Source organism: Mycobacterium sp. UM_11 (assembly GCF_001414075.1).
In the GTDB taxonomy this organism is placed as follows: domain Bacteria; phylum Actinomycetota; class Actinomycetes; order Mycobacteriales; family Mycobacteriaceae; genus Mycobacterium.
Genome location: NZ_LATC01000030.1, coordinates 1 through 48,920, shown reverse-complemented (window position 1 = coordinate 48,920; position 48,920 = coordinate 1). Strand labels below are relative to the sequence as shown.

General features: G+C 68.0%; 46 protein-coding genes and 1 tRNA gene. 32 read left to right on the top strand and 15 right to left on the bottom strand.

Annotated elements, in window-relative coordinates:
• A partial coding sequence (locus WU80_RS10335; protein ID WP_369808508.1) for an ATP-binding protein occupies positions 1–1,296 on the top strand: 1,296 nt, incomplete at its 5' end.
• Positions 1,297–1,360: 64 nt separating this feature from the next.
• Positions 1,361–2,602: an alpha/beta hydrolase gene (locus tag WU80_RS10330; RefSeq protein WP_055402424.1), complete on the top strand. Its 1,242-nt coding sequence runs from the start codon at positions 1,361–1,363 to the stop codon at positions 2,600–2,602.
• On the opposite strand, the gene WU80_RS10325 is transcribed toward WU80_RS10330, so the two are convergent.
• The 4 genes from WU80_RS10325 to WU80_RS10310 are packed head-to-tail and all read right to left on the bottom strand — an operon-like array spanning position 2,589 to position 7,984.
• Positions 2,589–4,223: an ABC transporter family substrate-binding protein gene (locus WU80_RS10325; RefSeq protein ID WP_055402422.1), complete on the bottom strand. Its 1,635-nt coding sequence runs from the start codon at positions 4,221–4,223 to the stop codon at positions 2,589–2,591. The genes WU80_RS10330 and WU80_RS10325 overlap by 14 nt on opposite strands.
• A gap of 25 nt (positions 4,224–4,248) precedes the next feature.
• Positions 4,249–6,087 carry an ABC transporter ATP-binding protein gene (locus WU80_RS10320; RefSeq protein ID WP_055402420.1) on the bottom strand — a complete coding sequence of 613 codons (1,839 nt, stop codon included), beginning with the start codon at positions 6,085–6,087 and terminating at the stop codon, positions 4,249–4,251.
• Positions 6,084–7,010, bottom strand: coding sequence for an ABC transporter permease (locus tag WU80_RS10315; protein WP_055402418.1), 927 nt, complete (start codon positions 7,008–7,010; stop codon positions 6,084–6,086). Before WU80_RS10315 ends, WU80_RS10320 begins: the two co-directional genes overlap by 4 nt.
• Positions 7,007–7,984: an ABC transporter permease gene (locus tag WU80_RS10310; protein ID WP_055402416.1), complete on the bottom strand. Its 978-nt coding sequence runs from the start codon at positions 7,982–7,984 to the stop codon at positions 7,007–7,009. Before WU80_RS10310 ends, WU80_RS10315 begins: the two co-directional genes overlap by 4 nt.
• Before the next feature lie 165 nt (positions 7,985–8,149).
• Here WU80_RS10310 and WU80_RS10305 point away from each other — a divergent pair, with 165 nt between their 5' ends.
• The gene (locus WU80_RS10305; RefSeq protein WP_055402414.1) at positions 8,150–8,641 is read left to right on the top strand and encodes a carbonic anhydrase; all 492 of its coding nucleotides are present in this window, start codon (positions 8,150–8,152) and stop codon (positions 8,639–8,641) included.
• 3 nt (positions 8,642–8,644) lie between these two features.
• Here the strand turns inward: WU80_RS10305 and WU80_RS10300 are convergent, their stop codons facing one another.
• Positions 8,645–9,067 carry a PaaI family thioesterase gene (locus WU80_RS10300; protein WP_055402412.1) on the bottom strand — a complete coding sequence of 141 codons (423 nt, stop codon included), beginning with the start codon at positions 9,065–9,067 and terminating at the stop codon, positions 8,645–8,647.
• Positions 9,068–9,254: 187 nt separating this feature from the next.
• On the opposite strand from WU80_RS10300, the gene cysD reads away from it, so the two are divergent.
• From cysD to WU80_RS10285, 3 genes are read left to right on the top strand one after another with little or no spacing between them, the layout of a single operon-like run.
• A complete protein-coding gene (cysD, locus tag WU80_RS10295; RefSeq protein WP_055402410.1) occupies positions 9,255–10,184 on the top strand; it encodes a sulfate adenylyltransferase subunit CysD in 930 nt (309 codons plus the stop codon).
• Complete coding sequence (cysC, locus tag WU80_RS10290) at positions 10,184–12,034, top strand: adenylyl-sulfate kinase (RefSeq protein WP_055402408.1); 1,851 nt, start codon at positions 10,184–10,186, stop codon at positions 12,032–12,034. The genes cysD and cysC overlap by 1 nt, the downstream gene beginning before the upstream one ends.
• A 47-nt stretch (positions 12,035–12,081) precedes the next feature.
• Positions 12,082–12,567, top strand: a complete 486-nt coding sequence (locus tag WU80_RS10285) for an RrF2 family transcriptional regulator (protein ID WP_055402406.1) — start codon at positions 12,082–12,084, stop codon at positions 12,565–12,567.
• Positions 12,568–12,586: 19 nt separating this feature from the next.
• Here WU80_RS10285 and WU80_RS10280 read toward each other — a convergent pair whose 3' ends face one another.
• The gene (locus WU80_RS10280) at positions 12,587–12,976 is read right to left on the bottom strand and encodes a VOC family protein (protein ID WP_055402403.1); all 390 of its coding nucleotides are present in this window, start codon (positions 12,974–12,976) and stop codon (positions 12,587–12,589) included.
• A 10-nt stretch (positions 12,977–12,986) separates the two neighbouring features.
• Positions 12,987–13,400 (bottom strand): VOC family protein, encoded by a 414-nt coding sequence (locus tag WU80_RS10275; protein WP_055402430.1) that lies wholly within the window; start codon positions 13,398–13,400, stop codon positions 12,987–12,989.
• Between the two features lie 70 nt (positions 13,401–13,470).
• On the opposite strand from WU80_RS10275, the gene WU80_RS10270 reads away from it, so the two are divergent.
• Positions 13,471–14,349 (top strand): LLM class flavin-dependent oxidoreductase, encoded by an 879-nt coding sequence (locus tag WU80_RS10270; protein ID WP_055402401.1) that lies wholly within the window; start codon positions 13,471–13,473, stop codon positions 14,347–14,349.
• 10 nt (positions 14,350–14,359) lie between these two features.
• Here the strand turns inward: WU80_RS10270 and WU80_RS10265 are convergent, their stop codons facing one another.
• Positions 14,360–16,075, bottom strand: coding sequence for an NAD-binding protein (locus WU80_RS10265; RefSeq protein WP_055402399.1), 1,716 nt, complete (start codon positions 16,073–16,075; stop codon positions 14,360–14,362).
• Positions 16,076–16,240: 165 nt separating this feature from the next.
• Between WU80_RS10265 and WU80_RS10260 the strand changes: the two genes are divergently transcribed.
• Together WU80_RS10260 and WU80_RS10255 are read left to right on the top strand one after the other, a co-directional pair.
• On the top strand, positions 16,241–17,536 hold the full coding sequence (locus WU80_RS10260; RefSeq protein ID WP_068219691.1) for a hypothetical protein: 1,296 nt from the start codon (positions 16,241–16,243) through the stop codon (positions 17,534–17,536).
• Positions 17,537–17,591: 55 nt separating this feature from the next.
• Positions 17,592–18,077, top strand: a complete 486-nt coding sequence (locus WU80_RS10255) for an NUDIX hydrolase (protein WP_231633791.1) — start codon at positions 17,592–17,594, stop codon at positions 18,075–18,077.
• Positions 18,078–18,120: 43 nt separating this feature from the next.
• Here WU80_RS10255 and WU80_RS10250 read toward each other — a convergent pair whose 3' ends face one another.
• Positions 18,121–18,444, bottom strand: a complete 324-nt coding sequence (locus WU80_RS10250; RefSeq protein ID WP_055402395.1) for a DUF732 domain-containing protein — start codon at positions 18,442–18,444, stop codon at positions 18,121–18,123.
• 208 nt (positions 18,445–18,652) lie between these two features.
• Positions 18,653–19,345 (bottom strand): hypothetical protein, encoded by a 693-nt coding sequence (locus WU80_RS10245; RefSeq protein ID WP_055402393.1) that lies wholly within the window; start codon positions 19,343–19,345, stop codon positions 18,653–18,655.
• A 98-nt stretch (positions 19,346–19,443) separates the two neighbouring features.
• On the opposite strand from WU80_RS10245, the gene WU80_RS10240 reads away from it, so the two are divergent.
• On the top strand, positions 19,444–19,944 hold the full coding sequence (locus WU80_RS10240) for a nitroreductase family deazaflavin-dependent oxidoreductase (protein ID WP_055402391.1): 501 nt from the start codon (positions 19,444–19,446) through the stop codon (positions 19,942–19,944).
• Positions 19,945–19,972: 28 nt separating this feature from the next.
• Here WU80_RS10240 and WU80_RS10235 read toward each other — a convergent pair whose 3' ends face one another.
• On the bottom strand, positions 19,973–20,737 hold the full coding sequence (locus tag WU80_RS10235; RefSeq protein WP_055402388.1) for a S9 family peptidase: 765 nt from the start codon (positions 20,735–20,737) through the stop codon (positions 19,973–19,975).
• Between the two features lie 21 nt (positions 20,738–20,758).
• Positions 20,759–21,538 carry an alpha/beta fold hydrolase gene (locus tag WU80_RS10230; RefSeq protein ID WP_055402386.1) on the bottom strand — a complete coding sequence of 260 codons (780 nt, stop codon included), beginning with the start codon at positions 21,536–21,538 and terminating at the stop codon, positions 20,759–20,761.
• Between the two features lie 90 nt (positions 21,539–21,628).
• On the opposite strand from WU80_RS10230, the gene WU80_RS10225 reads away from it, so the two are divergent.
• Positions 21,629–23,398: a GNAT family N-acetyltransferase gene (locus tag WU80_RS10225; protein ID WP_055402384.1), complete on the top strand. Its 1,770-nt coding sequence runs from the start codon at positions 21,629–21,631 to the stop codon at positions 23,396–23,398.
• Positions 23,399–23,602: 204 nt separating this feature from the next.
• Here the strand turns inward: WU80_RS10225 and WU80_RS25815 are convergent, their stop codons facing one another.
• The 3 genes from WU80_RS25815 to WU80_RS10215 form a co-directional block, all read right to left on the bottom strand.
• The gene (locus WU80_RS25815) at positions 23,603–24,931 is read right to left on the bottom strand and encodes a hypothetical protein (protein WP_156349505.1); all 1,329 of its coding nucleotides are present in this window, start codon (positions 24,929–24,931) and stop codon (positions 23,603–23,605) included.
• Between the two features lie 399 nt (positions 24,932–25,330).
• A tRNA-Arg gene (locus tag WU80_RS10220) sits at positions 25,331–25,403 on the bottom strand.
• 77 nt (positions 25,404–25,480) lie between these two features.
• On the bottom strand, positions 25,481–26,449 hold the full coding sequence (locus tag WU80_RS10215; protein ID WP_055402382.1) for a GlxA family transcriptional regulator: 969 nt from the start codon (positions 26,447–26,449) through the stop codon (positions 25,481–25,483).
• 99 nt (positions 26,450–26,548) lie between these two features.
• Here WU80_RS10215 and WU80_RS10210 point away from each other — a divergent pair, with 99 nt between their 5' ends.
• The 21 genes from WU80_RS10210 to atpD all read left to right on the top strand — a co-directional run bounded on the left by WU80_RS10210 (position 26,549) and on the right by atpD (position 48,866).
• Positions 26,549–27,001 (top strand): hypothetical protein, encoded by a 453-nt coding sequence (locus WU80_RS10210; RefSeq protein ID WP_055402380.1) that lies wholly within the window; start codon positions 26,549–26,551, stop codon positions 26,999–27,001.
• Positions 26,998–28,140 (top strand): DSD1 family PLP-dependent enzyme, encoded by a 1,143-nt coding sequence (locus tag WU80_RS10205; protein WP_055402378.1) that lies wholly within the window; start codon positions 26,998–27,000, stop codon positions 28,138–28,140. Before WU80_RS10210 ends, WU80_RS10205 begins: the two co-directional genes overlap by 4 nt.
• A gap of 113 nt (positions 28,141–28,253) precedes the next feature.
• Positions 28,254–29,906 (top strand): arginine--tRNA ligase, encoded by a 1,653-nt coding sequence (gene argS, locus WU80_RS10200; protein ID WP_055402376.1) that lies wholly within the window; start codon positions 28,254–28,256, stop codon positions 29,904–29,906.
• The gene (gene lysA / locus WU80_RS10195) at positions 29,903–31,321 is read left to right on the top strand and encodes a diaminopimelate decarboxylase (protein WP_055402373.1); all 1,419 of its coding nucleotides are present in this window, start codon (positions 29,903–29,905) and stop codon (positions 31,319–31,321) included. The genes argS and lysA overlap by 4 nt, the downstream gene beginning before the upstream one ends.
• Positions 31,322–31,324: 3 nt before the next feature.
• The gene (locus tag WU80_RS10190) at positions 31,325–32,650 is read left to right on the top strand and encodes a homoserine dehydrogenase (RefSeq protein WP_055402371.1); all 1,326 of its coding nucleotides are present in this window, start codon (positions 31,325–31,327) and stop codon (positions 32,648–32,650) included.
• The gene (gene thrC / locus WU80_RS10185; protein ID WP_055402369.1) at positions 32,647–33,729 is read left to right on the top strand and encodes a threonine synthase; all 1,083 of its coding nucleotides are present in this window, start codon (positions 32,647–32,649) and stop codon (positions 33,727–33,729) included. The genes WU80_RS10190 and thrC overlap by 4 nt, the downstream gene beginning before the upstream one ends.
• Before the next feature lie 2 nt (positions 33,730–33,731).
• The gene (thrB, locus tag WU80_RS10180) at positions 33,732–34,679 is read left to right on the top strand and encodes a homoserine kinase (protein WP_055402367.1); all 948 of its coding nucleotides are present in this window, start codon (positions 33,732–33,734) and stop codon (positions 34,677–34,679) included.
• Positions 34,680–34,944: 265 nt separating this feature from the next.
• Positions 34,945–36,777 carry a transcription termination factor Rho gene (rho, locus tag WU80_RS10175; RefSeq protein WP_055402365.1) on the top strand — a complete coding sequence of 611 codons (1,833 nt, stop codon included), beginning with the start codon at positions 34,945–34,947 and terminating at the stop codon, positions 36,775–36,777.
• Between the two features lie 115 nt (positions 36,778–36,892).
• Positions 36,893–37,123, top strand: coding sequence for a 50S ribosomal protein L31 (rpmE, locus tag WU80_RS10170; RefSeq protein ID WP_055402362.1), 231 nt, complete (start codon positions 36,893–36,895; stop codon positions 37,121–37,123).
• Between the two features lie 94 nt (positions 37,124–37,217).
• On the top strand, positions 37,218–38,291 hold the full coding sequence (gene prfA / locus WU80_RS10165) for a peptide chain release factor 1 (protein ID WP_055402360.1): 1,074 nt from the start codon (positions 37,218–37,220) through the stop codon (positions 38,289–38,291).
• The gene (gene prmC / locus WU80_RS10160) at positions 38,288–39,136 is read left to right on the top strand and encodes a peptide chain release factor N(5)-glutamine methyltransferase (RefSeq protein ID WP_055402359.1); all 849 of its coding nucleotides are present in this window, start codon (positions 38,288–38,290) and stop codon (positions 39,134–39,136) included. Before prfA ends, prmC begins: the two co-directional genes overlap by 4 nt.
• Positions 39,129–39,788: an L-threonylcarbamoyladenylate synthase gene (locus WU80_RS10155; RefSeq protein ID WP_055402428.1), complete on the top strand. Its 660-nt coding sequence runs from the start codon at positions 39,129–39,131 to the stop codon at positions 39,786–39,788. The genes prmC and WU80_RS10155 overlap by 8 nt, the downstream gene beginning before the upstream one ends.
• A gap of 23 nt (positions 39,789–39,811) precedes the next feature.
• Positions 39,812–41,041: a glycosyltransferase family 4 protein gene (locus tag WU80_RS10150; RefSeq protein ID WP_156349507.1), complete on the top strand. Its 1,230-nt coding sequence runs from the start codon at positions 39,812–39,814 to the stop codon at positions 41,039–41,041.
• A gap of 218 nt (positions 41,042–41,259) precedes the next feature.
• Entirely contained in the window at positions 41,260–41,754 is a 495-nt protein-coding gene (locus WU80_RS10145) for an ATP synthase subunit I (RefSeq protein ID WP_055402357.1), read from the top strand.
• A complete protein-coding gene (gene atpB / locus WU80_RS10140) occupies positions 41,747–42,502 on the top strand; it encodes a F0F1 ATP synthase subunit A (RefSeq protein WP_055402356.1) in 756 nt (251 codons plus the stop codon). The genes WU80_RS10145 and atpB overlap by 8 nt, the downstream gene beginning before the upstream one ends.
• Positions 42,503–42,586: 84 nt before the next feature.
• A complete protein-coding gene (locus WU80_RS10135) occupies positions 42,587–42,835 on the top strand; it encodes a F0F1 ATP synthase subunit C (RefSeq protein WP_082459816.1) in 249 nt (82 codons plus the stop codon).
• Positions 42,836–42,844: 9 nt separating this feature from the next.
• A complete protein-coding gene (locus WU80_RS10130) occupies positions 42,845–43,378 on the top strand; it encodes a F0F1 ATP synthase subunit B (RefSeq protein WP_055402351.1) in 534 nt (177 codons plus the stop codon).
• Positions 43,379–43,384: 6 nt separating this feature from the next.
• Positions 43,385–44,725, top strand: coding sequence for a F0F1 ATP synthase subunit B/delta (locus WU80_RS10125; RefSeq protein WP_055402348.1), 1,341 nt, complete (start codon positions 43,385–43,387; stop codon positions 44,723–44,725).
• A gap of 59 nt (positions 44,726–44,784) precedes the next feature.
• Positions 44,785–46,461: a F0F1 ATP synthase subunit alpha gene (gene atpA, locus WU80_RS10120; protein WP_055402347.1), complete on the top strand. Its 1,677-nt coding sequence runs from the start codon at positions 44,785–44,787 to the stop codon at positions 46,459–46,461.
• Positions 46,462–46,467: 6 nt separating this feature from the next.
• Complete coding sequence (locus WU80_RS10115) at positions 46,468–47,376, top strand: F0F1 ATP synthase subunit gamma (RefSeq protein WP_055402346.1); 909 nt, start codon at positions 46,468–46,470, stop codon at positions 47,374–47,376.
• 23 nt (positions 47,377–47,399) lie between these two features.
• Positions 47,400–48,866: a F0F1 ATP synthase subunit beta gene (gene atpD / locus WU80_RS10110; protein ID WP_055402344.1), complete on the top strand. Its 1,467-nt coding sequence runs from the start codon at positions 47,400–47,402 to the stop codon at positions 48,864–48,866.
• Positions 48,867–48,920 lie beyond the last annotated feature (54 nt).

Below are 48,920 nucleotides of genomic sequence, written 5' to 3'. Positions count from 1 at the left end.
GATGTGTATAAGAGACAGACCGGGCCCACCGCGGTCCGGGTCCCCGGCGTCTTCGCCGCGCGGATCACGCCCGGCGCGACGACGCTCGATGTGCAGGCGAAACACGATGCGGCACAACAAGAACTGGCTGCCGCCTTGGCCGCCGCCGTGGTGACCGATGTCGCCGCCGCTCGAGCCTCCGATCAGCAGCGCCGCGAACTGCAGAGCAGCCGCGACCAGTTGAGCGCCACCCTGGCCGGCCTGTGCGGTGACGAGGAGATCGACCAACTACGCGCCCGGCTCGAGCAGCTGCGCGCCGGGCAACCAGAGTCGGACCAGCCCGCGGCGGACATCGGCGCCGCCCGCGACGAACTCGCGGCCCTCGAAGCGGCGGTCTTGACGGCGACGGCCGAATCCGAGGACCACCGCCGGAGTGCCGCCGCCACCACCGCGCGGCTCACCGAGTTATCCACCCGCGCAACGGTTCTCCAGAACGCGCTGGAGACGCAGCGCGGCGAGCTCGGCGCCGCCACCGACCGGCTGGCCCATGAGCGGGCATCGGCCGGTGATGACGAGCTGGCGTCGGCGGCGGACACGGCGCTGCAGGCGGCACGGGCCGCCGAAGGCCGCCACGCCGAACTGGCAGGCGCGCTGGCGGCGGCGAACCCGAGCGCGGTGCAGGCCGAATTGGCCGCCGCGACAAAGCAAACGGAGGAACTGCGGGAGCGTTACGACGAGGCGGCCCGGGAGTTGCGCGAGACCACCATCGAACTGTCGGTGTTCGGCGGCGAGGGGCGCCAGGGCAAGCTCGACGCCGCGGAAACCGAACGTGAGCACGCCGTCAGCGAGCACATCCGGGTGGGCAGCCGGGCGCGCGCGGCGCGGTTGTTGCGGTCGGTGATGACGCGCCACCGCGACACCACCCGCCAGCGGTACGTCGAGCCCTACCGCGCCGAACTGCAACGGCTCGGGCGGCCGGTGTTCGGCCCCACCTTCGAGGTCGACATCGACAGCGACCTGTGCATCCGCAGCCGCACGCTCAATGGCGTCACGGTGCCCTACGAATCGTTGTCGGGCGGAGCCAAGGAGCAGCTCGGCATCCTCGCGCGGCTGGCCGGCGCGGCCATGGTCGCCAAGGAGGACGCCGTCCCGGTGGTCGTCGACGACGCGCTGGGGTTCAGCGATCCCGACCGGCTGGCGAAGATGGGCGAGGTCTTCGACACGGTGGGCACGCACGGGCAGGTGATCGTGCTGACCTGCAGCCCCGACCGGTACGACGGCGTCAAGGGCGCGCACCGCATCGATCTCAGCGCCTAGCCCGGGGCCTGAACTGCGCCAATCCGGCTCACGGGCAGAATGGGGCCATGGCGGGGCGACACCGATGACGATGACTGCGAAGCGGCGCCGCACGCAGCAGAAGCTGGCGGCGCTACCAGGTGTGCGGCCCGTGCGCCGGCCGATCTCCCCGGATAACCCCGACGAGTTCGATCTGTACTACGTGCGCACCGGACGGAAGTCCGCCCACCCGGTCGTCATCATCCCGGGAGGTCCCGGGGTGGCCTCGGTGCAGATGTACAGGGGTCTGCGGCGCCGCGCGGCGGCCGCGGGCCTGGACGTGATCATGATCGAACACCGCGGGGTGGGCATGTCCCGCCACGACGACACCGGCGAGGATCTGCCGCCCGAGGCCATCACCGTGAACCAGGTCGTCGACGACATCGCCGCCGTGCTCGACGACGCCCACGTCGACTCGGCCGTCATCTACGGCGCCTCGTACGGCACCTACATCGCCTCCGGGTTCGGCGTGCGCCATCCCGGTCGGGTGCGGGCCATGGTGCTGGACTCGCCACTGCTGTCACGGCATGACATCGTGATCGTGCGCCGCGCGATCCGCCGGCTGCTGCTCAGGGGCGACAGCCCCGAAACCGCCGCGCTGGCGCCGAAAATGCGCAAACTCGTCGACGCCGGCGTGATGACCGCCGCGGCCACCCAGGTCGTGGCGACCATCTACGGTTACGGCGGCGCCGAGCTGCTCGAGCGCCAACTCGACCTGCTGCTGGACGGCCGAAAGCTGTTGTGGTGGGCGCTGTCCCGGTTCACCACCCTGAGCCACCTGCCGTATCGCTACGAGGAAGACCTGGTGAGCCGCATCGCGTTCCGCGAGCTCGACTACGCCGCGGAACCCGACGGATTGCCGCTCGACCCCGCCGTCGCCGAACGCGAGGCGCGCACGCAGAAGGTGTCTTTCGAGGACGAGCCCTACGACCTGCCGACCGAGCTGCCGAACTTCAACTGGCCCAACGTGGTGGTGTCGGGCGGTCGTGATCTGATCACCCCGCCGGCGGTCGCCGAGCGCGAGGCCCTGCTGCTCCCCAACGCGGTGTTGCTGAAGTTGCCCAACATGGCGCACAGCGCGCTGGACTTTCGCGAGCCCGCCGCGATCGCCATCGCAAAAGCGGTGTGGCGCGGCGAAGCCGAGAGCCTCATCGCGGAAGCGCCCGCGCTCGACGCCCTTCCGGCGCGCCCCGAGCTGCGCTTGCTGTGGAAGGCGATCGGGGTGGCCGCCACCGTGGAGGGCGCCCTGCCGATCCCGGCCTGGCTGCGCCGCATCAACTCCGCGTGAACCCGATTGCGGTGTAGCGCAAGTCGCCCAGACCGGCCGCGCCGAAGTTGGCCAGCGTGCTGCGGACCGCGACGTCGCCCGGCGATTGCGTCAGCGGCAGGCTGAAGCCTTCGGCCCAGATGAGCTTGTCGAGGTCGTTCGCCAGCGCCCTCGCCCTTTCGGGGTCGAGTTCTTCCAGCGTCCGCTCGATCGCCGCGTCGATCTGGGGGCCGCCGATCTTGCCGAAGTTGCTCTCCCCGCTCGACAGGTAGATCTGGGTCAGTGCCGAGAGCGGGAAAGCGTCGCCCAGCCAACCGAATTGGGCCATGTCGAAGTCCCCGACGTTGATGTAGTTGGTGAAGAATCCGCTGCCGGCTCTGGCCACGAGGTCGAGCTTGACACCGATCTGCGCGAGGCTGTGCTGCGCGATCTGGGCGAACTGCCGACTGCCCTGGGCGTCGTAGAACAGATCGCGGATCACCAACTGGCGGCCGTCCTTCTCCCGGAACTGACCGTTGAGCCTCCACCCCAGGGCGTCGAGCTCGCGTTTGGCCGCCTCCGGGTCGTAGGGGACGACCGCGCTGTTGTCCTGGTAGCCCTTCTGCCCCGCGACGTAGATGTGGTTGCCCAGCGCCACCGGGTCGCTGGTGAGCCCGTACTGGACGACCTTGGCGATGGTGCGCCGATCGATGCCCTTGGCCACCGCGAGCCGTAACGCCTTGTCGGACAGGATGGATCCGGGCGCGCCGTTGAACGTGAAGTGCGACCACGCGGGGGCCGGGGCGCGCCGGATCGAGATGCCCTTCGTGCGCTGGGCGATGGTCAGCTGGTCCACGGTGCCGACGCCGGACGCGTCGATGGTGTTGTTCTGCAACGCCGGTAGCCGCGCGGCGTCATCGAGCACCAGGTAGGTGATGTTGTCCAGGCGCGGTCGATCACCCCACCATTTCGGGTTGCGGGACAACACGATCCGCTGGGTGGTTCGGTCCAGCGACGTGACGATGAAGGGGCCCGCGGACGGGCCGGGCCCGTCGAGTTGGCCCTTGTTGAAGGCCTCGGGCGTGGCGGTCATGCTGCGGGGCAGCAGCATGCCGTTGCCGGCGAACATGCCGCGCCACTCGGCGTACGGCTTGGCGAAGGTCATGACGGCCTGCCGGTCGTCCACGCCCCGGGTGACCGACGCGACGCGGTCGGCGCCGCTGGGCCCGGCGATCTCGAACGTCTTGTCGGCGCCGCTCAGCGCGTGGATCTGGCTGGCGATGTCCTCCCACGTGATCGGTGTGCCGTCGGACCACACCGCCTTGGGGTTGATCGTGTAGGTCACCACCTGCGGTGCGGTGCCGGTGAGTTCGACGCTGGTGAAGTAGTCGGTGTCGACGGTGGTCGAGCCGTCAGCGCCGAGGATGAATGCCCGCGGCAACGTGGCCTTCATCATGGCGGCGACTTCGGCCGAATTGCCGTCGATGTGCAGGATGTTGAAGTTGGGCGGGAAGTCGGTGAGCGCCAGGCGCAGGCTGCCGCCGTCCTGCAGCGTGGCGGGATCGTGGGGATTGATGTCGCTGGTCGTGCCGATCTCGGCGCCGTGGCCGGTCTCCGGCATCAGGCTGATGGCCGGTGAGCATCCCGAGATCCCCACCGCCATGGCGAGAAGCGCCGTCGCCACCCGCCTAGACACGTTTGCCCGGATCGGGTTGTGGCACGGCGCCCAGCAGCCGCCGGGTGTAGTCGTGCTGCGGGTCGCCGAATACCTGCCGGCTGTCGCCCTGCTCCACAATTGTGCCGGCATACATCACCACCACCTGGTGCGCGAGGTGCTTGACCACCGAAAGATCATGGGAGACAAACAGATACGAGAGGCTAAACCGCCCCTGCAGGTCGAGCAACAGGTTGATGATGCCGGCTTGGATGGAGACGTCGAGGGCCGACACCGGTTCGTCGAGCGCCAGGATCTTCGGCTGCAACGCCAGCGCCCGCGCGATGCCGATGCGCTGTTTCTGCCCGCCGGAGAACTCGGCGGGGTAGCGCGCGGCGTCGGCCCGGCGCAACCCAACGATGTCGAGCAACTCGGCGACCCGGGCGTTGGTCTCGCTCTTGCCGAAGTCGTTGGCCAGCAACGGTTCGGCGAGCAGGTCGAAGACGGGCAGCCGTGGGTCCAGCGACGCCACCGGGTCCTGGAACACAACCTGGATGTCGCGCCGCAGACTTCGCCGGCGGGACGCGGTCAGGGTCGCGACATCGGCACCGAGCACCTCGATGGAGCCGGCTTGCGGCGCAACGAGTTCCAGGATCTCGTGCAGGGTGGTCGACTTGCCCGAACCCGACTCGCCGACGATGCCCAGGGTGCGGCCCTGCCGCAGTTCGAAACCGACGCCGTCGACCGCGCGCACCTCACCGACGGTGCGGCGCAGCACCACGCCTTTGGTCAGCCGGAACGTCTTGACCAGATCGCGCACCCGCACGACGACCGGCGAGTCGCCGGATTCCGGCCGGTGGACGTCCGTCTTGACCCCGTAGATGTCGGCGGCACTGCGCCCGTTGACCTGGTCGGTGCGGATGCAGGCCGCGCGGTGACCGGCGCCGACGGCGAGCAACTCCGGTTCCTCCGTGCGGCATTCGTCGATCACCAGCGGGCAACGCGGCGCGAAGGGGCAGCCGGGTTCCAGCCCCACCAGCGACGGCGGCGCGCCGGGGATGGGCACCAGCCGAGTGCCCTGCGCGGCGTCGAGCCGCGGAACCGAGCCCAACAGCCCGACGGTGTAGGGCATTTGGCGATCGCGGTACAGGTCGTGCACCCCGGCGGATTCGACCACCCGGCCGGCGTACATCACCAGTGCGCGGTCGGCGAACTCGGCGACCACGCCCAGGTCGTGGGTGATGATGAGCACGCCGGCGCCGGTGATGTCGCGCGCGGTCTTGAGTACCTCGAGGATTTGCGCCTGCACGGTGACGTCGAGCGCGGTGGTGGGTTCGTCGCAGATCAACAGGTCCGGGTCGTTGGCGATCGCGATCGCGATGACGACGCGCTGGCGTTCGCCGCCGGACAGCTCGTGCGGGAAGGCGCGGGCGCGGCGTTCGGGCTGCGCGATGCCGACCAGCTCGAGCAGTTCCACCGCGCGCCGGCGGGCGGCGTTGCGGCCCACGCGCGGCTGGTGGATTTCGATCGCCTCGGCGATCTGGTCGCCGACGGTGTAGACGGGCGTCAGCGCCGACATCGGATCCTGGAACACCATGCCGACCGTCTTGCCGCGGAACCGCGACATCGCGTCGTCGCCCAGGCCGAGCAGCTCGGTGCCCTGCAACCGCACCGAGCCCCGCACCCGCGCGTACTCCGGCAGCAGGCCCACCACCGCCATCGCCGAAACCGACTTGCCCGAACCGGATTCGCCGACCATCGCCACCACTTCGCCCCGGGCGATGTCATAGCTGATGCCGCGCACGGCGGTCACCGGCTGGCCATCCGTCGGAAACGTCACGGCCAGGTCGGTCACCTCCAGCAGCGCGCTCACCGGTCGCCACCCCGCAACATGCCGGCGCCCGGATCGAGCGCGTCGCGCAGGCCGTCGCCGGTCACGTTGGCGCACACCAGGATCAGCACCAGCACGCCCGCCGGGAACAGGAACACCCACGGGAAGGTGGTCGCGGATTGGGTGCCGTTGGCGATCAGCGTGCCCAGCGACACGTCGGGCGGCTGAATGCCGAAGCCGAGGAAGCTCAGCCCCGTCTCGGCCAGGATGGCCGATGCGACGTTGAGGGCGGCGTCGATGATCAAGATCGAGGCCACGTTGGGCACCACGTGACGCAGGATGATCCGGCGGCTGGACACGCCCATGTACCTTGCGGCCCTGATGAATTCGCGTTCGCGCAGGCTCATGGTCATGCCGCGCACCATGCGCGAACTGATCATCCAGCCGAACCCGGCCAGCAGCAGGACGAGCATCAGGATGTTGGCGGAGCTCTTGGTGCGCGGGGTGACGATGGCGATGAGGATGAAGCTGGGCACCACGAGCAGCAGGTCGACCAACCACATCAGCGCCCGGTCCCGCCAGCCGCCGAAATATCCGGCGATCGAGCCGACGGTGGCGGCGATGCCGGTGGAGATGACCGCCACGCACACCCCGATCAGCATCGACTTCTGCATGCCCCGCAGGATCTGCGCCAGCAGGTCTTGGCCCAGCGCGTTGGTTCCCAGCCAGTGCCGGGCGTTCGGCGGTTGCAGCAGCGCGTCGAAATCGAGGTCGTCATAGGAGAACGGCAGCACCGCCGGCAGCGTGTAGCAGCCGACGAACAACAGCACCAGCAGCGTCAGCGCGGCGACCGCCAACCGGTTGCGCAGGAACCGGCGCAGCACCAGGGTGCGGCGCGAGGTGAACTCCTCGGCTTTTGGGGACGAAATCCCTTGAGCCGCTTCGACTGTGGGCTCGGACGTCATGACACCCGCACCCTTGGATCGAGGGCCGCGTAGAAGACGTCCGACAGCAGGCCGGCCAGCAGCACCACCGTCCCGGAGAACAGCGTGATCGCGGCGATGATGTAGGTGTCCTGCGTCGCGATGCCCTGCACCAGCCATTCGCCCATGCCGTGCCAGCCGAAGATCTTCTCCACGAACACCGCGCCGGTGACCAGCCCGGCCACCCCGTAGGCGAACAGGGTGGCCAACGGGATCAGCGCGGTGCGCAGCCCGTGCTTGACCAGCGCACGCCGGCGGGTGAGCCCTTTGGCGCGCGCGGTGCGAATGAAATCCTGGCCCAGGACGTCGAGCATCGCGTTGCGCTGATAACGGCTGTATCCGGCGGCGGCGGCCAAGGTGAGGGTGAGCGTGGGCAGGATCAGATGCCGCAGCCGGTCCACCAACTGGTGCCAGGCCCCGCCGCCAACGCCCGGTGAGGTTTCCCCGGTGTAGTCGAACAGGTGCACGCCGAGCGCCCAGTTCACCCGCAGCGCACCCAGGATCAGCAGGTTGGCGATGACGAACGTCGGGGTGCTGAGGATCAGCAGGGCCACCATGGTGACGAGGCGGTCGCTCAGCCGGTATTGGCGGATGGCGCCCCACGCGCCGGCCACGATGCCCAGCACCGTGCCCGCGAGCGACCCAATGACCAGCAGCCGCAGCGTGACTCCCACGCGGCGCCACAGTGTCGCCCCGACGGGCTGGCCGGTGATGGTCTTGCCGAAGTCGCCGCGAACGGCATGCGAGGCCCACTGGGCGTAGCGGATCGGTATCGGCTTGTCCAGGTTGAGCGCGTGGGCCTTGGCGTCGATCACGGACTGCGGCGGCCGCGGGCTGCGCTGCAGCAGGCTGTCCAGCGGCCGGAAGGCCACCGACGTCAAGCAGAACGTGAGAAACGATGCCAGCGCCAGCAGCACCACGTAGTTGAGCAGGCGGCGCGCCAAGAAGCGAATCATCCCCGACCGCACCCGCCTCGCATTGGGACAGGTTAACGAGCCGGGCCCGGACCGGCCCGTTGCGGCGGCCGGATCCTTGTGATCCGGCTGATTTTCATGCGTCAATAATCGGTGGCCCGTTGTTAGCATCCACCGCGGTGTTGCGACATTTCCGAGGAGGCTCGCGTGACGGTTACCGACGACTACCTGGCCAACAACGCCCAATATGCGAGCACCTTCCAGGGGCCGCTGCCCTTGCCGCCGGCCAAACACGTCGCGGTGGTCGCGTGCATGGACGCCCGGATCGACGTCTATCGCGTCCTCGGCATCAACGAGGGCGAGTCGCACGTGATCCGCAACGCCGGGGGAGTCGTCACCGATGACGTCATCCGCTCGCTCGCCATCAGTCAGCGGCTGTTGGGGACGCGGGAGATCATCCTGATCCATCACACCGACTGCGGGATGCTCACCTTCGCCGATGACGACTTCAAGCGCGCCATTCAAGAGGAGACCGGCCTCAAGCCGCCGTGGGCGGCCGAGGCCTTCCCCGACGTCGCCGAGGACGTCCGGCAGTCGTTGCGCCGCATCGAGGCCAGCCCGTTCGTGACCAAGCACGTGTCCGCGCGCGGGTTCGTCTTCGACGTCGCCACTGGGAAGCTGCAGGAAATCAGGGCCTAGCGCTCAGCCCACCTTGTAGGTGGCCAGGGCCTTCGCGACGAGCGTGCCCTGCGGGTCGACGATCTCGGCCTCGCAGTTGACCAGCGACCGGCCGCGCCGCAGCACCCGGCCGACCCCGATGACGTCGGTGGCGCGGGCCGGGGCCATGAAGTCCAACGTCATCGACACGGTCACGCCCCGCGGCTCCGGGGGAGCCTGCGCGCCGCACCAGGCCGCGGCCATGACGGTGACATCGGCGAGGGTGGCGATCGCGCCGCCGTGCACCATGTCGCCGAGGGTCACGTTGGCGGGATCCCGCGGCAGCCGCAGCCTGACCTCCCGGTCGTCGAGTCGGTCGGCGACGATGCCCAGCTTTGCGACGAATGGCGACTGGGGCAGGAACGCCGCGATGACGTCACGGCCACTCGGTGCGGGTTCGGCAGGCATCCGCTCATGCTGTCGCACCGCAGACCGGCCGGAAAAGGGCCGCCGCCGCACTTGACCCGATCTGTCCGGTGTCCGGCCGCCGCGCCATCGCAAACGCCGGGCACTTGACAACCGTCGGGCCGAACTGGTGCTATGTAGGGCAAAGCTGCCAAACTTGACCGACTCTACCAGGTTTACCGAGGAAGCCATGACCAGCGATCTGAAGGCGGGCCCCGCCGCCGGCCAGTACGAGCTGAGCCATTTGCGCTCGCTCGAGGCCGAAGCGATCCACATCATCCGGGAGGTGGCCGCCGAGTTCGAGCGGCCGGTGCTGCTGTTCTCGGGCGGCAAGGACTCCATCGTCATGCTGCACCTGGCGCTGCGGGCGTTCCGGCCCGGGCGGTTGCCCTTCCCGGTGATGCACGTCGACACCGGCCACAACTTCGACGAGGTGATCGCCACCCGCGACGAGCTGGTCGCCGAGCACGGCGTGCGCCTGGTGATCGCCTCGGTCCAGGAGGACATCGACGCCGGCCGGGTCGTCGAGCCCAAGCAGGGACGCAACTCGATCCAGACGGTGACGCTGCTGCGCGCCATCCGGGAGAACAAGTTCGACGCGGCGTTCGGCGGCGCCCGCCGAGACGAGGAGAAGGCGCGCGCGAAGGAGCGGGTGTTCAGCTTCCGCGACGAGTTCGGCCAGTGGGACCCGAAGGCGCAGCGGCCCGAGCTGTGGAACCTGTACAACGGCCGGCACCACAAGGGCGAGCACATCCGCGCGTTCCCGCTGTCCAACTGGACCGAGTTCGACATCTGGTCCTACATCGGCGCGGAGGACATCGCGCTGCCCTCGATCTATTACGCCCACCGGCGCAAGGTGTTTCGCCGCGACGGCATGCTGCTCGCGGTCGACCGGCACATGCGGCCGCGCGACGACGAGCCGGTGTTCGAAGCGACGGTGCGGTTCCGCACGGTCGGCGACGTCACCTGCACCGGATGCGTGGAGTCGGAGGCCTCGACCGTGGAGGAGGTCATCGCCGAGACTGCGGTGTCGCGGCTGACCGAACGCGGCGCGACCCGGGCCGACGACCGCATCTCGGAGGCCGGGATGGAAGACCGCAAACGGCAGGGGTACTTCTGATGGCCACACCGACGACGCTGCTTCGCCTGGCCACCGCGGGTTCCGTCGACGACGGCAAGTCCACGCTGATCGGGCGGCTGCTCTACGACTCCAAGGCCGTCATGGAGGACCAGTGGGCGGCGGTGGAGCAGACGTCCAAGGAGCGCGGCCACGACTACACGGACCTGGCGCTGGTGACCGACGGCCTGCGCGCCGAACGCGAGCAGGGCATCACGATCGACGTCGCCTACCGCTACTTCGCCACTCCCAAGCGGAAATTCATCATCGCCGACACCCCGGGCCACATCCAGTACACCCGCAACATGGTGACCGGCGCGTCCACGGCCCAGCTGGTGATCGTGCTCGTCGACGCCCGGCACGGCCTGCTGGAGCAGTCCCGCCGGCACGCCTTCCTGGCCTCGCTGCTGGGCATCCAGCACATCGTGCTCGCGGTGAACAAGATGGACCTGATCGGCTGGGACAGGGAGAAATTCGAGGCGATTCGCGACGAATTCCACGCCTTCGCCGCCCGCCTGGACGTGCACGACGTGGCCACCATCCCGATCTCCGCGCTGCACGGCGACAACGTGGTGACCAAGTCCGACCAGACCCCCTGGTACGAGGGCCCGGCGCTGCTGTCGCATTTGGAGGAGGTCTACATCGCCGGTGACCGCAACCTGGTCGACGTGCGATTCCCCGTCCAATACGTCATCCGGCCGCACACCCGCGAGCATCAGGACCACCGGAGCTACGCCGGCACCGTCGCCAGCGGGGTCATGCGCCCGGGCGACGAGGTCGTCGTCCTGCCGATCGGCAAGACCACCAGGATCACCGCGATCCACGGGCCGAACGGCCCAGTGGAGGAAGCGTTTCCGCCGATGGCGGTGTCGGTCAGCCTCGCCGACGAGATCGACATCTCGCGCGGCGACCTGATCGCCCGCACCAACAACCATCCCCGCGTCACCCAGGACTTCGACGCGACCGTGTGCTGGATGGCCGACGACGCGGCGCTGGAGCCGGGCCGTGACTACGTCATCAAGCACACCACCCGGACCACGCGCGCGCGGGTGACCGGGCTGGACTACCGGCTCGACGTGAACACCCTGCACCGCGACAAGTCGGCAACGGCGTTGCAGCTCAACGAACTCGGCCGCATCTCGCTGCGCACCCAGGTGCCGCTGCTGCTCGACGAGTACACCCGCAACGCCAGCACCGGTTCGTTCATCCTCATCGACCCGCACACCAACGGAACGGTGGCGGCGGGCATGGTGCTGCGCGACGTCTCGGTGCAGACGGCGAGCCCGAATACCGTGCGGCACAAGTCATCGGCCCTCGCCGAAGCGCGGCCGCGCGGCAAGACGGTGTGGTTCACCGGCCTGTCCGGTTCCGGCAAGTCGTCGGTGGCCATGCTCGTCGAGCAGATGCTGCTCGAAAGGGGAAGCGCCGCTTACGTTCTCGACGGTGACAACTTGCGGCACGGCCTGAACGCCGACCTGGGCTTCGCCATGGCCGACCGCGCCGAGAACCTGCGCCGGCTGGCGCACGTGGCGGCGCTGCTGGCCGACGCTGGCAACGTCGTGCTCGTGCCCGCGATCAGCCCGCTGACCGAGCAACGCGAAATGGCTCGTAATGTGCACGCCGCCGCGGGGTTCGACTTCATCGAGGTGTTCTGCGACACTCCGATCGAAGAATGCGAGCAGCGCGATCCGAAGGGGCTGTACGCCAAGGCCCGCGCCGGCGAGATCGCCCACTTCACCGGCATCGACAGCCCGTATCAACCGCCGGTCAACCCCGACCTGCGGCTGACGCCCGACCGCACCGTCGAGGAGCAGGCACAGAGCATCGTCGATCTGCTCGAATCGCGGGCTTGACGCACGGCTGCGACTGATTGCCGCCGCCGGGTGGCACAATCCACAGAGTGCGCATGTCGGCGAAGGCGGAGTACGCGGTGCGGGCCATGGTCCAACTCGCCACGGTCCCCCATGGGACGTTGGTGAAGACCGACGACTTGGCCCAAGCGCAGGCCATACCGCCGCAGTTCCTCGTCGACATCCTGACCAACCTGCGCACGGATCGCCTGGTGAGGAGCCATCGGGGTCGCGAGGGCGGCTATGAACTCGCCCGTCCGGGCAACGAGATCAGCATCGCCGACGTGCTGCGCTGCATCGACGGACCGCTGGCCAGCGTGCGCGACATCGGCCTGGGGGACCTGCCGTACTCGGGTCCGACGGCTGCGCTCACCGACGTGTGGCGGGCGCTGCGCGCGAGCATGCGCTCGGTGCTGGAGGAGACCACGCTGGCCGATGTCGCCGCCAACGCCCTGCCCAAGCACGTCGCGCAGTACGCCGACGACTATCGGACGCAGGAGAGCGCGCGGCACGGCACGCCGCGCGCCGGCGAATAGGCGCACCCCGCCCGCGGATTCAGCTCCCCGATCCGTACGGGCGGGTCAGGATTTCCATGGCGTGACCCGAGGGGTCGCGGAAGTACACCCCGCGCCCGCCGTCCCTGTGGTTGATCTCGCCCGGCCGGTTGGCGCCCGGGTCCGCCCAATGCTCGAGGCCGCGCGACGAGATCTTGCCGTAAATGGAGTCGAACTCCTCCTCGGAAACCAGGAAGGCGTAGTGCTGCCGGGTGATCTCCGCGCCCTCGGGAGCGTCCGCATAGTCCAGGCTGACGTCGTGTTCGAGTTGCACAACCATGAAGTGGCCGAACGGCTTTGGGCTGGGCAGGCCGAACAACTCGGTGAGGAACTCCGCGGATTCGCGTTTGTCGCGGGCGGCGACGATGGTGTGGTTGAAATTGATGGCCATGGTGTTGATCCTATTTCGGTGCGGTGAGCTCCAGGGCGATGTTGTCGGGGTCGCGGAACTGCAGGATGTAGGACGGGCCGATGTCTTTCACCGGCTCGTGCGTGATGCCGAGCTCGTCGAGATGCGTTGCCGCGGCGTCCAATTCGTCCTTGGTGGCCACCCGGAACGCGATGTGGTCGAGCCCGGTGCGGTCCTCGTCGAAGCGGTCGGTGGCGACCGGGCGCAGCCCGAGCAGCGTGCCGCCGAGGTCGTAGATGACGCCGCCGAACAGGAAGCTCAACTGGGCGCGGGTGGCCTCGTCGGCGTTGTCGGGCACCTCCAGGAGGACCGGCCAGCCGAACACGCTCTCGTAGAACTGCCGGGACCGCTCGATATCGGTGACGGTGAGCCGGACGTGCGCGATGGAACTGCTGGTGAAACCCATCTGCTCCATGCTGCCACTTGCGCGAGCCGATGTTGACTCCCATGCCAGAATCGCCGTCGTGCGGATTGCGATGACGCTGCCGGTGATGGAGCCGGACTTGGATGCGGGAATTCTGCAGAGCTGGGCACGCGCGATCGACGAGGGTCCGTTCTCGTCGTTGTGCTGGGGCGAGCGCATCGCGTTCGAAAACCCCGACAACCTGACGCTGCTGGGCGCGCTGGCCGCCTGGACCAGTCGGGTGCGGCTGTTGACGACGGTGATCGTGCCGCAGCTGCATGACCCCGTCATGCTGGCCAAGGCGCTGGCGACCGGCGACATGCTCTGCGGCGGGCGGCTGAGCGTGGGCATCGGGGTCGGCGGCAGGCACGAGGACTACCACGCCGTCGGCGCCGACCCGGCGACGCAGACCATGCGGGAGATGGCCGACCGGGTGGCCGTGATGAAGCGCGTCTGGGCGGGCGAAAAGCTCACCGAGTCGGTGCTTCCGGTCGGGCCGGCGCCGGTGCAGGCCGGTGGGCCGCCGCTGTTGGTGGGCAGCATCGGCCCGAAGACCATCCGCAGCGCGGCCGCCTGGGCCGCCGGACTGGCCGGGACCACGCTGGACCTGGACGTCGCCAAGCAGAACGAGCTGTTCGACGTCGCGCGCGACGCCTGGGCCCAGGCGGGCAAGGGCAGGCCGCACCTGGTGACGTCGTTCTGGTTCGCGTTCGGGCCGCCCGATCAGGCGCGCGCCCAGGTGCACCGTCACCTGCGGCGCTACATGAATTGGATTCCGGCGGAGTACGTCGACGCCATGGCGCCGACGACCGGGTGGGCCGGCACCGAGGAGGAGCTGCTGGCGGTGCTGCGCAAGTTCTCCGACATCGGCACCGACGAGGTGCAGCTCATCCCGACGAGCTCAAACGTCGACCAGCTGGCCCGCGCCGCGGACGTCGCCGCCCGGCTGTAGCGCTAAGCCACTAGGCGCTCGCCCGCTCGTCGCCCGCGGCCGGCTGCTGGGGCGGCTGCCCCTTGCGCAGCGTCGCGAGCAACTCCCGATACGGGCCGACCAGGTACACGGTGTCGCCGCCGCGCAGCCAGGCGTCCCGGCGCGGGTGCAGCTCGACGGGCGCGTCCTGCCTAGTGATCGCGATGACGCGGGTCTGGGTGGACAACTCGAACATCTTCAGCCCGTCGAGCTCGCTGCCGGCCGCCACGTGCATGCCGCCGACCATGAACGAGCGCTGCCCGACGGAGAACGTGCCCAGCACCTGGAGGCCCATCGCGGCGCCGATGAACCACGGCGCGGCCAATTCGACGGTGGACCGGACGTTTTCGAACCCGAACCGTTGCGCCACCGCGGCCCCCAGCACGCGGTCGTAGACGCGCAGCACCAGGGGTACGTCGGGCCGGACGACTTCGGGCATGACGCGGGGGCCCAGCATCTCGCGCAGCACGATCCCGGTTTCGATGTTGACCATGTCGTCCTGCGTCAGCACCGCCACCGCGCGGGCGTGATCCACGCGGGCGGACTCGAGGGTCTGGCGCAGCGTCGCGTCCCCGAAGATCACCGGCACGTCCAGGTCGGCGGCGGTCGACAGGTAGCGGTTGTTCTCGTCCCGCTCGACGACCGCGACGTCGTATCCGGCCAACCTCAGGTCGGCGACGACGCGGCTGCCGAACGAGCCGAGCCCGACCACGATGACGTGATTGCGCAGGTGGCGGGCGCGGCGCCGCCCGACCGAGTGGGCGAACCGCCGCGACAACAGCAGGTCGGCGATGAAGGCGACCAGCAGCGCGGTGGTCGTCACGCCGGCGAACATCAACATGATGCTGAACAGCCGCAGCCAGGTGGGCTGCTGCAGGAAGCTGAAGTCGCCGTAACCGACCGTCGCGATCGTCTCGGTGCTGAAATACAGCGCGTCCAGCCACGTCATCCGCGGGTGCGGCTGGTAGCAGAAGCGCAGGATCACCGTCGATCCGACCAGCAGGCACGCCGCGGCCAGCAACGCCCGCGCGAACATCGGGTTGACGTCGTCGCGCAGGGCCCGCGCTGCGTCGATCGCGCGCCGCAGCCGGGTCAGGCGCGTGCGCGTCACCGTCGGCCGCGGGACCTTGATGCCGCGGGCGGCCAATTCCTCGGCGGTGCCGATCATCGCCGTCCAGTCACCGGCGTGTACCGACAGGTCGCGGCCCGGGCACGACACCACCTCCCCGGGGGTGGCGCAGTTCTCCCCATGAATCACCGCCACCGGTGCCAGATCGCCGTAGATCTCGCGCAGCGTCGCGTTGCGCGGCGCCTCGGCGCCGGAGACGACGAATTCGATGCCCGCCGCCTCGAACGGGTGCACGGTGTGCGCGAGGCAGGCCTCCACCACCGAGGGCGCCGCCAGGTCGGCGACGTCCAGAATCGCGCCGGGGCGCTTGTCGGCGGCCATCGCCGTCCGCAGCACGTCGTTGCCCAGCCGGGCCACCACCCGCACCCGGGGGTTGGCTTTCCTTGCCAGCAGCGCGATTTCGAGGTTCGTCGCGTCGTCGTCGCCGACACAGATCACGGCGCGGGCGCGGGTGACTTCGGCGTTTTCGAGCTCGCCGGCGGTTTCGAGCTTGACGATGTGCACGCCGGCGTTGTTGAGCTCCTCGACGATCGTGGTCGCCAACGCGTCGTCACCGCTCACGATGATGTGGCCGCGCATGGTTACGCCCGCTTCGGGTCGTCCGGCATAACCCCCACCTCTGCTGACGTTGGCGTTTTGTTCCTATGACTATCAGGCACCATGCCGATTCATGCCAGCCCGACACCGGACGCGCTGACGGCGAGGTGAATTGCCAGCGGGCCTCGCGAGGGATTCGATAGCGGTATGACGCAGCCGGAACTGCCGGGGCCGCTCGCCGCCTTAACCCGGCTCATCTCCGAGCGCATCGCCGCGGCCGATTTCGCCGGGGCGTTGCCCCTGATGAACGAGCTGGTCACCGTGTGCCGCCCGATCCTGGGGGAGCGACACCCCAACGTGTTGGACATGAAGCTCGCGCTGGTGCACCTGCAGCTCCAGATGGGCGACCAGGCCGGGGCCTACGCCGTCCTCGAGCAGCTGGTACCCGAGTTCGAGGAGGTACTCGGCCGCGAGCACATCACCACGCTGACGGCGCGCCACATGTTCGCCGACCGGCCGCAGCAGGAGGGGCGGGCCGCGCTGGCCGAATGGCAGCAGCTGCTGGCCGACGAGGAGCGGGTGCTGGGCGTCGAGCACCCCACCGCGCTGACGTCCAGGGACCGGGTTGCGCAGAAGCGCAAGGAGCTCGGCGACTACCCGGGCGCCATCGCCGAGGGTGAACAGGTCCTCGCCGCGCGGTCCCGGGTGCTCGGCGACCACCACGAGGACACCCTGGGCACGCGGATGGCCTTGGCGCAGTGGCACGGCGAGTCGGTCGACGGCGCCGGCGCCTTGGCCGAGCTTCGGTCGCTGCTCGAGGTGATGCTCGAGAAGCTGGGGCCGGACCACCGCCACACCTTGATCGCCCGGCACACCATCGCGCTCTGGGAGCCCGAGCCCGCGGACTGCCGGGAGAAGGTCGCCACCTGGGAAGCGCTGGTGGACGACGAGGCCCGGGTCTTCGGCGCCGACAACTTCGTCACCGTCGCCGCCCGGGAGGAACTGGCGAAATGGCGCGGCCGCGTCGAGGACCGCCGGTGGGCCAACGGGGTGCGGGGCCGGGTCGAAGAAGCCAACAAGCGCCGCCTGCTCGCCAAACAGCAAGCCACCCAACGATTTTCGGATGGCGAATATCTCCGGTGCTGGCTTGCCGAGCGCGGGGCCCAATTTCCGGTCTGGGCAAACCATTACGGCGGCGACGCCATATGGGACTTCTCCCCGGATTCCCTCGATGCTCTGGAAGAGCTCGTCATCCAGCAGGCCCCGACGCCCGAGCAGCTGCTGGACGAGGAGCGCAACGCGCCCTTCGTCGACGGCGCGGTGTGGTATCTCGGCGAGGTGCTGCGCCGCGGACGGTCCCTGCCGTGGGAGTACACCCGCGGGGTGACGTCGGATCCCACCGTCGGACACGTCGACGTGTTCGAGGCCCTCACCAGCGCGCTGCATTCGGCCGACCGTGGCGCCCTGCGCCGCACCTACGACCGCTTCACGGCGGCCCAGTGATACTGGGTTGGTGATCGAACGCATCGCGACCCGCGAGATCTATCGGAGCCAATGGATGGTGCTCCGGGAGGACGACATCCGTCGCCAGGACGGCAGCCCGGGCATCTATGGCGTGGTGGACAAACCGGACTATGCGTTGGTGATGCCGTTCGACGGACGGCGCTTCCGGCTGGTCGAGCAGTTCCGGTATCCGCTCGGGGAGCGGCGGTGGGAATTCCCGCAGGGCACCGCGCCGGGCCTGGCGGACACCGACCCGTCCGAGCTGGCGCGGCGTGAGCTGCGCGAGGAAACGGGACTGAGCGCGACGTCGTTCGAGGTGCTCGGCCGGCTCGATGTCGCCCCGGGCATGACGAGCCAGCGCGGATGGGTGTTTCTGGCCACCGGAATCGCCGAGGGGGAGCCGGATCTCGAGCCCGAGGAACAGGACCTGCGCAGCGCCTGGTTCGACCGCGAGGACGTCGAGCAGTTGATCCGTTCGGGAGTGATCGCCGACGCGCAATCCGTCGCCGCCTACGGCCTGTTCCTGCTGCGGCAGGCATGACAGTGCGGGGACCCGCCGGGTCCCCGCACCGTGAGGGTGGTGGTCAGGCCGAGGTGACGTACTGCGGGCAGTAGGCCGAGGCGGCGTCGACGGCGAACGTCTTGGAGCCCTTGGTGCTCAGGCCGGTCGCCTGGGCCACCGCGCTGATGACCTCCTTGCTCGAGTGGCCCTCGTCGAGGGCGTTGCAGACGGCGTGCGCGTCCTTGATGGCGACCGAAGCGCTCGGCGGGGTGATGCCGTCCGAGGCCAGCTGGGCGAGGAACGCGTCGTCGACCGAGCTCGCGCCCGCGGTGCCGGCGAGGCCGAGCGCGGCCAGGCCCAGGGCGGCGGTGCCAACGACGGAGGCGGTGAAACGGCGAGAGAACATCGGGGTCTCCTTGGTGCTGAGGTGAATTTTTCTGGTGGACGCTTGGTGCGTTGATCACAGAATCAGCACGGGGGCTTAACGGGTTCTCAACAAATTCTTGGCGCGCTATCAGGGGCCAGGTACGCCGTCAGCAAGTCCGGCAGCAGCGCGGCGGCCGGTCAGGCCGAACCCACGTTCAGTGCCGACTAAGCCGCCGGAACCGGCTGAGTCACTGCGGCGCGGGCGTCATCGAGGCGATGTAGTAGACCTCGTGCCCGGTCGGGTATCCGCCACCATTGGTGGCGATGTGCACGTGGTCGTAGTGGTTGAGGGTCTCCGACCCGAGGTCGGCGGTCCAGCTGCCCCCGCCGACGCCGGGGTAGATCTTTTGCCGCCAGATCACGTGGTTGATTCCCCAGCGCTTCGCGTTGGCCAGCGCGTAGCCGGCGATCTGGTTGCCCAACTCGATGCCCTCGGGGCTGTTGTGGTTGGGGATCATCACGTCGATCGCCAGGCCGTTGGGATGCCACGGCAGCGCGTCCTCCCGGTATCCGCCGATGGTGGTGATCTGCGGGAACAGCACGCTGATGGCCCGCTCCGCCCAGATCGTCTTGACCTGCAGCCTGTCCTCGGATCCGACGCCGTGGGGCAGCGCCACCTGGAACTGCTGGCCGGCCGCCGGCGGCGCGTTTGCGGTCAGCATCTGCACTTCCTCGGGGGTGGCGGTGTGCGGGGCGTTGGCCGGTGCGCTGGGGGCCGCGTCGGCGGGTCCGGCGGCCGCGCTGGTGGCGGGCGCGGGCGGCGGGGTGGGCGCGGAGGGTCGCGGCTTGGTGCCCTGGGCGTAGACCATGCCGGCCGACAGCACCAGCGAGGCCGCGATGGCCAGCCATCGGCTCCGGCCGGCTAACAGGTTCCTGCCCACGAGCTGCAGCTTAGTGTCGTGTGGGGCGGGTGTGGCGCGTTTTGTTCAGCTCGGCCGAATAGGGTCTGCGCGCTTCCCGAGCGGTCCACAATGACACCATGTCCAGCCAGTCTTTCGCCGACGCCAACCTCTTCCACCGGACGATGCGCCGCTTCGCGTCGACGCCGGTGGGCGTGGCGCTGCTGCGGCACACCGCGCACCACCTCGACCGGCTGATCACCACGGTCACCCGGGGCAGGAGCAGCTTCGCTGGAGTCGCGACCGGCATCCCCGTGGTCATGCTCACCACCACCGGCGCCAAATCCGGCGAGCCCCGCACCGTCGCCGTCTACGGCATCCCGCATCCGGATGGGCTGGCACTCATCGCCTCCAACTTCGGCGGCGCCAAGCATCCGGCCTGGTACCACAACCTGAAGGCCCATCCGGAGGCGACGGTGTCGATCGGGCGCGACACCTGGCACGCCACCGCGCGGCTGGCCACGCCGGACGAGCGCGACGAGATCTGGGCCAAGGGCCTCGAGCTGTATCCGGGCTGGCGCAAGTACGAGGTGCGGGCCGGCAATCGGCACATCGAGGCGTTCATCCTGGCGCGCAACTGAATTCGGCTGTCCCGCAGACGATCTGGGGTCAATCCGCGTCGCCCAAGTAGGCATCGGCCCAGGCGCCGATGATCCGCCCGGCCCGGCGGGCTTGCCCGCGAACGGTCAGGAAGTGATCCGACCCCTCGAGCGAGACGAAGCTGCGCGGATGGCGCGCCAGGCGGAAGATCTCGCTGGCGTTGGCGATGCCGACCGTGTTGTCGGTGGGCGAGTGCAGGATCAGCAGCGGAAGCCGCAGGCCCTTGATCTTGTCGCGCAGGTGGGCGGCGCGCACGTCCTCGACGAAGGCTCGCTTGAGTGTCAGCGTCCGCCCGCCGACCATCCACTCGGCACTGCCCTCCGCCAGGCACCGGTCGACGACCGCGTCGTAATGCTTCTCGACGTGGCTCGGGTCGACGGGCGCGGCGACGGTGACGACCGACCGCACGCCGGGCGACTGTCGGGCCGCGGCGAGCACCGCCGCGCCGCCCCACGAGTGCCCGATCAGGATGTCGGCCGGCGTCCCGCGGGTCGTCATGAATTCGCATGCCCGGGCGATGTCGTCGACCTTGACCGTGAACGACCCGTCGCCCCAGTCGCCCTCCGATCCGCCGAGACCCAGCGCGTCGAAGCGCAGCATGCCGATGCCGTCGGCGGCCAGTTGCTTGCAAATCCGCGCCGCGGCGGGCGAATCCTTGCCCAGCGTGAAGCCGTGCGCGAACACGCCCCAGCCGCGCACCGGTCCGTCCGGGACCTCGATGACGCCCGCCAGCATCGCGCCCGTGGAACCTTGGAACGTGACACGTTCGCCCATGCTGACGATCTAACCCGCCCGTCAGCCTCTGCGGGCGACGTCTTGGCTCAGGATCTGGGGCCAGGTCTCGACATCGGCCGGGATGTGCGCCACCGTGAGCGTTGACCGCGGCATCAGTGCGGCAAGCGATTCCGCTGTCGACATCGGATGCGCCGGGTCGCCGACCCAGGCCAGAATCGTCGTCGGCACATCGATTCGTGCGACCGCTTCGCGCGCGGGCAGGTCGCTGAGGGCCGCGCCCCGAAACAGTGACGGCAGCAGCGCGTCGGCCACATCGGGAACCGTTTCGGGCCTGCCGACCGTGGCCGGCGGCGGAGTCACCCCACGCGACGACGCGATGAATGCCCCGACACCCTCGGTTTCGATGAAGTCGGCCGCGGCCCGGTAGATCGCCGCTTGCGCGGGCCGGGTTTCCCACGCCGTGGCCGGCACCATGAGCGTGAGGCCGGCGAAGCGGTCCGGCTCGCGGGCAGCCGCGTGCAGCAGCGTGCCGGCACCCATCGACGGGCCGACCCCGTGCACCCGCTCGCCGGGAAACCATTTGTCGAGCAGCTGCAGAAGATCCTCGGCAAGGCTTTCCCATCGGTAATCCTCCGGGACCTTGCGCCCGGTCGACTTGCCGTGGCCGCGTGCGTCATACCGCAGCAGTCGGGTCCCGCTGAGGCCCCGGCCGAGGTCGAGATTGAGCACCCGGTCGCGCGCGCGGCTGGAGGTTAGTCCGTGCAGTTGAACTACCGGATGACCACCTTCGTCGCTCAGTTCAACCGCAAGCTCCGCTCCGGGAACCACGAAAGTGGACATCACGCAACTCTTCTCACGACCGGACGGCTCGCCCCGGAGCCGACCGCGCAGACCGAGCATTCAGGCTAACCGGGGCGTTAGGGTACCGCCATGCGGCTGACGAACGTGGCGCACCTGCGGCTGCCCTTCGGGCGACTCTGGGGCTACGACGTGTCGGTGTCTGACCTCGGCAGGCAGCTCCCGGTGTCTTTCGACCAGCGCATACACGTCGGTGCGGGCGCACGACCCGGTTCCTGGATGGCTCTGTCCATTCGGTTGCCGGCGGGGGTCAGCCGGCAATCGTTGGCCGACGCGTGGCTGGCCGTGATCGCCCGCCACGGCACCCTGCGAACGGCATTCACACCCGGGGCGGACGGCGAGCCGCAGCTGCATGAGATCGATGTTCACCCAGGCAAGTGGGTAGAGCATGAGATCGCTCCGGGCCAGGCGGTCAACGACGCGCTGCGAGTGGTTCTCAATGCGACGTGCTCGCCCTATCAGCGGCCCTCACATCGGTTGTGTGTGCTGGAGACTGCCGCCGGATTGACGGTGGTGATCGCTGCCGACCACGCCCACGTGGACATGTGGTCGATGCTGGTGATTGCCCGGGACCTGTTGTCGATGCTCGCCGACGCCCGGATCGGACTTACGTCACCGCCGCAGGCGCCGCCGCCGGCATTTGTCGTGCACACGCAAGCACTGCTGGACCTGCCCGCGGCACCGGAGAGCGTGCGCGCGCGATGGGCACAGATCATCAGCGACAGCGGTGGGGTGATGCCACGGTTTCCGCTGCCGTTGGGTGAGTCCGGGCCGCATCCGGAACGCGTTGAAGTGCGTGACGTGTTCGATGTCGATGACGGCGCCGCGTTCGCCGCGCAGGCACGCGACGACGGTGTCTCGACGCTGGCACTCGCTGTGGTCGCCATGACTGCGGTGACCCGCGAGTTGGCCGGGGCGCCGCTGCGCGCGGTCTTCCCCGTGCACAGCCGATTTGAAGACAAATGGCACGACTCGGTGGGCTGGTTCATCACCAATTCGGTCCTGGAATCGGCGGTTGCCGAGCCGCACGCCGCGGCCGCCGCCGTCAAAGAAGCCGTGCAGCTTGGTTCCTGGCCACTGGCCGACGTACTGGCTCCGTGGGGTGGAATGCCCATCGCGCCAGGCATGTTCGCGATTTCCTGGCTGGACCAAAGCAGACTTCCGGTGCGCATCGACTCGGTCGGACTCGACGCCCAGTACGTGAGCGCGAGCGTTGACACCGACGGCGTCATGCTCTGGTTCATCCAGGACGAGTCCGGGCTACATCTGCGATGCCGCTACCCGGATACCGCGGAGGCACGAACAAACGTGGGGGGGTGGCTGGACCTGTTGGTAGCCCGCCTACAGGCACTGGCGCAGTCCTCGGTTCGCGGACTGCTGCGGGTAGCGGAGCGCACATATCGTGTGCAGCGCGCGACGCGCGAACACGTGGGGGTGATCGCCCAGCTGCTCTCCGACGATGAGTTCGGTCAGGATCGCGAAGCCGCCGAACTCGAACGCTACGAGGCGGCCTACGACATCGTCGTTCGCAACCGATCCAACTATCTCGGAGTCGTCCTGAACGGTTCCGACAAGGTCGTCGCGACCGTGCAATTGACGATCATTCCCGGCCTTTCCCGCGGTGGCGCCACCCGGCTGCAGATCGAGGGGCTACGGGTCGCCAAAGCCGAACGTGCCCAGGGTATTGGTACTGCACTCGTCGAGTGGGCACACAACTACGGCCGAGCACACGGGGCACGGCTGGCGCAGGTGACCACAGACGAGGCTCGCGAAAGGGCTCGGGCGTTCTATCGCCGGCTCGGGTACCACGACGCCCACGTCGGGTTGAAATGCACCATCTGAGTCCGGTTTTTGCGCGTGAATGTTGCAGCGTGGATAATGGAAACACCGTCTGAACTGCAAGAACATGAGTGCCCCCGGCAGGATTCGAACCTGCGACTAAGCGCAATAGCTGAGGCTAGCTGCGAGCTTGCCCGGGTATAGCGCAGCTGGCGAGACTCCCGCGCGACCTAGCCTCAGAGCCGGACTGCGCAGGAATCCCGTTCATCACGCGGGCTTACGGCCTGTGAACCAGTTGACGGTGTCTTTTGTCGCAGCAATCTTCTCTTTGAAGTCTGGGTCGCTCGCTGCCACACTGACGACTATCCAGACCACGCTGACAACGGTCCAAACACCCACTATCTGAGGGCTGAGCTGGAAAGGCGTTGCGCCGGGTTCTTTGCTCTCGTTACAAATGTATATAACCAATTTGGCAAGTAAGAGACCAACCAAGGGTATTACCCCAAAAGCGGCGTGCCGCAGGAATTTTACCAGCCGCTGCCGCCACGTGAGCATTGCCAAGGGTACCGGAGTTTCGCCCGGCGGGATCAAGTAGTGATAATGATGGGATGCTATTGCGGCCCCCATGAAAGCTATTCTTTCACCCAGCGACTGTTCGGTGCCCGGCTGCGGAAACGCAACCCACATGCGTAGTTCGCGGATGCTAGCCGCAATTCTATAAAACTGTTCTGCCGACACTTCCGACGGATTATTCCCAATGAGGCCTAGTCTTTTTGGGATGAACGACTCGAAAGCGTTTGCGAGTAAGCTCAACTGGCCAATAATATAGCGGCGAAGTTCGATATCCTTGGACAGACCCGGTAGGGCCCACAGGATGGTACATACCCGGTAGAAGGCATTGATGTCGACTGGTATTGCTGTCTGCCAAAATAGGGAGTTCCCGATACCCGCGAAAAGTACCAACACAACTGCTGACATCGATATCGACACTATTCCAAAGGCGTTGAGCAACGTTGACCAATACACATTACTGCTTTGAGTAGATAGTTCAACGGCAAATGCGGCTATTCCGACTGCAAACATTGCCAAGGGTCGCCTAAATGCGTTCTCAGGCTTGTATATGTAGGGCGCGAACAGTCTGCTTCGTGGCTCATGGAGTGCCAATTTAAAGACTTTTCGGAGCTCGTAACGCGATAAGCGAATTGTCCAGTCAGTGCTGTAAACTATTGCGAACAGAAGAATGGCACTGCTAATAATGCCCCGTTCAGCTTGCCAAAACTGCCCGTCGGGCATGTGGAGAGGTCCGCTAGGATACGCGGACATTCTCCACCAAAAAGGCATTTGCGAACTGGCGTATAAACATACAATTGCTATGGCGCAAACGACACCGGAAATCCACGAAAAAGTCCTGGTGGTGCGGCGCATGGTTGCAGGCTCGTTTGTGCAGAACTGGCGCAAATGCTCGTCGATAGATTCGCCGTATGCCGCTCGCAGGACATCAAGGTGCGGGCTGAATAGCTGCTGATAGGCATCCGCTCGTTTTGTCACATCTGCCAAGGTTTTGGGAATTGGGTCGCGGAAGGTGCTCAACTTCAAGCGCCGGAGTCCGCGCGGGCGCTGAACCTTGACCCTAAGCATGGGACGAAGGGCTCCGAGTTCGGACGTTCGGAAAGCGGCTTTCCCGCACTGGTCCAGTCAGCGAATGACTCACGACTTGAGGCCAGATCAATGCCGCCGGAGCCCGCAATGTCAGGCGCGACACATCGCCCCCCTTGGCTACCACATCTAACGAGCGGATCGACTCCCGACAGTCGCACCTGAGAGGCTAGGCGATCATTGGGTCGACGTATCCAGATTCAAGGAATCAGTGATCGTGCGTTCGGCTCGGCCGCAAGACTGCATCTGTCGGGTTCCCCCTCGTAAAGAGCGGCCTCTCGTCAGGCATCACCCGAAGCCAAAACGTCAAGCATCAGCCGAGGTCATACAGGCCCTGAGTGCCCCCGGCAGGATTCGAACCTGCGGCCTTCTGCTCCGGAGGCAGACGCTCTATCCCCTGAGCTACGGGGGCGCTTCGACTTCGGTGATGCCCCGCCAGAGTAACGCATCGACGCGACCGTCGTGACCCCGCCACAGCTCAAGCGCCGATCACGAGGCCCTCGCCTGGGCGCTCGGGCGCAGCGCGCCGGGCGATTGCCCTGTGTGCTTCTTCACCAGCCGGTGCAGCGTCGCTGGATCCGCCAATCCCACTGCGGCAGCAATCTCTTCAAGCGGCATGCGGGTGGTCCGCAACAAATGCAGCGAGCGCTCGAGGCGAACCCGCTGCACCAGCTGTAGCGGACTGAGTCCCACGGCGTTTCGCGTCCGGCGCGCCAGCGTCCGGGTGCTGAGGCCGCACTGCCGGGCCAGCGAGTCGAGGGTGTGTGGTTCATCCAACCGCGACCGGACGAAACGCTCCAGGCTCGCGACGGTTTCGTCGCGCGCCGCCAAGTGTGAGGGAATGAGAAAGCTCGCCTGTGACGTGCGCTGATCGGCGACAAGCCGGTTCGCGAGTTTGTCGGTAAGCGCCGCGCCGCCGTGCTCGCGCATCAGCGCGAGCATCAGGTCGATGTGTGCGAACGCGCTTCCGGCCGTCCAGATCGACCCATCGCGAACAACCATTTCATCGATGACGACGCGGGCCGCCGGCGCGGCCCGGGCGAGATCGGCCCCTAGCCACCACGTCGTGACGCAGCGTCGCTGGTCGAGGAGGCCCGCCGCGGCGAGGACGAATACGGCAGTGCACGAGGCCGCGATTTCTGCGCCTGAAGCGCTCCCATCGGCCAACCACTCGGCGGTGACGTCGACGTCGGGGCGGCTGAGCCGGTCGGCAATCTCCTCGGGCTGCGCGGCGCCCAACCCGGGTACGACCACGATCTCTCGCGCCGCGGCGTGCGCCAGGGGTTCCGCGGCGGCGGCCAGGCCACCCCGCAGGGCAACGCTGCTGTGCGGCGAGACGAACCGAAGATCGAACGCGGACCTGCCGAGGATCCGGTTTGCCGCTGAGATCACGTCGACCGTCACGCCGACGGCGCTCGCGCTGGCGCCGTCGAGCACTAGGACGTCGAAACCGATCATGTGGCGAATTATGCAAGAAAGCTGTCTGTCTTGCCACTGGCTTTGGGCGGCGCCGGTGGGGGAGATTACGAGAGCACGAAACCGCGAAAGGTAGATGTCATGCCGTTGATGCACGTAACCCTCACGTCCGGCGCCTTCGACGACACCGGCAAGCAGCGTCTGGTAACGGGTCTCACCGAGGCGGCGTGCCGCGCCGAATCGGTGCCCGACCTACCTCAGCACCGCATGCGGGCCCTGGTCCTGCTGCACGAGCTCCCGCCCGGCGGCTTCTACTCCGCCGGCGCCTCGGCGGACGCCGCGGTCTCCGGCGTCTTCATCGATTGGCAGGTCAGCGCCGGGGTCCTCGACGGTGCCCGCAAGGCGCAATTCGCCGGCGAGCTTCAGGAGGTCGCCGCAGCGGCGGCCGGCGCTGGCGACAGGATGGTCGTCACGTCGTGCGTCATTCACGAAGTGCCCGAAGGCCAATGGGCGCAGAACGGAGCGATCCGCCGCCTGCCGGACATCGTCTCGCAGGCGGGATTCGAGCACCTGACCTCCGTGGCGCCCGGATGACGATTCGTCCGGCAGACCAGTTGGCGCAAGCCATGATTGGCGAGCCGAACTCGCGTTACCGCCTGCCGACGCCGGCGCTGATCCTGGACGAGGCGGCGCTGGACGCCAACATCGGCCGAATGGCCGAGCGGACGCGTGACAAGGTCGGGCTGCGCCCGCACGCCAAAACGCACAAATGCGCCTGGATCGCCAGAATGCAGATCGAAGCCGGGGCCGTCGGAATCTGCTGCGCCAAAATCGGTGAGGCCGAAGTGCTTTCAGCGGCCGGCGTCCGAGGCATTCTCCTGACTTCGCCGGTCGCCGATCCGGCCATGCCGAAGCGGCTGTGCGACGTGGCGGCGATAGACCCCGGATTCGCGTGCGTGGTGGATCATCCCGATCCGGTGACCGCGCTGAGCGTCGAAGCGTGCCGCCGCGGCATGCGCGTCAGTGTCCTCATCGACGTCGATGTGGGGCTGGGCCGCACCGGCGTCTCCGGCCCGGAACAAGCCGTCGCGTTGGCGGAGCACGTCCATCGATGCGAGGGGCTGGCGTTGACCGGCGTCCAGGGCTACGGCGGTCATTGGCAGCACATCGCCGGCTTCCAAAAGCGTTGTGAGGCCGTCGGCGTCGGCATGGAGCGGCTTTCGCGCGCGGTCGACGCGATCCGAGCCGCCGGTTACCCGGTCGGCATCGTCACCGGCGGCGGCACCGGAACGGTCGCGGCCGATCTGGACTTGGGTGTCCTCAACGAGGTGCAGCCGGGCTCGTACGTGTTCATGGACGTCCAGTACTCCGACGCGCTGGGGGCCGACGCCGATGGAGCCTTCCAAACCAGCTTGTGGGTATCGAGCCAGGTGGTGAGCGCCAACGCCGACGGGATCGTCACCGTCGACGCCGGGCTCAAGGCTTTCGCGACGGACGGCCCCATGCCGCGGCCGGCCGGCGGGCGGTTCGGCGCCTCGACGTACGTGTTTTTCGGCGACGAGCATGGTGCGCTCACCCGGCCCGCCGGCTCACCCGTCGGCCTCGGGGAACGCGTGGAGTTCGCCACCCCACACTGCGATCCCACCGTTGACCGGTATGACGCCTACCACGTTGTGCGCGGTGATCGGCTGGTGGCCATCGTGCCAATCGAGGCTGCTCGCGCCAGCCGATAGCGGCCCAGCGCCCCGCGTAGCCGGGCCCTGAACGGGCCGAGGCCCGGGTGGGTTCGCGCTGCCGCCCGCAATGGATTCGGGCCGGGGAGCGCGAGCCAATAGGATGGACGCTCGTGACCCCCGCTGACCTCGCCGAGCTGCTCAGGAGCACCGCCGCCGCGGTGCTGGCCGAGCGCGGGCTGGACGCCGCCGCCCTGCCGGCGACGGTCACCGTGGAGCGGCCCCGCAACCCCGAGCACGGCGACTACGCCAGCAACCTGGCCCTGCAGCTGGGCAAGAAGGTCGGCGCCAACCCCCGCGAACTGGCGGGCTGGCTGGCCGAGGCGCTGGTGCGGGCCGACGGCATCGCCTCGGCGGAGGTCGCCGGGCCCGGCTTCATCAACCTGCGCCTCGAGGCGCAGGCGCAGGCGGTGATCGTCAACAACGTCCTCGACGCCGGCGACACCTTCGGCCACTCCGACGCGCAGGCGGGCCACAAGATCAACCTGGAGTTTGTCTCGGCCAACCCCACCGGGCCGATCCACATCGGCGGCACCCGCTGGGCCGCCGTCGGCGACGCGCTGGGCCGGCTGCTGAGCACCCAGGGCGCCGCCGTCGAGCGCGAGTACTACTTCAACGACCACGGCGCCCAGATCGACCGGTTCGCCGGCTCGCTGATCGCCGCGGCCAAGGGCGAACCGACCCCCGAGGACGGCTACGCCGGCGCCTACATCAACGACATCGCCGCGCAGGTGCTGGCCAAGGCGCCCGACGCGCTGGGCCTGCCCGACGCCGACATGCGGGAAACGTTCCGCGAGATCGGCGTCGACCTGATGTTCACCCACATCAAGGAGTCGTTGCACGAGTTCGGCACCGACTTCGACGTCTACACCCACGAAGACTCGATGCACACCAGCGGTCGGGTCGACCAGGCCATCGCCCGGCTGCGCGAGACCGGCAACATCTACGAGAAGGATGGCGCAACCTGGTTGCGCACCAGCGCTTTTGGCGACGACAAGGACCGCGTCGTGATCAAGAGCGACGGCAAGCCGGCCTACATCGCCGGTGACATCGCCTACTACCTGGACAAGCGGCAGCGCGGCTTCGACCTGTGCATCTACATGCTCGGGGCCGACCACCACGGCTACATCGCCCGGCTCAAGGCCGTGGCCGCCGCGTTCGGCGACGACCCGGCCCACGTCGAGGTGCTGATCGGGCAGATGGTCAACCTGGTCCGCGACGGCGCGCCCGTGCGGATGAGCAAGCGGGCCGGCACCGTGATCACGCTCGACGACCTGGTCGAGGCGATCGGTGTCGACGCGGCGCGCTACAGCCTGATTCGCTCCTCGGTCGACACCCCCATCGACATCGACCTGGCGCTGTGGTCGTCGGCGTCGAATGAAAACCCGGTCTACTACGTGCAATACGCGCACGCCCGGCTCTCGGCGCTGGCCCGCAACGCCGCCGAACTGGGCCTGGCTCCCGGCACCGGACACCTCGAGCTACTCAGCCACGACAAGGAGGGGACGCTGCTGCGCTCCCTCGGGGAATTCCCCCGGGTGCTGAAAACGGCCGCGTCCCTGCGGGAACCGCACCGGGTGTGCCGCTACCTGGAAGACCTCGCCGGCGACTATCACCGGTTCTACGACTCGTGCCGGGTCCTGCCCCAGGGCGACGAGCAGCCCACCGACCTGCACACCGCGCGCCTGGCGCTGTGTGCGGCCACCCGCCAGGTGATCGCCAACGGCCTGACGATCCTCGGCGTCACCGCCCCGGAGCGAATGTGAACGTCCACCCCGCCGGTCCCCGGCACGCCGAGGAGACCCGGCACCCCGATAGCCCGCCGCGGCCGCAGTCCGCCGACGAGCTGTTGCGGCTTGCGCCAAATGTTTGGCCGCTCAACATCGTTCGTGACGACACCGGGACGGCAAGCCTCGCCGGGATCCCGCTCACCCGGCTCGCCCAGGAATACGGGACCCCATTGTTCGTCATCGACGAGGACGACTTCCGCTACCGCTGCCGCGAACTCGCGACGGCCTTCGGCGGCGGGCACAACGTGTGCTACGCCGCCAAGGCCTTCCTGTGCACCGAGATCGCCCGCTGGGTCAACGAGGAAGGCCTCTCCATCGACGTGTCCACCGGCGGCGAGCTCGCCGTCGCGCTGCACGCCGACTTCCCGCCGGAGCGGATCACCTTCCACGGCAACAACAAATCCGTCGCCGAGCTGACGACGGCGGTCAAAGCCGGTGTCGGGCATGTCGTCTTGGACTCGATGACCGAAATCGAGCGCCTCGATGCCATCGCGGGGGAGGCTAGCGTCGTCCAGGACGTCTACGTGCGGCTCACCGTCGGGGTGGAAGCCCACACCCACGAATTCATCTCCACCGCACACGAAGACCAGAAGTTCGGGCTGTCGGTGGCCAGCGGCGCGGCGATGGACGCCGTGCGCCGCGTGTTCGCCGCCGATCACCTGCGCCTGGTCGGGCTGCACAGCCACATCGGCTCGCAGATCTTCGACGTCGACGGCTTCGAGGTCGCCGCGCACCGCGTCATCGGCCTGTTGCACCAGATCGTCGACGAATTCGGCGTCGACAAGACGGGCCAGATCTCGACCGTGGATCTCGGTGGCGGCCTGGGCATTTCCTACCTGGGCACCGACGACCCGCCCCCGGTTGCCGAGCTGGCGGCCAAGCTGACGGCCATCGTCGCCAATGAGTCGGCGGCGGTGGGCCTGCCCACCCCGCGGCTGGTGGTCGAGCCCGGCCGTGCCATCGCCGGGCCGGGCACCATCACGCTCTACGAGGTCGGCACCGTCAAGGACGTCGACGTGAGCAGCACGGCCCAGCGCCGGTACGTCAGCGTCGACGGCGGCATGAGTGACAACATCCGCACCGCGCTCTACGACGCGCAGTACGACGCGCGGCTGGTCTCGCGGACCAGCGACGCACCGGCGACGCTGGCCCGGATCGTCGGAAAGCACTGCGAGACCGGCGACATCGTCGTGCGCGACGCATGGGTGCCCGACGACCTGCGGCCCGGGGACCTGCTCGGGGTCGCCGCGACCGGCGCGTACTGCTATTCGCTGTCGAGCCGCTACAACATGGTCTGCCGTCCTGCGGTGGTGGCGGTGCGGGCGGGACGGTCCCGCCTGATCCTGCGCCGCGAGACGGTCGACGATCTACTCAGTCTGGAAGTGAGGTGAACGGTGCCCCGTGACGAAAAGCCCGTGGGCGTGGCGGTACTCGGGTTCGGCAACGTCGGAAGCGAAGTGGTCCGGATCATCGAGGGCAGCGCCGACGACCTCGCGGCCCGGGTGGGCGCACCCCTGGCGTTGCGCGGCGTCGGGGTGCGGCGCGTCGCCGCCGACCGCGGCGTCCCGATCGAATTGCTCACCGACAACATCGAGGAACTCGTCTCGCGCGACGACGTCGACATCGTCGTCGAGCTGATGGGGCCGGTCGAGCCGGCGCGCAAGGCCATCCTGCGCGCGCTCGAACACGGCAAGTCCGTCGTCACCGCGAACAAGGCGCTGCTGGCCACCTCCACCGGGGAGCTGGCGCAGGCCGCCGAAAACGCGCATGTCGACCTGTATTTCGAGGCCGCGGTCGCCGGTGCGATCCCGGTGATCCGCCCACTGACGCAATCGCTGGCGGGTGACACGGTGCTGCGGGTCGCCGGCATCGTCAACGGCACCACCAACTACATCCTGTCCGCGATGGACAGCACCGGCGCCGACTACGACACCGCGCTGGCCGAGGCGAGCGCGTTGGGCTACGCCGAGGCCGATCCCACCGCCGACGTCGAGGGCTACGACGCCGCGGCCAAGGCCGCGATCCTGGCGTCGATCGCCTTCCACACCCGGGTGACCGCCGACGACGTCTACCGCGAGGGCATCACCAAGATCACGCCGGCCGACTTCGCCTCGGCACGCGCCCTGGGTTGCACCATCAAGCTGCTGTCCATCTGCGAGCGGATCGCGACCGACGATGGGCAGGAACGGGTTTCGGCCCGCGTCTACCCGGCGCTGGTGCCGCTGTCGCATCCGTTGGCGACGGTCAACGGGGCGTTCAACGCGGTCGTGGTCGAGGCCAAGGCCGCCGGCCGGCTGATGTTCTACGGCCAGGGCGCCGGCGGCGCGCCCACCGCATCCGCGGTCACGGGTGACCTGGTGATGGCCGCCCGCAACCGGGTGCTGGGCAGCCGCGGGCCGAAGGAATCCAAGTACGCACAGCTTCCCATCGCCCCAATGGGTTTCATCTCCACCCGCTACTACGTCAGCATGAACGTCGCCGACAAGCCCGGTGTCTTGTCGACGGTGGCGGCCGAATTCGCCAAGCGTGAGGTCAGCATCGCCGAGGTCCGCCAGGAGGGCGTGTCCGACGAAGGCGGGCGACGGGTGGGGGCCCGGGTCGTGGTGGTCACCCACAGCGCCACCGACGCCGCGCTGTCCGAAACCGTCGATGCGCTGGCGGATCTGGACGTGGTGCAGGGCGTCACCAGCGTGCTGCGACTCGAAGAGACCGGCCGATGAGCGTCCCGCGCACCGCCGTGCACCAGCCCTGGCCCGGCCTGATCGCCGCATACCGCGACCGCCTGCCGATCGGCGACGACTGGACCCCGGTCACCCTGCTCGAGGGCGGCACCCCGCTGATCGCGGCGACCCGCCTGTCCGAAAAGACCGGCTGCACGGTGCATCTCAAGGTCGAGGGCCTCAACCCGACCGGCTCGTTCAAGGACCGCGGCATGACCATGGCGGTCACCGACGCGCTGGCCCGCGGCCAGCAGGCCGTGTTGTGCGCGTCGACCGGCAACACCTCGGCCTCGGCGGCGGCCTACGCCGCCCGCGCCGGCATCACCTGCGCGGTGCTGATCCCGCAGGGCAAGATCGCGATGGGCAAGCTGGCTCAGGCGGTCATGCACGGCGCCAAGATCATTCAGATCGACGGCAACTTCGACGACTGCCTGGAACTCGCCCGGAAGATGGCTGCCGACTTCCCGACGATCGCGTTGGTCAACTCGGTCAACCCGGTGCGCATCGAGGGCCAGAAGACGGCGGCGTTCGAGATCGTCGACGCGCTGGGCAGCGCGCCCGACGTGCACGCCCTTCCGGTCGGCAACGCGGGCAACATCACCGCGTACTGGAAGGGCTACACCGAATACCACCACGACGGCGTCACCGACAAGCTGCCCCGCATGCTGGGCACCCAGGCGGCCGGCGCCGCGCCGCTGGTGCACGGCGCCCCGGTCAGCCACCCCGAGACGATCGCGACCGCGATACGCATCGGTGCCCCCGCTTCGTGGGCCGCCGCGGTCAACGCGCAGCAGCAGTCCAACGGGCGCTTTCTGGCCGCCACGGACGAGGAGATCCTGGCCGCCTACCACCTGGTCGCCGAGAGCGAGGGCGTCTTCGTCGAGCCCGCGTCGGCGGCCAGCATCGCGGGGCTGCTCAAGGCCGTCGACGACGGCTGGGTGGCGCGCGGGTCGACGGTGGTCTGCACGGTGACCGGCAATGGCCTAAAGGACCCGGATACGGCGTTGCGGGACATGCCGACGGTGTCGCCGCTGCCCGTCGATCCGGTGCTGGTCGTCGAGAAGTTGGGCCTGGCCTGAATATGACGGCCCAGATGCTGCCCGCCGGGCTGGTGGCGAGCGCCGTGGTGTCGGCGTCCAGCGCCAACCTGGGGCCCGGTTTCGACAGCGTCGGGCTGGCGTTGAGCCTCATCGACGAGATCGTCGTGGAGACAACGGATTCCGGCCTGGTGGTGCTGGTCGAGGGGGAGGGCGCCGACCAGGTGCCCCTCGGCCCGGAACACCTGGTGGTGCGCGCCGTCGAATGCGGGCTGCGGTCCGCGGGTATGGGCGCCGCGGGCCTGGTGGTCCGCTGCCGCAACGCCATCCCGCACTCCCGCGGCCTCGGCTCGTCGGCGGCGGCCGTGGTGGGCGGCCTGGCCGCAGCGAACGGTCTTGTGGCACAGACGGATTCGAAACCACTCAGCGATTCGCAGCTGATCCAGCTGTCGTCAGAATTCGAGGGTCACCCCGACAACGCCGCGGCCGCCGTGCTCGGTGGTGCGGTGGTGTCGTGGATCGACGCCTCCGGTGAGCGGCCCCGGTACTCGGCGGTGACGCTGCGGCTGCACCCGGACATCCGGCTGTATTGCGCGATACCCCAAGAGCGCTCGTTGACCGCCGAGACCCGCGTGCTGTTGCCCGCCCAGGTGAGCCACGAGGACGCCCGGTTCAACGTCAGCCGCGCCGCCCTGCTGGTGGTCGCGCTGACCGAACGCCCGGATCTGCTCATGGCGGCCACCGAGGATGTCCTACATCAGCCGCAGCGCGCCCCGGCGATGCCGGCGTCCGCGGAATATTTGCGGCTGTTGCGGCGTCATAACGTCGCAGCGACGCTTTCGGGGGCTGGTCCGGCGCTGATTGCCCTGAGCACGCAGCCGGAGTTGCCCACGGAGGTGCTGGAGTACGGGGCCGCCAACGGATTTGCCCTGACTGGGATGACCGCCGGCGAAGGAGTTCGCTGGAGCCCGGGCGTCACAGTCCCCGGTTGATCCACGGCGCGGCCGGAGGGTTTGCTTGCTTCCAGGCAGGATGCGGGCTATCCTCGGACCCGTCCAGCAATCGCAGCATCTGCATCTGCATACATACTGCCTTGCCGCTAGGACACACCAATTCTTCTCGTGAACGAGGTTCGCCGCTTACTCCGCCGATTAAGGCGATCACCGTTGCAGAGTCGATGATTGGGCGCACTCGGCAATTTCGCTGAATGCAACGACCCCCCGGATGACCTGATCAACGGGGGAAGAAAGGAAATCCGTGACCGATACGGACCTGTTCACGGCTGACGCGAGCGCCGACAGCAATGAGGCGCCGAACGCTGTGACCCCAGACACATCCGACGTCAAAACCGATGCACCGGTTGGCTCACTGTCCACCATGGTGCTTCCCGAATTGCGCGCGCTGGCTAACGAGGTCGGCGTCAAGGGGACGTCGGGCATGCGCAAGAACGAACTCATCGCCGCCATCAAGGAAATCAGGGGACAGTCCAACGGGACTTCCGCCCCGGCCGAGGACGGCGCCAAGCCGGAGGCCGCCGCCGACGCACCGGCCGCCGAGGAGGAGAACCAGAACGGTTCGTCGACCGAGGCGCCCCGCCGTGAGCGGCGCAGCGCCTCCCGCGAGCCGGGATCGGCCCGCGCCGACGAGGCGGACGGCGAGCGCCCACGCAACCGCGAGGGCAACGCCACCGGCGAGGACGACACCCGCCAGGGCGGCAAGAAAGACAACCAGAGCGGCGCGCGCGGCCAGGACGGCGGCGACCAAGGCGGTGATCAGCAAGGCTCGGGCGGTCAGCAGTCTCGCGGCGGTTCGAACCAGAACCAGCAGGACGACGACGGCGAGGGCCGTCAGGGCCGCCGGGGCCGTCGCTTCCGTGACCGCGATCGCAGGCGGCGCGGCGAGCGATCCGGCGAGGGCGGCGACACCGAACTCCGTGAGGACGACGTCGTGCAGCCGGTCGCCGGCATCCTCGACGTTCTCGACAATTACGCGTTCGTCCGCACCTCCGGCTACCTGGCCGGTCCCCACGACGTCTACGTGTCGATGAACATGGTGCGCAAGAACGGTCTGCGCCGCGGTGACGCGGTGACCGGCGCGGTTCGCGTGCCCAAGGAGGGGGAGCAGCCCAACCAGCGGCAGAAGTTCAACCCCCTTGTGCGGCTGGACAGCGTCAACGGCGGCCCGGTCGAGGACGCCAAGAAGCGGCCCGACTTCACCAAGCTGACGCCGCTCTACCCCAACCAGCGGCTGCGCCTGGAAACCACGCCCGACCGGCTGACCACGCGGGTCATCGACCTGATCATGCCGATCGGCAAGGGCCAGCGCGCGCTGATCGTGTCGCCGCCCAAGGCCGGCAAGACGACGATCATGCAGGACATCGCGAACGCGATCACCAAGAACAACCCCGAATGCCACCTCATGGTCGTGCTCGTCGACGAGCGGCCCGAGGAGGTCACCGACATGCAGCGCTCGGTCAAGGGCGAGGTCATCGCCTCCACCTTCGACCGGCCGCCGTCGGACCACACCCAAGCCGCCGAGCTGGCGATCGAGCGCGCGAAGCGGCTCGTGGAGCAGGGCAAGGACGTCGTGGTGCTGCTCGACTCGATCACCCGCCTGGGGCGCGCCTACAACAATGCGTCGCCCGCGTCCGGCCGGATCCTGTCCGGTGGTGTTGACTCCACCGCGCTGTACCCGCCGAAGCGTTTCCTGGGTGCCGCGCGAAACATCGAGGAAGGCGGGTCGCTGACGATCATCGCCACCGCGATGGTCGAGACCGGGTCCACCGGTGACACGGTCATCTTCGAGGAGTTCAAGGGCACCGGTAACGCCGAGCTCAAGCTGGACCGCAAGATCGCCGAGCGTCGGGTCTTCCCGGCGGTGGACGTCAACCCGTCCGGTACCCGCAAGGACGAGCTGCTGCTGTCGCCCGACGAGTTCGGCATCGTGCACAAGCTGCGCCGCGTGCTGTCGGGGCTGGACTCCCACCAGGCGATCGACCTGCTGATGTCGCAGCTGCGCAAGACCAAGACCAACTACGAGTTCCTGGTGCAGGTGTCCAAGACCACGCCGGGATCGATGGACAACGACTAGTCGGGTCGGTACCGAGGCAACGGATGCGCCGGGAATGTGGACGGGCACCCCGTTGTTTGGGAGAACAGCGGTTGACCTGGCATAATCGACGCCCGACAAGATCGAAGAGGACAGCATGAAATCTGACATTCATCCCGCTTACGGGGAGACCACCGTGCACTGCGGGTGCGGGAACACCTTTACCACCCGCAGCACCAAGCCCGGCGGCAACATCGTCGTCGAGGTGTGCTCGCAGTGCCACCCGTTCTACACCGGTAAGCAGAAGATCCTCGACAGCGGTGGCCGCGTGGCCCGCTTCGAGAAGCGCTACGGCAAGCGCAAAGGTGCCGACAACACCGACAAGTAGCTGCGTTGCCGACGCCCGAACTGTGCAAGAGCACAGGCCGGGCGTCGGTTTGCGTTTGCGGCATCCAGGCGCGGAACCGGGCAGGAGGTGACACATGACGCAGCCGGTGCAGACGATTGACGTGCTGCTGGCCGAACACGCCGAGCTCGAGCGGCGGCTGGCGGATCCCGACCTGCATAGCAATCCCGGCGAGGCGCGCAAGGCCGGCCGCCGGTTCGCCCGGCTGGCCCCGATCGTCGCCACCTACCGCAAGCTGGAGTCGGCGCGCGACGACCTGGAGACCGCCCGGGAGCTGGCCGTCGACGACGAATCCTTCGCCGACGAGGTGACCGAGCTGCAGGAGCGGGTCGCCGAACTGGACACCCAATTGACCGACATGCTGGCGCCCCGCGACCCGCATGACGCCGACGACATCGTGCTCGAAGTCAAATCCGGTGAGGGCGGCGAGGAATCGGCGTTGTTCGCCGCCGATCTGGCCAGGATGTACATCCGCTACGCCGAGCGGCACGGCTGGAACGTCACCGTGCTGGACGAGACGACGTCCGACCTCGGCGGCTACAAGGACGCGACGCTGAGCATCGCCAGCAAGGGCGACTCCGCCGACGGGGTGTGGTCCCGCATGAAATTCGAGGGCGGCGTGCACCGGGTGCAGCGTGTCCCCGTGACGGAATCCCAAGGGCGCGTTCATACTTCGGCGGCGGGGGTGCTCGTCTATCCCGAACCCGAGGAGGTGGGCGAGGTGCAGATCGACGAATCGGATCTGCGCATCGACGTGTACCGCTCCTCGGGCAAGGGCGGGCAAGGCGTGAACACCACCGACTCGGCGGTGCGAATCACGCACCTGCCCACCGGGATCGTGGTCACCTGCCAGAACGAGCGCTCGCAGCTGCAGAACAAGACGCGCGCGCTGCAGGTGCTGGCCGCCCGCCTGCAGGCGCTGGCCGAGGAACAGGCGCTGGCCGACGCCTCGGCCGATCGGGCCAGCCAGATCCGGACCGTGGACCGCAGCGAACGCATCCGCACCTACAACTTCCCCGAGAACCGGATCACCGACCACCGGATCGGTTACAAGGCGCACAATCTCGACCAGGTGCTCGACGGCGACCTCGACGCGATGTTCGACGCGTTGGGCGCCGCGGATAAACAATCCCGGCTGCAACAGGCATGACCCCCCTGCGGCGCGCGATCGACTCCGCTGCGGCGACGCTCGCCGAGGCCGGGATCGACTCCGCGCGTTGGGATGCCGAGGAACTGGCGGCCCACCTGGCCGGCACCGAGCGCGGCCGGCTGGCCCTGCTCGAGTCGCCCGGCGACGACTTCCTCGACCGTTACCGCGACGTCGTCGCCGCGCGGTCCCGACGGGTGCCGTTGCAGCACCTCACCGGCGGCGCCGCGTTCGGACCGTTGACGCTGCACGTCGGCCCCGGCGTCTTCATCCCGCGCCCGGAAACGGAAGCCCTGTTCGCGTGGGTCACCGAACAACGCCTGCCCGCGCGGCCCGTGATCGTCGACCTGTGCACCGGTTCCGGGGCGTTGGCGGTGGCGTTGGCGGATCACCGCCCGGCCGCCCGCGTCATCGGCGTCGACGACTCCGAGGCGGCCCTGCGCTACGCGCGGCGCAACGCGGCGGGCACCGCGGTCGAACTCGTCCACGCCGACGTCACCGCGCCCGGCCTGCTGCCCGAACTGGACGGCGGTGTCGACCTGGTGGTGGCCAACCCGCCCTATGTGCCCGACTCCACCGCCGTGGAACCCGAAGTCGCCGAACATGATCCGCGCCACGCGGTGTTCGGCGGTCCCGACGGGATGGCGGTGATCGGCCCCGTCGTCGGCCTGGCCGGCCGCTGGCTGCGCCCGGGTGGCATCTTCGTCGTCGAGCACGACGACACCACGTCCGCGCGGACCGTCGAAATGGTCGCCGGCACGGGGCTTTTCGAAGACGTCCGGGCGCACAAAGACCTGGCCGGCCGGCCGCGATTCGTGACGGCTCGAAGGGGTGGGGCCGATGACTGAAATCTTCGATTGCGCCGACCCCGACCAGCGGTCGCGCGGGATCGCCTCGGCGGCAGGGGCGCTCAAGGGCGGCCGGTTGGTCGTCATGCCGACCGACACCGTCTACGGCATCGGGGCCGACGCCTTCAACAGCGCCGCGGTCGGCGCCCTGCTATCGGCGAAGGGCCGGGGCCGGGACATGCCCGTCGGCGTGCTGGTCGGCTCCTGGCACACCATCGAGGGCCTCGTCTACACCATGCCGGGCGGGGCCCGCGACCTGATCCGCGCCTTCTGGCCGGGCGCGCTGAGCCTGGTGGTGACTCAGGCGCCGTCGCTGCAGTGGGACCTCGGTGACGCCCGCGGCACCGTGATGCTGCGGATGCCGCTGCACCCGGTGGCCATCGAGCTGCTGCGCGAGGTGGGGCCCATGGCGGTGTCGAGCGCGAACGTCTCCGGCCGCCCGCCCGCGGTCGATGCCGCGCAGGCCCGTGACCAACTCGGCGATCTCGTCGACGTGTATCTCGACGCGGGCACGGCAGAGCAGCAGGCCGCCTCCACCATCGTCGACCTGACCGGCCCCGCCCCGCGCATCCTGCGGCCCGGCCCGGTAAGCGCCGAACGCATCGCGGAAGTTCTCGGCGTGGACGCCGAAAGCCTGACCGCCCAACCCTGACCGGAGCGGTGGTTGCCAGGTTGGTGCAGTACGGTCTCGACGTGTCCAGCGACCCGATCGGCGGTCCAGCCAACCTGGCCAGCGGTTTGCTCGCCCTGGCCGATCGCGGCGCCGGCGTCCCGCTGCGCGAGCTGGCGCTGGTGGGACTGACCGCGGCGATCATCACCTACTTCGCGACCGGACCGGTGCGGGTGCTCGCCACCCGGCTGGGCGCTGTGGCCTACCCCCGGGAACGCGACGTCCACGTGACACCGACCCCGCGGATGGGCGGGCTGGCGATGTTTCTCGGCGTCGTCTCGGCCGTCTTCCTGGCGTCCCAGCTTCCCGCCCTCACGCGCGGGTTCGTCTACTCGACCGGCATGCCCGCGGTGCTGGTGGCCGGCGCGGTGATCATGGGCATCGGCCTCATCGACGACCGCTGGGGGCTGGACGCCCTGACGAAGTTCGCCGGCCAGATCACCGCGGCCAGCGTGCTGGTCACCATGGGCGTCGCGTGGAGCGTCCTCTACATCCCGATCGGTGGCGTCGGCACCATCGTGCTGGACCAGGCCTCATCGATCCTGCTCACGCTCGCGCTCACGGTTTCCATCGTCAACGCGATGAACTTCGTCGACGGGCTCGACGGGCTGGCCGCCGGGCTCGGCCTGATCACCGCGCTGGCCATCTGCATGTTCTCGGTCGGCCTGCTGCGCGACCACGGCGGCGACGCCCTGTTCTATCCGCCCGCCGTGATCTCCGTGGTGCTCGCGGGGGCCTGCCTGGGCTTCCTGCCGCACAACTTCCACCGGGCCAAGATCTTCATGGGCGATTCCGGCTCGATGCTGATCGGGCTGATGCTGGCCGCGGCTTCCACCACCGCCGCCGGCCCCGTCTCGCAAAACGCCTACGGGGCCCGCGACGTGTTCGCCCTGCTGTCGCCGTTCCTGCTGGTGGTCGCGGTCATGTTCGTGCCGATGCTCGATTTGCTGCTGGCGATCGTGCGCCGCACCCGCGCGGGCCGCAGCGCGTTCAGCCCCGACAAGATGCACCTGCACCACCGGCTGCTGCAGATCGGTCATTCCCACCGCCGGGTGGTGTTGCTGATCTATCTATGGGTCGGCATCGTCGCGTTCGGCGCGGCCAGCACGATCTTCTTCAATCCGCGCGACACCGCCGCCGTGATGCTGGGCGCCATCGTCGTCGCCGGGATCGCGACCGCGATCCCGCTCATGCGGCGGGGTGGCGAGTACGACGACGAGGACTACGACAGCTAGTAGTAGTGGGCGGTTCTCGTATGGTACGGTGCAGGTAGAAGCCCAAAAAGCCGCACAAATAACCGGTCCACCGGACGCACATCCGGTCGGGTCGGCTGGGGACTCGCGTCGGGAGATACCCGTTGGGTGAATCAACTGTGACGTGCGATACGCTCGGCGGGCCACCGATCGGTCGGTCGGGGGACTCCCGCTCCACAACTTGGGATTGAGGTGCTGCAGTGACGACACCAGCGCAGGATGCGCCGTTGGTGTTTCCCTCTGTTGCGTTCCGCCCGGTCCGCTTGTTCGTGCTCAGCCTCGCCGTCACCGCGATCGCCGTGCTGGCCGCCGGCCTGGCCGGTCACCTGATGGTCGGGGTCTTCTTCGGCGTCGGGCTGCTGCTCGGTTTGCTCAACGCCCTTCTGGTGCGTCGCTCGGTCGCGTCGATCACCGCGAAAGAGCATCCGCTGAAAAGCACGATGGCGCTGAACTCGGCCACCCGGCTCGCCATCATCACGGTCATCGGGCTGATCATCGCCTACGTGTTCCGGCCGGCCGGCCTGGGCGTCGTGTTCGGACTGGCGCTCTTCCAGGTCTTGTTGGTGGCATCGACGGCGCTTCCGGTGTGGAAGAAACTGCGCGCCGGCGACTGGGCGGAGGCCCAGCCCTCGGACGGTGGCGACGTGATCGCGGGCTCGGAAGGAACGGAAGGAAGAAGCGGCACCGATGACTGAGACGACGTTCCTGGCCGCCGCCATCGAGGTGGGGGAGCACAACCAGGCCAAATGGCTTGGGCTGACGGTTAACACCGACACGATCCTGTCGACCGCCATCGCCGCCGTGATCGTGCTGGCGCTGGCGTTCTTCCTGCGGGCGAAAATCACCTCCACCGGGGTCCCCAACGGCGTTCAGCTGTTCTGGGAGGCCATCACGGTCCAGATGCGCGACCAGATCGAGAGCGCTGTCGGGATGCGGATCGCGCCGTTCGTATTGCCGCTTGCGGTCACCATTTTCGTGTTCATCCTGATCTCCAACTGGCTGTCGGTGCTGCCGCTGCAATACACCGACAAGTCCGGGCACACCACGGAGCTGCTGAAGTCGGCGGCGGCGGACATCAATTACGTGCTGGCGCTGGCCCTCTTCGTGTTCGTCTGCTATCACGTGGCGGGCATCTGGCGCCGCGGCATCGTCGGCCACCCGCTCGCCGTGCTCAAGGGTCACGTCGCGTTCCTGGCGCCGATCAACCTGGTCGAGGAGCTCGCCAAGCCGATCTCGTTGTCGCTCCGACTTTTCGGCAACATCTTCGCCGGCGGCATCCTGGTCGCGCTGATCGCGCTCTTCCCGCCGTACATCATGTGGGCGCCCAACGCCATCTGGAAGGCCTTCGACCTGTTCGTCGGGGCGATCCAGGCGTTCATCTTCTCGATCTTGACCATCCTGTACTTCAGCCAAGCCATGGAGATCGAGGAACACCATGACTGAGGCCGCCATCAATCGCTTTGTCCCACACACCATTACAGAGGCCTGGTAGACCGCTACCAGATATCAAGGAGGATAAGAATGGCCATGGACCCCCAAGTCGCTGCCGCGGCTCTCATCGGCGGTGGACTCATCATGGGCGGTGGCGCGATCGGCGCCGGTATCGGTGACGGTATCGCCGGTAACGCGCTGGTTTCCGGCATCGCCCGCCAGCCCGAGGCGCAAGGCCGGCTGTTTACGCCGTTCTTCATCACCGTCGGTCTGGTCGAGGCCGCCTACTTCATCAACCTGGCCTTCATGGCGCTGTTCGTGTTCGCCACACCCGTCGGCTCCTAATTCGCTGTGATGGGTGACGCGAGCCTGAGCGTTCTGGCATCCGGCCGGGTGGTGGCCGAGGGAGGCAACAACTTCCTCGTTCCAAACGGCACGTTCTTCTTCGTGCTGGCCATCTTCCTGATCGTGCTGGCCGTCATCGGCACCTTCGTGGTGCCGCCGGTCATGCGGGTGTTGCGCGAACGCGACAACATGGTTGCCAAGACGGCCGCCGACAACAAGAAGGCGACCGAGCAATTCGACGCCGCCAAGGCCGACTATGAGGAAGCCCTGACGGAGGGGCGGGTTCAGGCGTCGTCGCTGCGCGACAACGCCCGCGCCGAAGGTCGTAAGGTGGTCGAAGACGCGCGTTCCCGTGCCGAGCAGCAGGTGATGTCGACGTTGCAAATGGCATCCGAGCAATTGAAGCGGGAGAGAGACGCCGTGGAACTGGATCTGCGCGCCAACGTGGCGGGCATGTCGGCGACGCTGGCCAGCCGGATCCTCGGCGTCGAGGTCGCCCCGGTCACCGCGGCCACGTCGGCAACCGGGAAATCTGGACGGTAATCGCGCATGTCGACTTTCATCGGGCAGTTGATCGGATTCGCGGCCATCGTGCTGCTGGTCTGGCGGTACGTCGTGCCGCCGGTGCGTCGTCTGATGGCCGCTCGTCAAGAGGCCGTGCGCCAGCAGCTGAAAGACTCTGCGGCAGCGGCGGATCGGTTGAAAGAGTCGGAAACGGCCCACAGCAATGCCGTGGAATCCGCCAAGACCGAAGCCGAACGGCTGGTGGAGGAGGCGAAGACCGACGCCGGCCGCATCGCCGAGCAGTTCCGCGCCCAGGCCGAGTCGGAGTCCGAACGCATCACCGCACAGGGCGGCCGCCAGGTCGACCTCCTGCGCACGCAGTTGAGCCGCCAGCTGCGCCTGGAACTCGGTCACGAGGCGGTGCGCCAGGCGGGCGAGTTGGTGCGCAACTACGTCGCCGACCCGGAGCAGCAGTCCGGCACCGTCGATCGGTTCCTGGACGAGCTCGAAGCGATGGCCCCGGCGCCCGCCGAGGTCCAGTATCCGCTGTTGGCCAAGATGCGCTCCGCCAGTCGAGTGGCGGTGGCCGGTCTGTCCGAGCGGTTCAGCGACATAGCCAAAGACCTTGACAACAAAGCCCTTTCCAACCTGTCGGCCGAGCTCGTTTCGGTCGCCGAGATGCTGGACCGGGAGATCGTCGTCACCCGGTACTTGACCGTGCCGGCCGAGGACGCGGGCCCCCGCGTCCGATTGATCGAGCGGCTGGTCTCGGGGAAGGTCTCCGACGCCACGCTCGACGTCCTGCGGCTGGCCGTGTCGGAACGTTGGTCGGCCAACTCCGATCTGGGCGACGCGATCGAGCACATCTCGCGGCAGGCGTTGCTCGAAGTCGCCGAGCGGGAGAACAAGGTCGACGACGTCGAAGACCAGCTGTTCCGGTTCGCCCGCATCCTGGACGCGCAGCCGCGACTCGCCATCCTGTTGGGTGACTACGGCGTGCCGGTGGAAGGCCGAATCAACCTGCTGCGCAAGGTACTCGACAGCGCCAGCGGCCGGGTCGAGCCGATCGTCGTGGCGCTGCTGACCCAGACCGTGCAGCTGCTCAGGGGCGAGTCGGCCGAGGAGGCCATCCAGTTCTTGGCGAAGGTCGCGGTGGCACGCCGCGGCGAGATCGTCGCGCAGGTCAGCGCGGCGGCCGACCTCAGCGACGCCCAGCGGTCGCGCCTCACCGACGTGCTCGGCCGCATCTACGGTCACCCGGTGACGGTGCAGCTGCAGACCTCCGAGGAGCTGCTGGGCGGCCTGCTCATCTCCGTGGCGGACGAAGTGATTGACGGGACACTCGCTTCGCGCCTCGCCGCTGCCCAGGCCCAATTGCCCGACTGACACCAACCACGCCCCCTAACCACACGCGATACCAAGATCAAGTAGGAAGACGAAAAGCCATGGCCGAGTTGACAATCTCCGCTGATGACATCCAGAGCGCCATCGAGGAGTACGTAGGCTCTTTCACCTCCGACACCTCCCGGGAGGAGGTCGGTACCGTCGTCGAGGCCGGGGACGGCATCGCGCACGTCGAAGGCCTGCCCTCCGTCATGACGCAGGAACTGCTCGAGTTCCCGGGTGGGGTCCTCGGTGTCGCGCTGAACCTCGACGAGCACAGCGTCGGCGCGGTGATCCTGGGTGACTTCGAGAAAATCGAAGAGGGCCAACAGGTCAAGCGGACCGGCGAGGTTCTGTCCGTGCCCGTCGGCGATGCCTTCCTGGGTCGCGTCGTCAACCCGCTCGGCCAGCCCATCGACGGCCGGGGCGACATCGACACCGACATCCGGCGCGCGCTCGAGATCCAGGCGCCGTCCGTGGTGCAGCGGCAAAGTGTGAGCGAGCCGCTGCAGACCGGCATCAAGGCCATCGACGCGATGACGCCGATCGGTCGCGGCCAGCGGCAGCTGATCATCGGCGACCGCAAGACCGGCAAGACCGCGGTCTGCGTCGACACCATCCTCAACCAGCGTGGGAACTGGGAGAGCGGCGACGAGAAGAAGCAGGTCCGCTGCGTGTACGTGGCCATCGGCCAGAAGGGCACCACGATCGCCTCGGTCCGCCGGGCGCTCGAAGAGGGCGGCGCGATGGACTACACCACCATCGTCGCGGCCCCGGCCTCCGACTCGGCCGGCTTCAAATGGCTTGCGCCGTACACCGGTTCGGCGATCGCCCAGCACTGGATGTACGACGGCAAGCACGTGCTGATCGTGTTCGACGACCTGAGCAAGCAGGCCGAGGCGTACCGCGCGATCTCGCTGCTGCTGCGTCGCCCGCCGGGCCGCGAGGCCTACCCCGGTGACGTGTTCTACCTGCACTCGCGGCTGCTGGAGCGCTGCGCGAAGCTCTCCGACGACCTCGGGGGTGGCTCGCTGACCGGCCTGCCGATCATCGAGACGAAGGCCAACGACATCTCGGCCTACATTCCCACCAACGTCATCTCGATCACCGACGGCCAGTGCTTCCTGGAGTCCGACCTGTTCAACCAGGGTGTGCGGCCGGCCATCAACGTCGGTGTGTCGGTCTCCCGCGTGGGTGGCGCGGCGCAGATCAAGGCCATGAAAGAGGTGGCCGGCTCGCTGCGTCTGGACCTCTCGCAGTACCGCGAGTTGGAGTCGTTCGCGGCGTTCGCCTCGGACCTGGATGCGACGTCGAAGGCGCAGCTGGAGCGCGGCGAGCGGCTGGTCGAACTGCTCAAGCAACCGCAGTACCAGCCCATGCCCGTTGAGGAGCAGGTGGTTTCGATCTTCCTGGGCACCGGCGGTCACCTGGACTCCGTGCCCGTCGAGGATGTCCGGCGCTTCGAAACCGAACTGCTGGACCACATGCGGGCTTCGGAGGAGAGCTTCCTGTCCGGCGTCCGCGACAGCGGCAAGCTCTCGGAAGAGGGTGAGAACCAGCTGACCGAGATCATCAAGAACTTCAAGAAGGGCTTCGCGGCCACCGGCGGCGGCTCGGTGGTGCCCGACGAGCACGTCGAGCCCCTGGATGAAGAAGACCTCGAAAAGGAGTCGGTGCAGGTCAAGAAGGAAAAGCCGAAGGACAAGAAGGAAGCCAAGAACGGCAAGGACAAGAAGTAGCTAACAATGGCTGCCACACTTCGCGAATTACGCGGCCGGATTCGCTCCGCAGGGTCGATCAAGAAGATCACCAAGGCACAGGAGATGATCGCGACGTCGCGCATCGGTAAGGCGCAGGCCCGGCTGGAATCGGCTCGGCCCTATGCCTTTCAGATCACCTCCATGCTCACCACGCTGTCGTCCGAGGCCGCTCTGGATCACCCGTTGCTGGTCGAACGGGAGGAACCCAGGCGGGCCGGTGTGCTGGTGGTGTCCTCCGATCGGGGGCTGTGCGGCGCCTACAACTCCAGCATCTTCCGTCGGGCAGAAGAGCTGTTCTCGCTGCTGAGGGAGGAAGGCAAGACGCCGGTCGTGTACACGGTCGGCCGAAAGGCGCAGAACTACTTCAAGTTCCGCAACTGGGACATCACCGAGTCGTGGACGGGGTTCTCCGAGCAACCCAAGTACGAGAACGCCGCGGAGATCGCCGAGACCCTGGTCGAGACGTTCATGAAGGGCGCCGGCGACGACGAGTCATCGGACGACCAGGGGGTCGACGAACTGCACATCGTCTACTCGGAGTTCAAGTCGATGATGTCTCAGGCCGCGGCGGCCCACCGCATCGCTCCGCTGGTCGTGGAGTACGTCGAGGACACCGACGAACTCCACACGCTGTACTCGTTCGAGCCGGACGCGACAACGCTTTTCGAGTCGCTCTTGCCGCGGTACGTGACCACCCGCGTCTACGCCGCACTGCTCGAATCGGCGGCATCCGAGCTGGCGTCGCGCCAACGAGCGATGAAGTCGGCGACCGACAACGCGGACGACCTGATCAAGGAGCTGACGCTGATGGCGAACCGCGAGCGGCAGGCTCAGATCACCCAAGAGATCAGCGAAATCGTCGGCGGCGCAAACGCGCTCGCCGACGCTCAGTAGCACACGAGGAAGAGAAGAAGAATATGGCTGCTACTTCTGGAACCGCAGAGAAGACCGACAAGTCCACCAAATCCGAGACCAGCGGCCGCGTGGTGCGGATCACCGGTCCGGTGGTTGACGTCGAGTTCCCGCGCGGATCCGTGCCGGAACTGTTCAACGCGCTCAACGCCGAGATCACGTTCGAGGAACTCAAGAAGACCCTCACGCTCGAGGTCGCACAGCACCTCGGCGACAACCTGGTCCGCACGATTTCGTTGCAGCCCACCGACGGTCTGGTGCGCGGGGTCGAGGTCACCGACTCCGGCAAGTCGATCTCGGTGCCGGTCGGCCAGGAGGTCAAGGGCCACGTCTTCAACGCGCTGGGCGACTGCCTGGACAAGCCCGGGTACGGCGAGGACTTCGAGCACTGGTCGATCCACCGCAAGCCGCCGGCCTTCGAGGAGCTCGAGCCCCGCACCGAGATGCTCGAGACCGGGCTGAAGGTGGTCGACCTGCTCACCCCGTACGTGCGAGGCGGCAAGATCGCGCTGTTCGGCGGTGCCGGCGTGGGCAAAACGGTGCTGATCCAGGAGATGATCAACCGTATCGCCCGAAACTTCGGTGGTACTTCGGTTTTCGCCGGCGTGGGCGAGCGCACCCGCGAGGGCAACGACCTCTGGGTCGAGCTCAAAGAGGCCGACGTGCTCAAGGACACCGCGCTGGTGTTCGGTCAGATGGACGAGCCGCCCGGCACCCGTATGCGGGTGGCGCTGTCGGCGCTGACGATGGCCGAGTGGTTCCGCGACGAGGCCGGCCAGGACGTGCTGCTGTTCATCGACAACATCTTCCGTTTCACGCAGGCCGGATCCGAGGTCTCCACGCTGCTCGGCCGGATGCCGTCGGCGGTGGGTTACCAGCCCACGCTGGCCGACGAGATGGGTGAGCTGCAGGAGCGCATCACCTCGACGCGGGGCCGGTCGATCACGTCCATGCAGGCGGTCTACGTGCCGGCCGACGACTACACCGACCCCGCGCCCGCGACGACGTTCGCCCACCTGGACGCGACCACCGAGCTGTCGCGTTCGGTGTTCTCCAAGGGCATCTTCCCCGCGGTGGACCCGCTGGCGTCGAGCTCGACCATCCTCGACCCGAGTGTCGTCGGCGACGAGCACTACCGCGTCGCGCAGGAAGTCATCCGAATCCTGCAGCGGTACAAGGACCTCCAGGACATCATCGCCATCCTCGGTATCGACGAGCTGTCCGAAGAGGACAAGCAGCTGGTGCAGCGCGCGCGGCGCATCGAGCGGTTCCTGTCGCAGAACATGATGGCGGCCGAGCAGTTCACCGGCCAACCGGGTTCCACGGTTCCGCTGAAGGAGACCATCGAGGCGTTCGACCGCCTGTCCAAGGGCGACTTCGACCACATCCCCGAGCAGGCCTTCTTCCTGATCGGCGGCCTCGACGACCTGGCCAAGAAAGCCGAAAGCTTCGGCGCCAAGTTGGATTCCTGAGGACCGAGCGCTAAGGCTCTGAAAGGCTCTGTGGCTGTCTCTTATACACATCTG

What these genes read in the sequence shown, in the direction of transcription:
- WU80_RS10330 (WP_055402424.1), top strand. Translation starts at nt 1,361, where the DNA reads ATGACGATGACTGCGAAGCGGCGCCGCACGCAGCAGAAGCTGGCGGCG.
- WU80_RS10325 (WP_055402422.1), bottom strand. Translation starts at nt 4,223, where the DNA reads ATGGCGGTGGGGATCTCGGGATGCTCACCGGCCATCAGCCTGATGCCG.
- WU80_RS10315 (WP_055402418.1), bottom strand. Translation starts at nt 7,010, where the DNA reads ATGACGTCCGAGCCCACAGTCGAAGCGGCTCAAGGGATTTCGTCCCCA.
- WU80_RS10310 (WP_055402416.1), bottom strand. Translation starts at nt 7,984, where the DNA reads ATGATTCGCTTCTTGGCGCGCCGCCTGCTCAACTACGTGGTGCTGCTG.
- WU80_RS10300 (WP_055402412.1), bottom strand. Translation starts at nt 9,067, where the DNA reads ATGCCTGCCGAACCCGCACCGAGTGGCCGTGACGTCATCGCGGCGTTC.
- cysD (WP_055402410.1), top strand. Translation starts at nt 9,255, where the DNA reads ATGACCAGCGATCTGAAGGCGGGCCCCGCCGCCGGCCAGTACGAGCTG.
- cysC (WP_055402408.1), top strand. Translation starts at nt 10,184, where the DNA reads ATGGCCACACCGACGACGCTGCTTCGCCTGGCCACCGCGGGTTCCGTC.
- WU80_RS10280 (WP_055402403.1), bottom strand. Translation starts at nt 12,976, where the DNA reads ATGGCCATCAATTTCAACCACACCATCGTCGCCGCCCGCGACAAACGC.
- WU80_RS10275 (WP_055402430.1), bottom strand. Translation starts at nt 13,400, where the DNA reads ATGGGTTTCACCAGCAGTTCCATCGCGCACGTCCGGCTCACCGTCACC.
- WU80_RS10270 (WP_055402401.1), top strand. Translation starts at nt 13,471, where the DNA reads ATGACGCTGCCGGTGATGGAGCCGGACTTGGATGCGGGAATTCTGCAG.
- WU80_RS10265 (WP_055402399.1), bottom strand. Translation starts at nt 16,075, where the DNA reads ATGCGCGGCCACATCATCGTGAGCGGTGACGACGCGTTGGCGACCACG.
- WU80_RS10260 (WP_068219691.1), top strand. Translation starts at nt 16,241, where the DNA reads ATGACGCAGCCGGAACTGCCGGGGCCGCTCGCCGCCTTAACCCGGCTC.
- WU80_RS10255 (WP_231633791.1), top strand. Translation starts at nt 17,592, where the DNA reads ATGGTGCTCCGGGAGGACGACATCCGTCGCCAGGACGGCAGCCCGGGC.
- WU80_RS10250 (WP_055402395.1), bottom strand. Translation starts at nt 18,444, where the DNA reads ATGTTCTCTCGCCGTTTCACCGCCTCCGTCGTTGGCACCGCCGCCCTG.
- WU80_RS10240 (WP_055402391.1), top strand. Translation starts at nt 19,444, where the DNA reads ATGTCCAGCCAGTCTTTCGCCGACGCCAACCTCTTCCACCGGACGATG.
- WU80_RS10235 (WP_055402388.1), bottom strand. Translation starts at nt 20,737, where the DNA reads ATGGGCGAACGTGTCACGTTCCAAGGTTCCACGGGCGCGATGCTGGCG.
- WU80_RS10230 (WP_055402386.1), bottom strand. Translation starts at nt 21,538, where the DNA reads ATGTCCACTTTCGTGGTTCCCGGAGCGGAGCTTGCGGTTGAACTGAGC.
- WU80_RS10225 (WP_055402384.1), top strand. Translation starts at nt 21,629, where the DNA reads ATGCGGCTGACGAACGTGGCGCACCTGCGGCTGCCCTTCGGGCGACTC.
- WU80_RS10215 (WP_055402382.1), bottom strand. Translation starts at nt 26,449, where the DNA reads ATGATCGGTTTCGACGTCCTAGTGCTCGACGGCGCCAGCGCGAGCGCC.
- WU80_RS10210 (WP_055402380.1), top strand. Translation starts at nt 26,549, where the DNA reads ATGCCGTTGATGCACGTAACCCTCACGTCCGGCGCCTTCGACGACACC.
- WU80_RS10205 (WP_055402378.1), top strand. Translation starts at nt 26,998, where the DNA reads ATGACGATTCGTCCGGCAGACCAGTTGGCGCAAGCCATGATTGGCGAG.
- thrC (WP_055402369.1), top strand. Translation starts at nt 32,647, where the DNA reads ATGAGCGTCCCGCGCACCGCCGTGCACCAGCCCTGGCCCGGCCTGATC.
- thrB (WP_055402367.1), top strand. Translation starts at nt 33,732, where the DNA reads ATGACGGCCCAGATGCTGCCCGCCGGGCTGGTGGCGAGCGCCGTGGTG.
- rpmE (WP_055402362.1), top strand. Translation starts at nt 36,893, where the DNA reads ATGAAATCTGACATTCATCCCGCTTACGGGGAGACCACCGTGCACTGC.
- prfA (WP_055402360.1), top strand. Translation starts at nt 37,218, where the DNA reads ATGACGCAGCCGGTGCAGACGATTGACGTGCTGCTGGCCGAACACGCC.
- prmC (WP_055402359.1), top strand. Translation starts at nt 38,288, where the DNA reads ATGACCCCCCTGCGGCGCGCGATCGACTCCGCTGCGGCGACGCTCGCC.
- WU80_RS10155 (WP_055402428.1), top strand. Translation starts at nt 39,129, where the DNA reads ATGACTGAAATCTTCGATTGCGCCGACCCCGACCAGCGGTCGCGCGGG.
- atpB (WP_055402356.1), top strand. Translation starts at nt 41,747, where the DNA reads ATGACTGAGACGACGTTCCTGGCCGCCGCCATCGAGGTGGGGGAGCAC.
- WU80_RS10135 (WP_082459816.1), top strand. Translation starts at nt 42,587, where the DNA reads ATGGACCCCCAAGTCGCTGCCGCGGCTCTCATCGGCGGTGGACTCATC.
- WU80_RS10130 (WP_055402351.1), top strand. Translation starts at nt 42,845, where the DNA reads ATGGGTGACGCGAGCCTGAGCGTTCTGGCATCCGGCCGGGTGGTGGCC.
- WU80_RS10125 (WP_055402348.1), top strand. Translation starts at nt 43,385, where the DNA reads ATGTCGACTTTCATCGGGCAGTTGATCGGATTCGCGGCCATCGTGCTG.
- atpA (WP_055402347.1), top strand. Translation starts at nt 44,785, where the DNA reads ATGGCCGAGTTGACAATCTCCGCTGATGACATCCAGAGCGCCATCGAG.
- WU80_RS10115 (WP_055402346.1), top strand. Translation starts at nt 46,468, where the DNA reads ATGGCTGCCACACTTCGCGAATTACGCGGCCGGATTCGCTCCGCAGGG.
- atpD (WP_055402344.1), top strand. Translation starts at nt 47,400, where the DNA reads ATGGCTGCTACTTCTGGAACCGCAGAGAAGACCGACAAGTCCACCAAA.